The organism is Cutibacterium sp. KB22876, assembly GCF_059728865.1.
Window position 1 is genome coordinate 1263068 of the sequence record NZ_AP040858.1, and the last position, 57671, is coordinate 1320738.

At 61.0% G+C, this 57671-nt stretch carries 23 protein-coding genes, 3 pseudogenes and 1 riboswitch (2 of these 27 running past the window's edge); of the genes and pseudogenes, 20 read left to right on the forward strand and 6 right to left on the reverse strand.

The window, feature by feature from the left end; translation table 11 throughout:
• The 9 genes in view from AC6I1W_RS05800 to fabG are tightly spaced (at most 19 nt apart) and all read left to right on the forward strand, a layout consistent with a single transcriptional unit that may run on beyond the window.
• Positions 1-3376, forward strand: the 3' portion of a protein-coding gene (locus AC6I1W_RS05800; RefSeq protein ID WP_486703026.1) for a beta-ketoacyl synthase N-terminal-like domain-containing protein. It extends 4724 nt beyond the left edge of the window; 3376 of the gene's 8100 nt are visible here — the last part of the coding sequence; the start codon falls outside the window, past its left edge; it ends in the stop codon at positions 3374-3376.
• Positions 3377-3395: 19 nt separating this feature from the next.
• Positions 3396-15287 (forward strand): beta-ketoacyl synthase N-terminal-like domain-containing protein, encoded by an 11892-nt coding sequence (locus tag AC6I1W_RS05805; protein ID WP_462553430.1) that lies wholly within the window; start codon positions 3396-3398, stop codon positions 15285-15287.
• 2 nt (positions 15288-15289) lie between these two features.
• Positions 15290-26281, forward strand: coding sequence for an SDR family NAD(P)-dependent oxidoreductase (locus AC6I1W_RS05810; RefSeq protein ID WP_493537004.1), 10992 nt, complete (start codon positions 15290-15292; stop codon positions 26279-26281).
• Entirely contained in the window at positions 26274-33992 is a 7719-nt protein-coding gene (locus AC6I1W_RS05815) for an SDR family NAD(P)-dependent oxidoreductase (RefSeq protein WP_117189357.1), read from the forward strand. Before AC6I1W_RS05810 ends, AC6I1W_RS05815 begins: the two co-directional genes overlap by 8 nt.
• Positions 33989-38527 (forward strand): beta-ketoacyl synthase N-terminal-like domain-containing protein, encoded by a 4539-nt coding sequence (locus AC6I1W_RS05820; protein ID WP_171048588.1) that lies wholly within the window; start codon positions 33989-33991, stop codon positions 38525-38527. The genes AC6I1W_RS05815 and AC6I1W_RS05820 overlap by 4 nt, the downstream gene beginning before the upstream one ends.
• 14 nt (positions 38528-38541) lie before the next feature.
• A complete protein-coding gene (locus AC6I1W_RS05825; RefSeq protein ID WP_117189355.1) occupies positions 38542-39807 on the forward strand; it encodes a hydroxymethylglutaryl-CoA synthase family protein in 1266 nt (421 codons plus the stop codon).
• Positions 39804-40559 (forward strand): polyketide synthase, encoded by a 756-nt coding sequence (locus AC6I1W_RS05830; protein WP_249361235.1) that lies wholly within the window; start codon positions 39804-39806, stop codon positions 40557-40559. The genes AC6I1W_RS05825 and AC6I1W_RS05830 overlap by 4 nt, the downstream gene beginning before the upstream one ends.
• A 19-nt stretch (positions 40560-40578) precedes the next feature.
• Positions 40579-40830: a phosphopantetheine-binding protein gene (locus AC6I1W_RS05835; RefSeq protein ID WP_171048587.1), complete on the forward strand. Its 252-nt coding sequence runs from the start codon at positions 40579-40581 to the stop codon at positions 40828-40830.
• A complete protein-coding gene (gene fabG / locus AC6I1W_RS05840; protein ID WP_117189353.1) occupies positions 40827-41552 on the forward strand; it encodes a 3-oxoacyl-ACP reductase FabG in 726 nt (241 codons plus the stop codon). Before AC6I1W_RS05835 ends, fabG begins: the two co-directional genes overlap by 4 nt.
• Here the strand turns inward: fabG and AC6I1W_RS05845 are convergent.
• Positions 41478-42230 carry a 4'-phosphopantetheinyl transferase family protein gene (locus AC6I1W_RS05845; RefSeq protein ID WP_117189352.1) on the reverse strand — a complete coding sequence of 251 codons (753 nt, stop codon included), beginning with the start codon at positions 42228-42230 and terminating at the stop codon, positions 41478-41480. The two genes, fabG and AC6I1W_RS05845, sit on opposite strands and share 75 nt — an antisense overlap.
• 112 nt (positions 42231-42342) lie before the next feature.
• On the opposite strand from AC6I1W_RS05845, the gene AC6I1W_RS05850 reads away from it, so the two are divergent.
• Positions 42343-43722, forward strand: coding sequence for a PfaD family polyunsaturated fatty acid/polyketide biosynthesis protein (locus AC6I1W_RS05850; protein ID WP_117189351.1), 1380 nt, complete (start codon positions 42343-42345; stop codon positions 43720-43722).
• 133 nt (positions 43723-43855) lie between these two features.
• Here the strand turns inward: AC6I1W_RS05850 and AC6I1W_RS05855 are convergent.
• Positions 43856-44014: pseudogene (locus AC6I1W_RS05855) on the reverse strand (integrase core domain-containing protein); the annotation flags it as partial.
• Positions 44015-44295: 281 nt separating this feature from the next.
• Here AC6I1W_RS05855 and AC6I1W_RS05860 point away from each other — a divergent pair.
• Positions 44296-45582, forward strand: a pseudogene (locus tag AC6I1W_RS05860) (ISL3 family transposase); the annotation flags it as partial.
• A gap of 33 nt (positions 45583-45615) precedes the next feature.
• Here AC6I1W_RS05860 and AC6I1W_RS05865 read toward each other — a convergent pair.
• A pseudogene (locus tag AC6I1W_RS05865) lies at positions 45616-46239 on the reverse strand (short chain dehydrogenase); the annotation flags it as partial.
• A 149-nt stretch (positions 46240-46388) separates the two neighbouring features.
• Here AC6I1W_RS05865 and AC6I1W_RS05870 point away from each other — a divergent pair.
• Positions 46389-47024 carry a DJ-1/PfpI family protein gene (locus AC6I1W_RS05870; RefSeq protein ID WP_117189349.1) on the forward strand — a complete coding sequence of 212 codons (636 nt, stop codon included), beginning with the start codon at positions 46389-46391 and terminating at the stop codon, positions 47022-47024.
• On the opposite strand, the gene AC6I1W_RS05875 is transcribed toward AC6I1W_RS05870, so the two are convergent.
• Entirely contained in the window at positions 46981-47673 is a 693-nt protein-coding gene (locus AC6I1W_RS05875) for an HAD-IA family hydrolase (RefSeq protein WP_486703030.1), read from the reverse strand. The two genes, AC6I1W_RS05870 and AC6I1W_RS05875, sit on opposite strands and share 44 nt — an antisense overlap.
• Before the next feature lie 26 nt (positions 47674-47699).
• Between AC6I1W_RS05875 and AC6I1W_RS05880 the strand changes: the two genes are divergently transcribed.
• The 6 genes from AC6I1W_RS05880 to AC6I1W_RS05905 all read left to right on the forward strand — a co-directional run bounded on the left by AC6I1W_RS05880 (position 47700) and on the right by AC6I1W_RS05905 (position 53322).
• On the forward strand, positions 47700-48362 hold the full coding sequence (locus AC6I1W_RS05880) for a peptidyl-tRNA hydrolase (RefSeq protein ID WP_117189347.1): 663 nt from the start codon (positions 47700-47702) through the stop codon (positions 48360-48362).
• Between the two features lie 23 nt (positions 48363-48385).
• Positions 48386-48904 (forward strand): glycine cleavage system transcriptional repressor, encoded by a 519-nt coding sequence (locus tag AC6I1W_RS05885; protein ID WP_065674154.1) that lies wholly within the window; start codon positions 48386-48388, stop codon positions 48902-48904.
• Positions 48905-48928: 24 nt separating this feature from the next.
• Complete coding sequence (locus tag AC6I1W_RS05890) at positions 48929-49897, forward strand: aldo/keto reductase (RefSeq protein ID WP_065674153.1); 969 nt, start codon at positions 48929-48931, stop codon at positions 49895-49897.
• Positions 49898-49948: 51 nt separating this feature from the next.
• Positions 49949-50452, forward strand: coding sequence for a thiol peroxidase (tpx, locus tag AC6I1W_RS05895; protein ID WP_065674152.1), 504 nt, complete (start codon positions 49949-49951; stop codon positions 50450-50452).
• Positions 50453-50608: 156 nt separating this feature from the next.
• Positions 50609-52033, forward strand: coding sequence for an amino acid permease (locus AC6I1W_RS05900; RefSeq protein ID WP_270235622.1), 1425 nt, complete (start codon positions 50609-50611; stop codon positions 52031-52033).
• A gap of 53 nt (positions 52034-52086) precedes the next feature.
• Positions 52087-53322, forward strand: coding sequence for an alpha-amylase family protein (locus AC6I1W_RS05905; protein ID WP_270235625.1), 1236 nt, complete (start codon positions 52087-52089; stop codon positions 53320-53322).
• A 4-nt stretch (positions 53323-53326) separates the two neighbouring features.
• On the opposite strand, the gene AC6I1W_RS05910 is transcribed toward AC6I1W_RS05905, so the two are convergent.
• Together AC6I1W_RS05910 and AC6I1W_RS05915 are read right to left on the reverse strand one after the other, a co-directional pair.
• Complete coding sequence (locus AC6I1W_RS05910; protein WP_270235627.1) at positions 53327-54493, reverse strand: nucleotide sugar dehydrogenase; 1167 nt, start codon at positions 54491-54493, stop codon at positions 53327-53329.
• Between the two features lie 66 nt (positions 54494-54559).
• Positions 54560-54871 carry a hypothetical protein gene (locus AC6I1W_RS05915; protein WP_462553439.1) on the reverse strand — a complete coding sequence of 104 codons (312 nt, stop codon included), beginning with the start codon at positions 54869-54871 and terminating at the stop codon, positions 54560-54562.
• A 104-nt stretch (positions 54872-54975) separates the two neighbouring features.
• Here AC6I1W_RS05915 and AC6I1W_RS05920 point away from each other — a divergent pair, with 104 nt between their 5' ends.
• Positions 54976-55983, forward strand: coding sequence for an alpha/beta fold hydrolase (locus AC6I1W_RS05920; RefSeq protein WP_270235631.1), 1008 nt, complete (start codon positions 54976-54978; stop codon positions 55981-55983).
• Between the two features lie 70 nt (positions 55984-56053).
• Positions 56054-56305, forward strand: a riboswitch (cobalamin riboswitch).
• Between the two features lie 80 nt (positions 56306-56385).
• Positions 56386-57671, forward strand: partial view of a methylmalonyl-CoA mutase small subunit gene (gene mutA, locus AC6I1W_RS05925; protein WP_004811956.1) — the 5' portion only. It continues 625 nt past the right edge of the window; the window shows 1286 of its 1911 coding nt (coding positions 1-1286); it begins with the start codon at positions 56386-56388; the stop codon falls past the right edge of the window.

Genomic DNA, 57671 nt, shown 5'->3' on the forward strand with positions numbered 1-57671 from the left:
GCCGGTTTTTGTTAATCGTGAGTTGGCGGATTGGTCTGGTGATGTTCGTCGTGGTGGTGTGAGTTCGTTCGGTTTTTCTGGGACTAATGCTCATGTGGTGTTGGAGCGGATAGTGCCTGCGGTTGAGGTGGCGCCGGTGGTGTCTGCTTCGGTGGTGTTGTTGCTGTCGGCGAAGAGTGAGGCGTCTTTGCATCAGCGCTGCGCCGATCTCGCGACCTGGCTCGAAACCGAGCCTACGAATCTCATTACCGCCGCTCGAACGTTGGCGGGAGCAAGAAGCCACTTTGCGCTTCGTGTCGCCGTGGTCGCCTCTGACACAGATAGCGCAGTGGACACACTTCGTCGCGCAGCTGAGGGCGAGAAGGGGCGCGGGATTGTCCGTGGCTCAGTGCCACAGGGACATCGCCGCAACCAATCGCTGGAGCACACTGCGGCCACGCTTGCGGCGCAGGCTGCGACTAGTCAGGACATGGAGGCGCTAGGACGACTTTACTGCACTGGTTGTGATCCGACTGCATGGTGGCCTCGTTCTGAGACGCCAGCGGCACTGCCCGGTTATGCCTTTGACCATGCCGACTACTGGCCTACGCACACGATGGTTCTCGGCCTGGGACACGAGCCGCGAACATATCTGGTCGAGAATCAATCCTCGCTGTCGCAGGCGCGCTTCTCTCTAGTCTCGTTCCGCATCGATGATCCTGCTCATCTCCTTGCGGCGGTCACCGAAGCGAGCTGCGTCGCTTTGCATACAACCGATCCCATCGCAATCCACGACGTCGCATGGTGGCGCGGAGGCGCCACACCGGATGGTGATGTCAGCATCGAATGCGAGGCTGACGGCACCGGATTGGTCTGGCGGCTGTTGTGTGATGAGGATACGGTGGCCGATGGTAGGGCGACGGCAGCAGGGCCTCTAGATCAGTCCCCGACAGCCGGTCTGCCGACGCTTCAGTTCACTCGCGGCGCCTCCACCGGCGAGTTCTCTGACTTCGTCCAAGAGATCCTTGCGGGGGCGAATGCCTACCTTGGGCAGGGCGTCTTGGTCGGAATCGATCGCGCCGTGGTGCCGACCGACTCTGCTGAGGCGACGCAGGCACGAGTGACGATCGTCAGCGCCACTAATGTCGACATTCACTTCTTCGATGCGGATGGCAGGGTCACGGGGGAGATCACTGGTCTCCGCTGCGATCGCAAGGCCGCTGCGCAAACACGCGGGGCAATCCCGATGCTAGACGAGTCTGTGGTGCTCTCGTGGGTGGAGCAGCAGGTCCAAGAATCTCTCACGGGGGTGCTTGGACTCGACGAGGGTCACCTCGACCGGCAGCAAACCTTCGCTACCTATGGTGCCGACTCGCTGAACCTGCCCGATCTAGCGCGTGAAATCAGTCGCAGGCTCGGCGTGCGCCTCGGCCCTGATGCGCTGTTCAGCCATCCGACGTTCGAGCGATTGACGTTCTACTTGGCGAATCGCTACAGCGAGAAGATTCGCCAGGCCATGCCGCAATTGCCACAAGCCCTCACTGTCGATTCCGGGTTGGTTCTAGCCCGAACCGAGAAGTTGCGTGCTCGCGGCTCAGCTGCTCGCTGCTCGGATGTGGTGTTGGCGGGGATGTCGGGTGTGTTTCCGTCGGGTGTGGGTGTGGATGGTTTGTGGTCGTTGGTGCGTGAGGGTCGGTTGGCTCTGAGGGATGTGCCGGCGGAGCGTGTGCCGTGGTGGGGTTCTGCTGCGGGTGCGGTGGGTGGTTGGTTGGAGTCGGTGGGTTGGTTTGATCCGTTGTTCTTTGAGATTGCTCCTCGTGAGGCTGAGGTGATGGATCCTCGGCAGCGGTTGTTGTTGGAGGAGATGTGGCATGCGTTGGAGGATGCGGGGGTAGGGCCGTCGGTTCTTGAGAAGGAACGGGTCGGCGTCTTCGTCGGCGCAGAGTCAGGAACCTTCGACGAGATCGCCAGCGACACCCGATCCATGACTGCGCTGAACGATTCGCTCTTGGCGGCGAGACTGGCTTATCACCTGAATCTGCGCGGTCCTGTCATGTCGATTGATACGGCGTGTTCGTCGGGTTTGGTGGCTTTTCATCAGGCGGTTCGGAGTTTGGAATCGGGCGAGTGTGACATTGCCATCGCCGCCGCCGCCGCCATCTTCTCCTCTGAAGAGGCGTACTTGGCTATGTCCGATGCGGGCATGGTCTCGCTGAGTGGTGTGTGTGCGGCTTTTGGTGCTGAGGCTGATGGTTTGGTGCCTGGTGAGGCTGTGGTGGCGGTGGTGTTGGCTCGTGAGGATGTGGTGTCTGCTCACGGGTTGGGTCGTGTGGCTCGGGTGTTGGGCTCGGGTGTGAATTGTGATGGTCGCACGAATGGGATTTCGGCTCCGTCGGGTCAGGCTCAGGTGGAGTTGTTGCGGCAGGTGTGGTCTCGCAGTGGTGTGGATCCGGCGTCGTTGGGTTTGGTTGTAGCGCATGGGACGGGTACGCCGTTGGGTGATCCGATCGAGGTGAACGCGCTGGTGGAGGCGTTTGGGTCGGTGGATGTTGGTTCGTGTGCGTTGGTGTCTGTCAAGCCGAATGTGGGGCATTCGTTGGCGGCGTCGGGTTTGGTGGGTTTGGTGGTGTTGGCGCGTGCGTTGATGGCGGGGGAGATTCCGCCGAGTGTGTGTGCTGAGCCGTTGAGTTCGTATGTGGATTGGGACAGTTCGCCGGTTTTTGTTAATCGTGAGTTGGCGGATTGGTCTGGTGATGTTCGTCGTGGTGGTGTGAGTTCGTTCGGTTTTTCTGGGACTAATGCTCATGTGGTGTTGGAGCGGATAGTGCCTGCGGTTGAGGTGGCGCCGGTGGTGTCTGCTTCGGTGGTGTTGTTGCTGTCGGCGAAGAGTGAGGCGTCTTTGCATCAGCGCTGCGCCGATCTCGCGACCTGGCTCGAAACCGATGGCCGCGACGTCGCGCTTGGTGCGGTGGCGGCAACATTGGCACATCATCGCTTCCACTTTAGACACCGCTGTGCGGTGGTGGTGCCTCCGGGCGGGGATGCGGTTGCTCTATTGCGTGCGGCCGCAGCTGATGACGAGGCATCAGAGGTGCGACGCGGGGAGGTCCCAAGCACGTTCGCTCCAAACCGGGTCCTAAACGACACGATGATCTCGCTGTGGTCGGAGATCACGACAGCGAGTACCTACGTTTCTGCGGATACCGCTTGCGCCATTACAGAGTTGTACTGTCAGGGCTACAACCCGGCTCCGACGGGCAATGACGTTCCGCGCTTAGTTGGTGTGCCCGCGTATCCGTTTGCCACCGACAGCTATTGGCCTCAGGCGCCTTCTGCGCCCGAACAGATTCCCGATGAGACCAGCGGCCTCCGCTGGATCGATATCACGCGCGCTTGAGAGAAAGAGGCTCATGATCATGACTCAGCAGACCTCAACAGACATCACCTTGGATGCTCTGACTCAACTGGAGCTTGTCCGGGGCGTTCTTGCACGGGAGACATCTGCGTCGTGCTGGCTCACGCGCGTCGAATGGGGAGAGAACACCACGATGGCCTCCCCACATGACACGCTGCAGCTCGCGTGGGGAGATCAGCCGGGTGCGCCGCAGTGGTCGTTGGTCCTCAAGTCCGGATCGGCGCGACGAGTGCTGTGTCGTGGCTCGGTGTGGAATCCGGGTGGTGCTGTGTCGACGCGAGACCTCTCGCTGGAAGATGCTCTCGATCTGTCGCAGGCGGCGGAAGGCTTGCCAGCGCCCGCGACATGGCTGTCCGTGGAGCGGTATGGCATCCCCGCTGATTCGACCGATGAAGTTCGCGCCTTGATCTTGGATAAAGCAGGAGAGCGCCGGGCGATCATTGGCCTTGAGGTAGCCGCGGAGACGTCGAATTCGGGGAGCAATTCGCACGGGAAGGGTATCGACACAGATCGTCTCCTTGAAGACATTCGCCGAGGCCTAGCTGATTTCCACAGAATTCCGGTGTCGTTGGTTCAAGAGGACGAGTCCTTTTCCACCTTCGGACTGGACTCCATCAATGTGATTGAGCTGGCGGAGGACCTTTCATCGGTTGTGGGCTACACGCTCACGCCCGATCTCTTCTTTCGCTATGGTTCCTGTCTTGAATTGGCAAAGGGCCTTGCCAATGAGGCGCCCGCTGCGGTTACGCATAAGTACGGAATTTCCGACTCGCCGGAGAGCGCCGAGATCACGACCCGCCAGAGGCCAGCCGTGTTGGCGCTGCCCGCGGATCGTGGTCTTCTTATTCCGGCGCGGAAGTCCGTCGTCGACGACCGTCGAGGAATTCCTGCTGACATCATCGGTCTCAGCGGTAGGTTTCCCGGAGCCGCCGACGTTGATGAGCTTTGGCATCAGGTGGTCACAGGTGGCACCGCTATCGGCCCGGTGCCTGCTGACCGTCCTGGTCTCCCCTCTGGTGGGGGTCTGGTCGGCGGATGGATTGACGGCATCGATGAGTTTGATGCCCGGTTCTTTGGTGTGACGCCTCGCGACGCCGAACAGATGGATCCTCGTCAACGACTCTTGCTGCAAGAGATGTGGCGTGGACTTGAGGATGCTGGGGTAGGCAAACAGGAACTCCGTAACCATCGCGTCGGCGTCTTTGTGGGAGTCGAGGGGGGGGACTACGCGCACTACCTCGGCGATAATGATGGCTTAACAGGGACTAACGACGCCGTCTTGGCGGCACGTTTGGCCTACTTCCTGGACCTGCACGGCCCTGTGATGGCTATCAACACGGCATGCTCTTCTGGCCTGTTGGCCTTACACGAGGCGCGCCTCAGTATTGTCAACGGTGAGTGCGATATGGCTATCGTCGCTGCGGCCAATATCCTTTCCCATGCTGTGACGATCGAGACCATGCGTAGCGCGGGGATGCTCTCGCCTACTGGGGTTTGTCATGCATTCGATCGACGCGCTGACGGCATGGTCACGGGCGAGGCTGTCACTGTCATGGTGCTGCAACGATCCGATCTGGCCCGGGAGCAGCGACGACGCGTCTACGCTCGGCTGCTTGCCAGCGGCGTGAACCACGATGGAAAGACACAGGGCATCACGGCGCCAAATGGAACCGCCCAAACTGAACTAGTCCGTGAGGTACTGCGATCTTCTGGTGTGGATTCCCGCGCCGTTGGCCTCGTGGTGGCGCACGGTACTGGGACGCCACTTGGCGATTCGGTGGAAGTGAAAGCGCTGGAGGCGGTATTCTCGAACCGTCGCAATGATCCTGTTGCGTTGATCTCAACCAAGCCCAATGTTGGTCACTCTCAGGCCGCCTCTGGCTTGGTGAGCGCCACGATTGCTGCCCGAGCCTTGTGGTCTGCGACGGTACCCCCGTCGCGGGACTTCGAGCAGCCGAGCGAATATGTCGACTGGGCGGCAAGTGCCCTGAGGGTTCCGACGCAGAGCGAGCCATGGCCCTGGAACGAGCAGCCGCGTATCGCGAGCGTGAGCGCGTTCGGTGTTAGTGGCACCAATGTCCACATGATGATGATGTCGTGCGATCAGCTCCGTTATGACGATACTGAGTCTAGTTCCCACCTATTTCTGCTGTCAGGAATGACTGACGCGGCTGTCCGCCGACAGGCACACAACCTGGCACAAGCCTTGGAGTCGCAGGATTACACTCTCCCCTCGGTGGCCCGAACCCTGGCGCTGGGACGGCAACATTTGCCGCATCGGGCTGCCGTCATTGGCGCGACTGGTGACGATTTGATCCGTGCACTCCAGTCGGTTGCGGACGGTACTTTTCCCATCACGACGGTGCCTCAACACTTCCAGGAAAAGAAGGTTCAGGCGCGCTTGCTGGAAGACCTCGTGCATTCGTGCCGGACTTATCGCGGAGCCGAACTGCTCGAGACCCTCGAGGTATTGGGCGATGCGTATATGCAAGGCTATGTGCCGCCACTGGCCGGTTTGTGGGAGGAACTTCCGCCGACAGCATCGTTGCCTGGCTATCCCTTTGAACGGGAGCACTACTGGGTTACTTCCGAAGTGTCGGCACAAGCGCCCGTCGAGAGGGGACGGCTGGCCGGGCTCAACGTGTCCAGTCTCCAACAAGGACTGGCGACGCAAACCACATGGGATGCCAGCAACCCCCTTGTTGCCGATCATCTATCGCATGGTGTGCCGATCCTGCCGGCTGCAGGCCATCTGGCGGTGTTGTGCGATGCGGCAAGGATTCTAAGCTGCAGCGATGCCCACGCTCAAACGCTGGTACTGACTGATCTTGAGATCACCCAACCGTTCTCCGTCACAGCACCGACTGATGCGTTCGTCTTCGCCGATCTGCGTGACGACGGGGCCGTCGTCCTCGATCTCGTCGCAGGTACTGACGAGGCTGAGAAGAGTGCCGTGACGATGATTCTGGAGGAGTCCGACCGCCCTAGGCCGGTGGTGAATGTGTCGAACATGAGTGGGCTGCGACGCAGTGGCGCTGAGATTCGGGCGGCGCTCGAGAAGGAGGGGCTCCGATACGGCGAGTGGTACCACACCCTCGATGAAGTGATTGTCGATGGTTCGATGGCGATCGCCACGGCTCGTAGCAGTACCACTCTGTGGGATGACGCACTGATTCGCCCGGATGTGCTAGACGGGATTTTCCAGGCCACAATCGCCCTGGGCGAGGAGCAAATGATGCCTAGCCGCCCCTTCCGCATGGATCGCGTGACGGTCTTCATGCCCATGCCTCGAAATGTGGTGGCGCGCATCACCCATCTCGGTCGTAGCAGTCGCGTGGAAAAGTTCGACATCGAAATTTTCGATACGGATGGCAACGTCGTTCTTGAAGTACGCGGATTTAGTTCAGTACTGTCCGCGGCGTCCATGCATGACAACGATGCCACGATCACCGCCGTGCTCGCCCCCTCGTGGGAGCCTCTGGAAGAGACACGTGAGTTGAGCGCAGCACGTGGTCGGTATGTGGCAGCGTCCGGTGTAACAGTCAGCGGAGCGGGGGCCATGCTCCACCCCCTGCCTGCCCTTGACGACACAGCCGAGAGTTTCACTCTCGTCGCCGAGAACCTGTTGAGACTCGCCCAAGACCTGATGGAGTCTAAGCCTGCAACCCCTCGGTTACTGCAGGTAGTGGTCCCTCTCGGGCTCGGCGCCGGGTTGGTGGGAATGGTGGCTTCGATCGGACAAGAGAGTCGGCGCATCATCCCCCAACTGATCGAGGTAGGCCCTCAGGTCACGGCTCATGATCTTGAACGACTGTTGGCCACACAAGCCGGGATTGAGCAGCCGGAAACCCACCTCCGTGTCACTGATGGCGACATTGCCAGGATGCAGTGGAAGCGACTGCCTGAGCGTGAGCGGGAGTGGAAGCCGGGCACATACGTCGTGACCGGGGGCCTCGGCGGATTGGGCCTTCTGGTAACTCGAGACATCTTGTCTGCCCCTGCCACTCAGGTCGTTTTGACGGGCCGTTCCATTGCGGGGGACCGATCCAACGGAGTGCTCGCGGACCTGGACGCGGGCGAGCGCGTGAGTTATGAGCAAATGGACTTGCTCGATGAGGTTGATGTTCGTCGCGTTGTTGCGAAGCAGCGTGACTTGGTCGGAGTCATCCATTGTGCTGGAACTACCCGTGACGGATCACTTCGCACCAAGACGACCGACGACCTTCACGCGGTCTTAGCGCCGAAGGTGTGGGGCTGCGTGAATCTGGATGAGGCGACGAAAGACCTCCCCTTGGATGTCTTTGTGCTCTTTGCCTCAACCACGGGTGCGGTAGGCAACGCCGGACAGACAGACTACGCGGCTGCCAACGGTTTCATGGACGCGTGGGCACACAAGCGAGCGGCGTTGGTTGAGAGCGGACAGCGGCATGGCACCACAGTGAGCATTGATTGGTCGCTGTGGGCCGATGGCGGCATGAGCATGCCGGCCGCCACGCTAGAGAAGTTGGGCCGTGAAACCGGGTTTGCTGCGATTCCCGCCAGTAGCGGTATTCACGCCCTCCACACGAGCCTTGCGTCGAAATTACCCCAAACATTGTGCATGAGTGCTCTGCCTGGTCGTTTTGAAGAGGCGATGGTGGATCTCGTCGGAGCCCCAGCGCCTAGGGCTACCAACCAACTCGCTGCGATGCCGATCGCGCATGCTGATTCGCCAGCGTCCGAGCAGGACCCGGTCCAGGCAGTCCTGACTGTGGTGACACATGCGTTGCATGAGCACCTCAAACTCTCCTTTGAGTGGTTAGACCCAAATGCCAGCTTGGACCAGCTTGGATTGGATTCCATCAGTTCGATCGATGTGATCGAGGATCTTGAGTCTCGCCTAGGGTCGCTTCCGCGCACTCTCTTTTTTGAGCATGAGACGCTTATCTCGCTTGCTCGCGAGATCGTGAGTGAGCGCCCCGAGGCGGTTGCTGACCTGCTTCGTCTCGAGGTTTGCGACGCCCCACCTGCATTGCCCGACGTTAACCAGGCGCGTCCAGCAGCCTCGGCTCCACGACACTCTCGCCGTCAGCGCCGCGTACCCAACTCGGTCCAGAGGATTGCATCGACGCCAGACCATGGGCCGCTCGATATGGCGATCGTTGGCATAGCCGGCCGTTACCCAGGTGCCAACAATCTCACCGAACTGTGGGAGAACCTACTCCACGGACGTGACACTGTCGGCACGTTGCCCGATGGCCGCTGGTCAATGGGCGATGTCCGCTGGGCTGATGCCTACGATCGCCTCGTCCCTCAAGACGGTGGCTTCCTGACCGATATTGATCACTTCGATCCCTATTTCTTCAACATCTCGCCTCGTGAAGCGGCTGAGATGGACCCTCAGGAAAGACTGTTCCTAAGGTGCGTTTACGAAACCATTCAGGACGCTGGCTATACACCTGGCGATCTGTCTGCTTCTGGAGCGGCATCGACGGGTGTGTTCGTGGGATTGATGACCATGGAGTACCAATTCTTCGGTGTTGAGGCGCAGCAGCGTGGAAGATCTATCGCCGTCGCAGGCAATCTAGCTGGAGTCCCGAATCGGGTTTCTTATCACCTCAATCTCAAGGGCCCGAGCGTGGCGACAGACACAATGTGCTCCTCGTCGCTCACAGTGTTGGATCAGGCATGCCGTGCCATTCAGGCGGGCCAATGTCGTCAGGCGATCGTAGGCGGTGTCAATCTCACCCTTCACCCCAACAAGTCCTTGCTGCTGGCCACCAACGCTTTTATTTCTCCGACTGGGCGCTGCCACGCGTTCGGCAAAGATGCCGATGGGTATGTGCCGAGTGAGGGCGTCGGTGCGATTTTGCTGAAGCCGCTCGCTGCGGCAGTCGAGGCGAGGGATCACATCTATGGCGTCGTGAAGGGATCCCAGCTCAATCACGCCGGCCGGACGACGGGGTTCACAGTACCGAGCGCTGTAGCTCAGGCTGAGGTCATCCGTGGGGCCATTGAAGAGAGTGGCATAAATCCCGCGGACGTGACTTATGTGGAGGCCCACGGTACGGGCACGAAGCTAGGCGATCCGATCGAAGTCAAGGGCCTCCTTAAGGGCTTCGGTGACGGAGCTGCTTGTGCAGTGGGCTCGATGAAGGCCAGCATCGGTCACTGCGAGGGCGCGGCCGGCATCGCCGCTCTCACGCGGGTGCTGCTGCAGATGAAGCACAAGACAGTAGTTCCGTCGCTCCACAGCTCTGAGTTGAACCCGTTACTCGAACTTGAAGGATCGCGCTTCTACGTTCCTCAACACGCCGCACCGTGGAAAAGAATGAGCGAGCACAAGCCGTTGGTGGCGGGAATTTCTGCCTTCGGTGCTGGTGGGTCCAATGCCCATGTCATCGTCGCCGAACATGTAGCGTCTCGCGATCACGCTGTCGCTTTTGGCCCTGAGGTTGTGGTGCTCTCGGCCAAGAGCGAGGCTGCTCTGCGACAGATGGCGGCTCGACTCTTGACGGTTCTTCGCCGCGGTGACGTTGCCGAGAATGACCTTGATGCCCTCGCATTTACACTTCAGGTGGGGCGAGAGGCGTTCGCCTGGCGTGCTGCCGCAGTCGTGGCTGATCTCGAGGATGTCCGGTCGTGGCTGGCGTCGGTGAGTGATGGGCAAGGTATTTCGCATGTTGATCTCCACCGGCCTGCCACTTTTGTCGCGCGAGGGGCAGAGGCGCCAACCAAACTCCGCGACGCGTGGTTGGCGGGTGAGTTCAGCACATGGAATGGCATCGTCTCTCAAGGCCGACGCCTGAGCCTGCCAACTTATCCGTTCGAGGAAGAGCCCTACTGGCTTGACTTTGGAGATCCAGGCGTGGAGCTGAGGGGCACTGTCAGCGCAATGTCTCAGACTCGTCCCGTCGCGATGGTATCAACGGCGGTCTCGCCGGAATCGACGCCATCGATGGTGAGTCGTGAGGCCATGGTAGATAGGGCATTGAACGCTTGTCACGCGAGCATTGCAGAGGTGCTACAGATCCCGGTGCCGAGGCAGGATCCTGACGATTCCTTCCAAGACTTGGGTTTCGACTCGGTGACGATCGTCGAATTTGCAGATTCGTTGTGCGACGAGCTGGGTTGTGACGTGAGCCCCGACAGCATGTTCAATCACCCGACACCTCGACGCCTCGCCATCTATCTTGCCGACGAGTGCATGACTTCACCATTGGAGGATCAGGACGTGTCAGAGCCCGATCCATACCGGGAAAACCAGATCCCAGGAACAGGGGCGCGCCCGCAGCCGACGCGGGAAAACAGCACCGCGATGGACCGGGATCATGTATGCGTCATCGGTCGTGCCGTGCGAGCCGCGCAAAACGATGATGTAGAGGTCCTGTGGTCGTCAATCTTGGCAGCTGAGTCGCAGATTGTCGATCTTGCGGGTCAGCGCCCCGGTTGGGATAAGACGCCACGCCACGTGGCTGCCCTGAGCGACATTGAGCGTTTTGATCCCGTGTTCTTCGAGATTTCTCCGCGAGAAGCTGTGGGCATGGACCCTCGGGCTCGACTGCTTCTGCAAGAGATGTGGCACGCGCTGGAGGACGCTTCGATCGGCCCGGATGCGCTAAGGAAGTCGCGCGTGGGCGTCTTTGTCGGCGTGGAAGATGGCGACTACCAGTTCATTGAAAATGAAGACCGTCGGGTGGCTTCCAACCACACGGGTGCGCTCGCAGCACGATTGAGTTATCTCCTTGATCTCCACGGCCCTGTGGTCGCAACTAATACCGCATGTTCTTCCGGCTTGGTTGCTCTTCATCAAGCGGCGGCGAGCTTGACAGCTGGTGAGTGCGATCTCGCCATTGTCGGTGCGGTGAACGTCCTAGCTCATCCCGCGACATATGACGCGATGGTCAGCGCTGGCATGCTTTCGCGCACCGGAGTCTGTTCCGCCTTCAGCGCGAACGCTGACGGCATGGTGGCTGGCGAAGCCGTGGCGGCCGTCGTGCTGACGAGGGAATCGTGGGCGGTCCAAACAGGTCGTCGCGAATACGGCGTCATTGTGGCCAGCGGTATCAACTATGACGGCAGGACCAACGGGCTGACCGCCCCCAACGGGGAAGCGCAACGAGCGTTGGAATCCGAAGTGTACGCGTCAGCTGCCATCGGTCCGGACGAAATCGACTTAGTGATTACCCATGGAACAGGCACCACGCTGGGTGACCCCATCGAAGCGAACGCACTCGCATCGGCACACACAGCCCTCGGCTCTGGTGAGAACAGTTGTGCGCTGGTCTCTGTCAAGCCAGTCGTGGGACATAGCCAGGCGGCGTCCGGCTTGGTCAGTCTCATCGTCTTGATGGAAGCGATGCGCCACGAAACTCTCCCGGGCAATCCAGCCTGCGAACCCGTCAACCCCCATCTGCGGCTCCAGGGCAGCCCCGTGTACCTCAGCTCGACCAGCCGTCCCTGGGTCTCGCCCGTGAACCATCCTCGGTGTGGCGCTGTCAGCGCCTTCGGTATCAGCGGCACTAACGCCCACGTCGTCGTTCGCGAACCCACTCATTCTCATACTTCTCATCCGGAGTCTCACATGAATGCCTCCTTGCCCCTTCTCGTCTCGGCTAAGACCGCACGGGCGCTTGACGAGCGTCTCCTCGACCTGGCTCGACTGTGTGCGAGCGAGCAAGCGCCTGATTTGCCCGCTCTAGTCCGGACCGCGGCCGAGGGCCGCCATCATCACGAACATCGGTTCGCTGCCGTCGTCTCGTCCGTCGAGGAGGCTGCGAAGGCGATGCGCGCAGCTGTTGTTGACGTGGACGGTGGCCCGACGCGGCGCGTGCTCACGCGTGACGCCTTGCGGGCGGAGGCTTCATCGGAGATGAGCCGTCTCGCTGCGGGGCTGAATGGTCCCGGCGCGGCTGCCTCTGCAGAGAGCATTGCGCAGCGATATCTCGAGGGTGCCTGTCCGGCGCCGATGCCGGCACTTGGCATGACGGTATCCCTGCCTGGGTACCCGTTTGAACGCGAGCCGTTCTGGCCGAGCCGGCCGCAGGCACTTCACTCTCCTTTCCAGCCGATGTCGCAGTCCACTTCGCAGGCTGGCACCGTCACTTCCCAAGCTCCGGTTGGAGTTGGTTGGCAGCCGAAGATGGCGGGTTGGTCCCTGGCCGATCGGGTGAGCGACGCTGTGCGTCGTGAGGTTGCGGCTGTCGTGCGATTGGAAGCTTCGGCGATCGATACCACGGCGTCATTGCAGGCCTACGGGATGGATTCGATGCTACAGGTGGAACTGGCTGGCAACTTGGAGGAGAACCTCGGCGTCCCCATCCTTCCCACTGACTTCTACCGCGCGACAACTATTGATGCCCTTGTCACGCACATTCTGGCTCATCACGCCGAGGAAATGCAGCGCCTCTTCCAGGGACCGGAAGACAGTGCCGCTCCGACTGCGGTGGCGCTTGATTCCTTCCAGGCTGTGACGGTTCATGCCAAGTCGGGACTCTCAGTTCCTGAGCGGGATACCACTCGTCGTGACGCTGTGGCTGTGGTGGGACTGGCGGGACGTTTTCCCAAAGCCCGTGATGTCGACGCGCTGTGGGAGCTGATGACATCGGGCCACTCAGCGATTGATACTGTCCCGAGCGAACGAGCAGAATTTCATGCCGATACCGCGACTCGATGGATGGGCACGCTTGAGGGGGTTGGCGAATTTGATGCGCGGTTCTTTGACATTGCGCCGCGTGAGGCATTCCAGATGGACCCGCGTCAGCGACTACTCATGCAAGAGATGTGGCATGCGATCGAAGATGCGGCTCTGACTGACGAAGAACTCCATCACGAACGTGTCGGCGTGTACGTCGGTATTGAGGAAGGCGATTATCTTGGCCTGTTGGAGAGCGCCAGCGTTACTTCGAACGCGAACTCTGTGCTGGCAGCTCGGATCAGCTACTTCCTGAATCTCTCAGGACCATGCATGGCTATCAATACCGCTTGTTCATCGGGTTTGGCAGCGCTCCATCAGGCACGCCTCGGACTGGAGACGGGAGATTGCGATACCGCCATCGTCGCCGCCGCCAATATCATCAGCGATTCTAAGGTCTACGACGCCATGGCAGACGCGGGCATGCTCTCATCTACGGGCGTGTGCCGCGCCTACGACGGCGAGGCTGATGGAATGGTGCCGGGGGAGGCCGTGGCCGTGATCGTCCTCCAGCGGGAGAGCAAGGCCCGTGGTCAAGGCCGCCGTGTCCGGGCGAGGCTTCTGTCCAGTGCTATGAACTATGACGGTCGGAGTCAGAGCATCACCGCTCCCAGCGGTCATGCCCAGGAGGAAGTGATTCGTCGCGCTCTTGCCAATGCTGATGTGACGACCGACTCGATTGGCTTGGTGATTGGCCATGGCACGGGCACGCCCCTCGGCGATCCGATCGAAGTGAGCGCCCTGGCGAATGCGTATGCAGATGCCTCGCAGCAGAGCATCGCTCTAATGTCGGTGAAGCCGACGGTTGGTCACGCACAGGCAACTGCTGGGTTGATCAACCTGATCGTTGCTATGGCAGCTATGGAGCACGGCTCGATCCCGCCCAGCCTGTCGTGTGGGCATCCGAGCGATCACGTGGCATGGGAAACAACTCCCTTCTGGTTGAATCGTGAGCTCACCTCCTGGCCGCAGGGAGCGGCGCTGAGGCGATCTGCCACGAGTGCCTTTGGCTTTAGCGGCACGAATGTCCACGTGATCCTGGAACAAGGCGATCCCAAGCCGACGGCTGCCGGAACCGCGACGCCAACCTTGCTCGTGGTCTCAGGCAGCGATGAGGCTGCTCTGAGTCGGCAGTTGAGTGTGTTAGCAAACTGGCTGCAAGATCATCGTGAAACCCCTCTGCAGGGGATTGCACGCACGCTCGCTGAGGGCCGTCAACATCTCACCCATCGGGCTGCGTTGGTCGTCGCTGACATAGACGGCGCTATCGATTCGTTGGCGGCAGCAGCGCAGGGGCGGCAGAGCTCCCGTGTGTTTCTCGGCACGGTCGCGCGTGGCACGCACAGCGTCGCAAGCCTCAGCAGCTTCGTGGCACAGCAGGTTGGCATGATTGGCCAGGGCAACCCGGAGCAGGTCGATGATGCGCTGCGCAGTGTGGGCGAGCTCTATTGCCAGGGCTATGACATTCCCGTGGGTACCTTCGGCGACGCGCCTCTGCTGTCGCTGCCGGGTTACTGCTTCGAGCCTAAGGTCTACTGGCGTGGGCCCGGCGTCGCCACCTCTCCTGAATTCCAGTCGGTTACCCAGACTGAACCGCAGCCGCAGTTCCAGTCTGCGCCGACTCAGACCGCGCTCTCTGACCCGGTCGACGTGATTCGCGAGGTGGACTCTGCCGGTCCTGTGGTTGAGACGAAGGTTACCTTGCCCGATCTGGCTCAGGACGGGGCGACAGAGGTTGTGTCTGTGACCGAGCCGGTGACGCCCGCCCCCCTCTTGCCCTCAGACGCCGTTCCAGCGGCGACAGTACAGCAGACCCATGCCGCCGATGCCCCAGTCGTTGGGGCCCCTGCCGTGCAGGCTGCCGACATCGTGGATCGACTCGTCGCTAGCCTGGCCCGCGAACTATTTGTGGAACCTGACGAGGTGGAACTTGACCGAAGCTTCATGGAACAAGGGCTTGATTCCATTGTCGGTGTCGAATGGATGCGTGCGATCAACACTGAATTGGGTCTCAAGCTCTCGACCACGAAGCTGTACGAATTCCCGACGATGGACACATTCGCCGTGATGGTCGCCCAGGAGATGTCCGCGGCCAGCAGGCACAGCGATCCGGGGGAGCAATCCGTGCCTGATGACCTAGACCTGCTGCTCCAGCAGGTCTACGACGGCAATGTGGCCCCAGACGAGGCGGCCGGGCTGATTTCCAACGAGGAGAAGTGAGCATGAACCTCACCTCTCGAGCTGACGTTCTCGCAGCGTTGCGTGAGCATCGAATCGATCCGCAGCAGGCGCGCCTGCTGCTGCAGCAACTCGATTCCGTCCCTACTCAGCAGGAAGAGTATGAGACATCTGTTAACTCCGTGACGCGGTCGGACAGCATTGCCATCATCGGCATGTCTGGGCGCTATGCGAGCGCCGCCAATCTGGAGGAGTATTGGGATCTCATCGCCAACGGGCGTGATGGGGTACGCGCCTTGCCCGCGCGCTTTGCTGGCGCGAGTGTAGATGAGGTGGCCACACCGCGCATCGGCTATCTCGATGATGTTGATGCTTTTGATCCGGCCTACTTCCAGGTGCCGTATGCCGAGGCCAGAGCGATTGATCCCCAGCATCGCCTCTTCATGCAAGAAGGCGCTCGGGCGCTTCAAGACGCAGGGTATTCCCGAGCTCGAGTCTCGGGCAGGCGCTGTGGCGTGTATCTGGGGCTAGCCAACGGTGACTATCTGATCTTGGCTGATCGAGAGGGCTCCACTGGGGCTACTGTCACGAGTTCCAGCAATGCGATCGCGGCAGGCCGTGTTTCCTACTTTTATGATCTCAAGGGCCCGGCGCTCACACTCGACACAGCTTGCTCGTCGTCACTGGTGGCACTCCACCTTGCAGTAGCTGCTTTACGGGCTGGGGAGATCGACATGGCTGTGGTCGGCGGGGCGGCCACGTACCTCTCGGTTGACGGACTCGCTGATATGGCGGCGGCAGGCATGCTCTCGCCGACGGGTGCCTGCCGTGCTTTCTCAGACGATGCCGACGGTTTTGTTCCGGGTGAAGGAGCTGGTGCCGTCGTCTTGCGGCGCCTTGCAGACGCCGAGGCTGATGGAGACCACATTCATGCAGTCATCCTTGGTAGCGGGATCAATCAGGATGGGCGCACCAACGGGATCACTGCGCCGAATCTGGCATCCCAGCGAGCGCTCGTGCAGGAAATTTACGAACGGGGTCAGATTGATCCACGGGGCATCACCTATGCGGAAATGCACGGCACCGGCACGGTGCTCGGTGATCCGATCGAGCTGGAAGCTCTTGCTGGAGCTTTCCGCACGTGGACGTCAGACACTGGGTTCTGCACCATCGGCTCTGTAAAGTCCAATGTGGGGCACACATCGGCTGCAGCGGGCATGGCGTCGCTGCAGAAGATCGTCTTGTGCATGCAGCATGGCGAATTTGTGCCGACGCTGCACGCCGGCACGCTGAACCATCATTTTGATTTTGCTCAGTCGCCATTTGTCGTGGGCACCGAGCGGCGTCCATGGCTTTCAGACGGGCCGCGCCGTGCCGCTGTGAGTTCTTTCGGTTTTAGCGGCACTAATGCGCACGCAGTGGTAGAGGAATATGTGCCGAAGTCAATAAGGCGAGAGCCAATGGCGGATTCCGCACTGCTGGTCTTGTCGGCTCATCAAGAGAGCCAGCTGCGCGAGATGGCAAGGGTTCTCGCTGAGGCGTTGGAGCGCGACGCCTCTTTAGACCTTCGCGACGTGGCCCTTACCTTGCAGCGAGGACGGGATGCGCTGCCGGAGCGCGCTGCAACGGTTGCCTCGGATCGTCAGGATGCCATCCGACTCTTGCACGGATTCGCCGTTGGCGATTCTTCCGGGTGGCATCGAGGCCGTGCGACGCGTGCTCGTCGCGATGATAGCAGTGAGACTTCCACGCTTGGTGAGCTGGCCTCAGCGTGGGTGGATGGACAAACTCTTGCGTGGGACAGGTTCGAGCAAACTCAAGAGGGTCGGACCGTCTCCCTCCCCCCCTACCCCTTTGAACAAGTGCCCCTGTGGTTTGAGCCTGGTGGCAAGCACCGTGGGGGACCGGCGGAGACGACGCATGTGATCCGCCTCGAGACAGACGATTGGCGCTTGCGGGAGCATCGCATCAACGGTGTCGGTGTGTTGCCAGGCGCTGCGTCGGCGGAGTTGCTGTGGCAATGGCTTGCGCAGCAGGGTAAGCACACTGCGCTCTCGGACATCGTGTGGTCACATCCCCTCACGAGTTCCGGTCAGCCGCTGACATTGCGTCTCACTCAGGATGGAGCCGGGGCGCTGACGATCGCTACTGATGACGGCACTTGTGTGAGTGCGAGGAGGACATCGTGGCGCGAGCCGTTCCAATCCCTTGTGCCCGCTGAGAACACATTCTCTGTCCCAGCGTTAAGAGGAGTTGCGCCAGGAGTGGAATATGGGCCCAGGTTCGGGTTGCTTCGCGATGTTCGTGTGACTGACGACGCTGCGATAGGAAACCTGGCTGTCACAGGCGAGGCGGACTGGGCCGGCATCCTGGATTCGGCATGGCAGGCGGTGGGGCCGCTCCTACCGGTAGATCACTCCTATGTGCCTCTGACAGCCGATCGCATCGACGTGTGGGGAAGCCCGGATCGGGCCCGTCGCGTGTATGTCGCCCGCTCTTCTCAGGACAGCGCCAGTTTCAACGTCGACATCATCGGTGAGGGTGGCGAACTCCTGTTGGCGACCCAAGGCCTTACGTTCGCGGCCTTAGACGGGCGTGACTTCGACAAGATGGCATTCGTCATGACGTGGCGAGACCGGCCGCTCTTCGCGTCTACCCGAACTCGCGTGGCTCTTCTCAATCAAGACTTCGACTCAGCGTTGTGGACCGGAGCAGTAGACCTCGGAACCCCCACTGATTGTGACGGAGCGTGCTGGGTACTGCCGACACGAGAAGAGAACGCCAGCGACGCTTTGGAAACCGTCGGGCTGTGTCACACCACCCTCATGTCGCTTCTGGCTGATCGCGAGGCCACGCGTCGCCTCATTGTCGTGGACACCAGCGGTGGTACGAGTGCGACTGCCGCCGCCGTTTCGGGTTATCTCAAGACTGTGCGACTTGAGACGTCGATGAAGACGACGCTGCTCTCCGTGACGAATCTCGATGAAGCTCCCGCGGCTGTCGCGGCGGAGATTGCGGCCGACGACATCCAGGTGTGCGTGCGCGACGGCCTCCGACAGGTGGCCGAGTTTGCAGAGTCTGAGATCCCGGAGAGCGAGTGGGGAGCCGAGACCGCACTGGTGGTTGGCGGCTCGAGCGGAGTCGGTGCGCTGATCGCTGCAGCAGTCGTTGAGGCTGGCGGTCGTGCGGCGATTCTCTCGCGTTCAGGAGAGCCCGCGCAGTTGCCGTCGTGGGCGAGTGCCGCGCCCGATCGCGTCCTCTATCTACGAGGAGACGTGACGTCGCGAGAGGACGTGTCTTGCGCCGTCGCCGAGATCCATGAGCGGTGGGGTGCGCTTGATGCCGTCTACCACGCGGCAGCCGTGCTTTCAGACTCGATGCTGCGTGGGATAACGGCCGAGCAGCTTTCAGCGGTGTGGGGGCCCAAGGCTGTGGGTTTCGAGGTGCTCGATGAGATTCTCGCAGACGAACCGCTGCGCCACTTCACCGTCTGCTCTTCGCTGTCGGCCTGGATCGGTAACCCTGGGCAGGCTGCCTATTGCGCGGCGAACGCTTACGTCGACGGTGCGGTACACCACCGTGAGAAGTTGCGGAGAGCTGGCGAGCGTCATGGCCAGTCGGTCAGCATCGCGTGGCCGTATTGGGCCGACGGCGGAATGCGGATCAGCGATGAGGCCATCGCTGCGCTGAAGCGCGATCTGGGCATGATCCCGCTGCCCCGTGCTATCGGCGTCGGTCTCTTTCCGTCCCTCATTGCGACGGGGCAACCTGCGATTGCGTGTGGGGTGGGCTCTGCCGGAGGAATGCGGAAAGCGCTTATCTCCGGCCAAGATCAGCCCTCGGCTTTGGAACAGACCGTTGCCGTTCAGGGGCATGCCCTCGCCGTTGCGGCCGCCCAGATGATACGCGAGGCGATTTGTGAGGGTACCGGCACCCCCGAAGAGAGGGTGCGCCTGGACGACTCTTTCGAGGATCTAGGGCTGGATTCCATCGTCATCATGACGGTCACCAGGAAGCTGGAGACGCGTTTTGGGTCTCTTCCCAAGACTCTGTTCTTTGAGCACGTCACGATCGAAGAGTTGGCCTATACCCTGGCCACGAAGTATCCGGCCGTGTGCGGCGAGTTGGAAGAGAGTGTCGCCGCGAACATCCCGCTTGCTGGCCCCGCTGTCAGCGCCGTGACACCGGTTCGCTGCTCTGATCGAATCGACGAAGGACAGGTGGGTCCCCAGACACGCGATATCGCCATCATCGGCATGAGCGGTCGCTTCCCGGGCGGTGATTCGCTGGATGAGTTCTGGAACAGCCTGCGTCAGGGCCGGGACTGCATCACTGAGATCCCCTCCGGACGGTGGGATCATCGCCGCTACACGGGAAAGCCCGGTGAGCCTGGCAAGACCCCGGCACGCTGGGGCGGATTCATCAACGACGTCGACAAGTTTGACCCTTTGTTCTTCGGTATTTCACCGGCTGAGGCGGACTTTATGGATCCCCAGGCACGCCTCTTCCTCCAGGAATGTTGGCACGCGTGTGAGGACGCCGGATATACCCGTAAAGCGCTCTCTCGAGAGAAGGTGGGTGTCTTCGTCGGCGTGATGTATGGCCACTATGGCCTGCTTCGCGGATCCATCGATGGTCACAGCGTGCCTGTGCCGTCGTCCTTTGCCGCGATCGCGAATCGAGTTTCCCATGCCCTGGATTTGCACGGCCCGACGATCGCTCTCGACACGATGTGTTCATCGTCACTGACGGCGCTTCACCTGGCGATCAACAGCATCCGTTCGGGTGAGTCAGATCTTGCACTCGCTGGCGGGGTGAATCTGACCATCCATCCTGACAAGTTGGTGCTGTTGTCACAGGGCAAGTTTGCTTCGCTGGACGGTCGGTGCCGTGCCTTTGGCCAGGGTGGAACTGGCTATGTGCCAGGTGAGGGTGTGGGAGCTTTTCTTCTCAAGCCCCTCGCATCGGCGATCGACGATGGTGACCATATTTGGGGAGTCATCCGCGGGAGCGCTATCAACGCGGGTGGTCATGCCGGCGGTTTCACTGTTCCCAGCACTGCTGCGCAAGCTGATGTGATACGAGCGGCTCTCGCCGACGGTCATGTTGATCCCGGCACTGTCTCATACGTGGAGGCACATGGCACGGGCACGGAGCTAGGAGATCCGATCGAGGTCCGAGGGCTTGCGGAGGTCTTCGGCCCCTCCCATTTGGCGCAGCCGTGTTTGGTCGGTTCTGTGAAGAGCAATATCGGCCATTGTGAATCTGCCGCGGGTGTGGCGAGCTTGGTCAAAGTGTTGCTGCAGATGCGCCATCGTACGCTCGTCCCTTCCCTGCACGCTGACCCGTTGAACTCGTACATCGACTTTGAACAGGCACACGTGGAGGTCGTTCGTTCGGAAAAGCCCTGGGATGCCCCGATGCCGCTCCGTGCTGGCATTAGTAGCTTTGGTGCGGGCGGCGCAAACGCTCACCTCGTGGTCGAAGAAGCGCCAGAGGGAACTCCGCGTGGTGGAGAACCAGCCCACCCGATGGTGGTGGTCCTGTCTGCTCGCGATGAGGAGCGGCTTGAGAACGTAATCGACGAGTTCGTCAACGCTGCCCAGAAGACTCCGGATCTGCGCCTCAGTGATGTGGCGTTTACCCTCCAGACCGGACGAGAGGCCCTCCCCCAGCGCTGCGCCATCGTCACAGCCGACCTAGCCGATGCCGTCTCGCAACTCGTCGCTTTCCGTTCCGGAATGCCCTCACAAGTGATGACAGGTCGGGCTGCCCGCGCCCAGTCCTCTCTGGAGCGCGATCCGTCGGCTCCTGATGAAGCGCTGGCTCTCCTGGCTGAGGGCGATCTTCACCAGATTGCGCGTCGATGGGTGGAAGGGTTGGCGATTGACTGGTCCGCGATGTGGCAGGGCGATCGTCCGCGCCGCGTCAGTCTGCCCGGCTATCCATTTTCTCGCGAGACATGTTGGGTGACCCCGCCGAAGGAGGCGAGCGCGGGATTGCATCCTCTGGTCCACGAGAACTGTTCCACCCTCGAAGGGGTGGCTTTCCGGACGCACCTCGACCCGCGTGAGCCGCTATTGCGCGATCATCTGGTTTCTGGGACTGCGATCTTGCCTGGTGCAGTCATGATCGAAATGCTGCACGCTGCAGGTTGCCTGTCCTTCTCTCAACCGGTCACGCTGTCAGGAATAGTGTTTAGCCGACCTTGCCCTGCGGCAGAAGCCACCGATCTCACTATCCATGTGGAGCCTAGGGGGGATCGCGCACATATCCGCATCACGAGCGCACACGATCAAAACGAGGTCGAATACTGCGACGCGATGGTCGAGCCGGAGCTGCACAACAACCGAGCGGTCTGCGCGGCGGTCTTGAGTCCGGGGGAACGCCGGACGATCCCCGTCGAGGAACTGTATAGTGCCCTAGTTGAGGCTGGCTTGGAGTACGGGGCGACCCTGCGGACTGTTCGCTCAGTTCAGGTTAATGCCACCGAATCTGTAGCTACGGTCCGTCGCAACGTGGTGCTCGAGGGAACCCTCTTGGACCCTGCCATGATCGACGGCGCGCTGCAATCTACGTGGGCTTTCCTCCAGCAGTCAGAAGATGGCTGCGCGGGTCAGAAACTTCCGTTCGCGATCCAGCGAGTGGAGATCTTGGCCGACACACTGCCTGACTCCGTCACAGTGGTCTCGACAGCAGCGGCCAACACGCCGACTGACGAGAGCGGCGTGGATATCGCGGTGTGTAACGATCAGGGTGAGATCTTGGTGAACATGCTCGGTGTCCGGTTCCATGCAGTTGATGCGGTGGAGCGGCCTGAAGTGGTGCTGCTCGTTCCAACCTGGCAATCGGTCTCGATGCCCGATCACAGTGGCACCGACAACCCGCCCCACCGAATCCTGTTCACGACATATGAAGAATTGTGTTATGAGACCCCCGAGGTAGATGCCACACTCCTTTATACGGGAAGCGCTCGCGATACCGAGTTCATGACTGCGGCAACGCAGGTTACTCGGGTGTTGCGTGAAGCGGACGGCAGAAACGGCGACACGCTCGTTCAATTGGTGGTGAGCGAGGACTCCATGTTGGCAGGGCTGTTCCCGCTCTTGCGGACAGTTGCTGCTGAAGAGGGTTTCGACGCGCAGCTGATGTTGTGCCCGCCTGCAACCGATCCGGCCGTGATCGCAGCCTGGTCGCGAGAGGAGGCCCGTGTCCAGAGACCAGATCAGGTGGTGCGGCGGACAGAGCACGCCCGGGAGGTGGAATCGCTGAGCGAGTTCGTACGCCCGGTAGCCCCTGATGTGGCCGTTGATGGCGTGTGGCTTATCTCTGGGGGCGCGGGCGGAGTTGGACGGCTCATCGCTGAGGATCTCGCGTTCCGTGCGCGTCGCCACGGCTCTATCGTCCGGTTAATCCTGCTCGGACGGCGCAATTCTTCTCCTGACATTGAAGAGTTCACCGGCCGACTCACTGGGGGTGGTGTTGTCTGTACCTACGAGTCCGTTGACATCACCGATGCGGCTGCCGTGCGTGCCCTCGTCGTCCGCGTGAGCGCCGAACATGGCGCGGTCACCGATGTCATCCATGCTGCGGGCGTGGTACACGACGGTCTTCACGCTGCTAAGTCCGAGGAAACGATACAGAAAGTATTGGCGCCCAAGGTGCTGGGCACGCTTGCGCTCCACGACGCCGTCGCAGATCAGCCGCTCCGCAGTTTCATGTTGTGCTCCTCGCTGGCTGCCAGCATCGCAAACCCGGGGCAGGCAGACTACGCAGCCGCGAATGGTTTCGAAGACTCCTTCGCCTTGTGGCGGGCAGCAGCTGTTCGGCGGGGAGAGGCGCGCGGTCATTCGGTGTCTGTTGGCTGGCCGCTCTGGGCTCATGCAGGCATGGGATTGGCGCCAGCAGCAGCGGCCCGTATGACAGCGCAAACAGGGTTAGTTCCGCTGCCAACAGAGACTGCGCTCGACCTTTTCCATGCCCTTCGTCTTCAGAGCCCCGCTCGGGTTCTGCCCCTGATCGGCGATCCAACTCGGATTCGGTCATTCGTTGCACGAGCTCGTCGCAACGGCGACGATCCACAGGAAACTGAGTCGGGCAATCAAGGGGTAGCAAACGAGCAACTAGTGATGGGTGCTCGCGACAGCATCAGCAGCGATGACCTGGCGGAGAAGTTACGCGACATCCTGGCTGACCTTATTCGCGTGGATCGCCGCCGTCTCGATCTTGATGAGCCGTTGGAAGCCTACGGTGTGGACTCGGTCGTGATTATCGATTTCGCTGAGCGGCTCCGCCCCACGATGGGGCGGGTGTCAAAGAGCGTCTTCTTCGACAGCCGATCCCTGCGAGAGCTTGCGCAGCATCTCATGGTTTCTCATCCCGAAGGGAGCGCCTCCCTGGTAGGTAGCGCCGCAATCCAGCCAGACACGTCCTCCACTCCTATGGAAGTGTCCGCGGTGACCGTCGCCTCAGGAGTCGTCGTAGAGGCGACGGACAGCCGCCAGACCGGAGAATCCACTAGCCCTGAGCAATTTGCGATTGTAGGCATGGCTGGGCGTTATCCGAAGGCCTCCAATGTGGCTGAATTCTGGGACAACCTGTGGCACGGTCGCGATAGCATTGACCGCATCCCATCTTCGCGTTGGCAGCAGTGGGGCGCTCCCGTGTACCCGGATGATTTCGGTCTCGGCTGGGCGGGGATGTTGGAGGATGCGGATTGCTTCGACGATCGCTTCTTTGCAGTAGCACCCTCCGAAGCCGAGGTGATGGATCCTCAGGAGCGGATCTTGCTTGAGTGCGCCCATCATGCAATCGAGGATTCTGGTCATCGCCCGGACAACCTGGCTGGACGTCAGGCTGACGGTTCGTTGGCAGTAGGGGTCTATGTCGGGGCGATGTACTCCGAATATCAGTTGTACGGTGCCCAGTCACAAATGGGCTCGAACGGCTATGCGCTGAATGGTGTGCCTGCCGCCCTCTCCAACCGCATCTCGTACACCTACGGTTTCGGTGGCCCCAGCATGACGGTGGACAGCATGTGTTCGTCTTCACTCACTGCCCTGCATGTGGCGTGTCAAGCGCTGCGACGCGGGGATTGTGAGGTGGCTCTGGTGGGCGGCGTCAATTTGTCGGTGCATCCCAACAAGTTCCGCTTGCTCAGAGCCAGCGGTTTCACGAGTCCTCACGGTCGTTGTAAGGCTTTCTCTGCCGATGCTGCAGGGTATGTGCCGTCAGAAGGCGTTGGAGTCCTCGTCGTCAAGCCGCTTGCCCAAGCCCTTGCTGATGGCGATCACGTTTATGGGGTGGTTGCGGCTACCTCACTGGGGCATGGCGGTCGGAGCAATGGATTCACGGTTCCTCGACCCGCGGCACAAGCCCATGTTGTGAATGAGGCGTTGCTTCAGGCAGGGTTGAGCGGCGCCGATGTGGACTACGTCGAGGCTCATGGAACGGGCACCAGGTTGGGCGATCCGCTGGAAATCGATGCTCTATTCCGCGCGCTCGGCGCGGAGCGTTCCCAGCCCTGCCTCGTGGGTTCGGTGAAGTCGAACATCGGTCACTGTGAGAGCGCGGCTGGTATGGCTTCGGTGACCAAGGTGCTACTCCAGATGCAGCACGAGACTCTCGTCCCCAGCATCCATGCAGACGAACTCAACCCAGACATTGAGTGGGAGTCTGTGGGCATGGAGGTGGTGCGCGAGCTCCGTCCTTGGCCGTCGAACCGCCGTCGGGTGGCAGGTGTCTCTGCTTTTGGCGCGGGCGGATCCAATGCTCATGTGATTTTGACCTCAGCCCCGGTTGTCCAAGAGGAGTATTCTCCAAACTGTGACGTCGTCGAGCTGCCTCTATCGGCTTGTCGCCCGGGCGATCTGGCTGCTATTGCCCGGCAATTGCAGGAGTGGTTGCGAGGCAAGCAACTGACTTCGACTGAACTTGCCGACGTGGCTTACACCTATCAAGTGGGACGGATGCCTTTGGAACACCGTGTCTTGCTCGTTGCACACGACCAGCAGGAGCTGGAGTGCGCTCTCGCCTCCGTGTCAAGGGGATCGACCTCGTCATCTCAGCCCGTCTCCTTGGAAGGCCAGGCGTGGTTGGCTGGCGAGTCAGTTGCGTGGCAATTTGATCCGCAGCGTCGGCGAATCTCACTTCCTGGTTACCCGTTCGCGCGTCGTCGGCATTGGCGTCCTGAGCCGTGGACACAGGTGCAAGCGGCACAGGAAGTCACGCTTGTGCCAGTTCATGCCCTCGTTCATCGCAATGTGTCCTCGATGTTCACCCAGTGTTACGAGAGTGACTTCGGACCCGACACACCGGTTGTCGCTGACCATCGTGTCCAAGGTGTCCCAGTGCTTGCGGGTGCGGCCTCTCTTGAACTGATGGCGGTAGCAACAGGGCTTGGTCTCGAGGCCCCTGTTACGCGGTTCACTCATGTGGCGTGGTCATCGTTGGTGAGTTTGGCGGAACCGGTGACATTGCAGACATCTCTGGTTCCGGAGGTAGACGGCCTCGCTGTTGACGTGCGCTTTGGGGCGACGGTGGCAGCGTCGGCAATTGCTGACCTAGATGATGAATCGCCTTCTTTGGAACGCATCGATCTTGATGCTTTGCGACGTCGCTGTGGGAGCCCAGCACCGGCCGACGCTGTGATCAGTCGACTTGAGGCGCTCGGTCTCACTCATGGTCAGTCGTATCGGCAACTGGTGGCGTGTAGCGCCGCGAGTGATGAGGTGCTGGCGGTTATCGGATCGACGGCTGGCGATGGGCATCCTTCATTAGCAGCGATGCTCAATGCCGCATTTGAGTGTTGTGTCCTTCTGGGGCGCGAGCCCGGTCTGTGGTTGCCTTTTGCGGCTGATTCCGTGCGGTTCGCCGCTATGGATCTTCCTGCCCAGATATATGCCCACGTGCGCAGGCGTGTCACGTCCAGCACCGCATTTGTTGCTGACGTTGCTCTGGCAAACGAGTCGGGCGATGTGCTGGTGCGAGTCGATGGGCTCGCGCTGAGAGAGGTGAAGGAGACGTCTCATGTTTGATCAGACTGTTCGCTGTTTTCGCACCAGTGAGGTTGCTGCTCCGACGTCGCCTTCTGAGAGCCTGCCCCGTGTTCTGGTGGTAGCAGATCCCGGATCGCAAGACACGGCGCGGATTTTGTCGGCTCTGGAAACTGCGTCGCCTGCTCATGCGGGCTCGACCGTGGCCGTGGAACACCAACTGGTCAATCTCAGCGAGACCGATGTTGTGGTGGCTCTGGTTGACGATGTGACGGATCCCCTGCGGCTGCTCGCGATGCAACTGGAATTACTCCATGCCGTGATGAAGCACGGTTCCGCCACTCCGATCAAGATCATGTGGTTGATTGAGCAGACTGGGGAACAGGCCTCCGCATGCGCCAAGGCGATGGCTGCTTTCTGCCGCGTGGTGACTGAAGAAGACCCCGATTACCGTCTGCGCACGGTCGTGTTTGAGCGATCCTCCCTGGAGCCGCAACCACTTCGGCTCGTGGCTGAGTTGTCGCAAGATGAGGAGTGGGTGCGGCTCACATCGAGCGAGCGGTTGGTGCTGGCGATCGAGCCGACCGACCTCCCGAAAGGGGATTGGCCGTCACTCGGATCCCAGGAGGCTGTCATCATCAGTGGTGGCGCAGGAGAACTAGGCCTCACTTTGTCGGCGCAACTCCTGCAGCGGAGCGATGCTCAGGTGATCATGGTCGGTCGCCACGCTGAGACGGCGTCCAAGGTCCAGCGTGCACTGAGCACTCTCTCTCGGGAGAGGGAACGAGTCAGGTACGCCCAGTGCGATATCACCGATACCACGGCAGTCGCAGCCCTGTGCGATGGCCTGCGCCAGGAGGTTCGGATCCGCGGCGTTATTCACAGCGCAGGCTTGGTAGATGACAGTTTCGCGCGGATGAAGAGTGTTGACGCGGCGGTGGCCGTCGCTGCCCCCAAAGTGGCAGGGTTCCATGCCTTAGCGGAGGCGACGCGGGATGACTCCTTGGCGTTCTTCATGACGATCTCCTCGCTAGCAGGGACATTTGCCAATGTCGGGCAGTCCGATTACGCCTTCGCGAATGCATTCCTCGATGCCATGATGGAGGAGCGAGCGACCTGCTCTACAGAGGGCGGTCCCCGTTATGTTTCCGTCGCTCTGCCGGCATTACGGGGTACCGATCTGGTGGAGCACGTGTCATCGACGGCGCTGGCCAACGGTATCTCGTGTGAGCAGGCAGCCGCAGCCTGCGCGAGGAGTCTCGGCGGCCATGGTGGGGTTCTCGCCGTGACAGGAGCAGCAGAGGCGGACCTTGCGGATACATCCGATCCTGACGATGGCGTCCCAGCCGCGACGTCGCTGCAAGAGATCGAAGGGTTTGTCCTTGAGATCGTGCGTCACTTCACCAAGCTCGACGCAGAAGACTGCACGGCGTCCACGACGTTCCAGCAGATGGGCGTGGAGTCGATCCTCGCGCTGTCGATGACAGCGGAGCTAGAGAAGCGTTTCGGCCGGCTTCCTAAGACATTGTTCTTTGAGCACGAGAATGTTCGCGAACTTGCCGCTCGTCTAGCTCAACGTAATGGGGTCACAACCGACGATCAGGAGCCGAGGCCGGAATCCCGCTCTCGGACAACTCGCGCGATCCCCGAGCACCGAGATGAGGCGATCCCGGCGAAGTGGAGGTTACTGGCTGCCCGTGGTGCCGCCTTGAGCGGGCGTGCGTCGCATTCCTCGTCGCCCGCAACAGGCGACATCGCCATTGTGGGCATGGCTGGTCGCTACCCCAAGGCGCCGGATTTGGAGGTGTTTTGGCGCAACCTGCGTGACGGCGTTGACGCGATCACTGAAGTCCCGGCTTCTCGGTGGGACCATGACGCGATCTTCGATCCAAACGGCCGTCGGCCTGGGACTACATCCGCTCGCTGGGGTGGATTCCTAGACAAGATCGATAGCTTTGATCCCCTCTTCTTTGGGATTTCGCCCGCTGAAGCAAATTACATGGATCCCCAAGAACGCCTCTTCTTACAGACTGCTTGGCATGCTGTCGAAGAGGCTGGCTACCGACCGGATGCTCTCCGAGGCGAACGCATTGGTGTCTTTGTTGGTGCGATGTTCAGCCACTATCAGCTGCTCTCCGATGCTGCTGGCGTGCGTGGTGGAGCTTCCTTCTCGTCGATCGCTAATCGGGTCTCGTGGACCCTGGGCCTCCGCGGCCCGAGTATTGCCGTCGACACGATGTGTTCCTCCTCGCTGAGCGCTCTTCACATGGCGTTGCAGAGTCTGGCCGACGGGGGATGCCGCGCTGCCATCGTGGGCGGCGTCAATGTGATGCCTCACCCGTCGAAGTTCGTCACTCTGTCGCAGGCAGGTTTCCTTTCCAGCGATGGGCGCTGCCGCTCCTTTGGAGCTGGGGGCGACGGATATGTCCCGGCCGAGGGAGTCGGGGCCGTGCTAGTGAAGCCTTTGGAAGCGGCGCTAACTGACGGCGATCACATCCATGCGGTCATCAAGGGCTCTGCCCTGAATGCAGCAGGACGGACGAATGGTTTCACGGTTCCAAGCCCGGCCGCGGAGGGCGACGTCATCGCTGAGGCCTTGCGACGCTCTGGGGTGGACCGAGCCAGCATTAGCTACATCGAGGCGCACGGTACAGGCACGGCGCTTGGTGACCCGATCGAGGTCATTGGTCTCCAGAATGCGCTTTCGCCGGCTCCGTCGGCACCGGTCTGGATAGGGTCTGTCAAGTCTTCCATCGGCCATGCAGAGTCGGCGGCGGGTATCGCGGCGTTGACCAAGGTGGTCCTTCAGCTCGAGCATGACACCATCGCCCCGTCGCTCCACTCTGCCCAGCTGAACCCACATCTCGATCTCGCGGAAGCCGGTTTCAAGATTTCTCAAGAGGCTGTTGCGTGGCCAAACAGTGGAGAGCGCCCGCGTGTGGCGGGGATCAGTGCCTTTGGTGCGGGTGGCTCCAACGCGCATGTCATTGTGGCCTCGGCACCTGCAGAGCGTCTCGTTGACGTTGATGAAGCTGGATCCCACGTGGTGGTGCTCTCGGCTCCAGACGAGGATCGCTTAGCGGCTGTCGTCGAGAGTTGGCGACGGTGGTTGCATGGCTCTAGCGAGAGCGCACCCTGGAGATTCGCTCACGCACTCGACACGATCCTGGGATTGCCTGTGGGAACTGTTGAGGCGAGCGACCCGCTCGATTCCCTGGGTTTGGACCAGGTGGGACTGCATCGCGCACTGTCGTTGGTGGGATTGTCTTCGCTGCCTGCCGACGCACGTACCGTCGGTGACGTCGAGAGCGAATCGGCTTCGCGGATTTCCTCGTCCTTGCCTTCTCTCGCCGCGATTGCAATGACCTCACAGTGCGGCCGTCAAGCTTTTGCGTGCCGCCTTGCACTGGTCGTCTCGTCGCTCGAAGAACTTTCCACTGCTCTGGATTGTGTGGCACAGGGGGAGTCTCATCCGTCTGTTTTGACGAAGCCGGCCGACGCCGCGTCCCTTTCCTTCATGCTTGGCGCCGACTTCACGACCTCCTTTGCCGCCGACGCGCTAGCCCATCATCGGTGGGAAGACGTTGCTCGGTTGTGGGTTGCCGGTGTCAATGTCGATTGGGAAGTCGCGTGGCAGCATTCGCGCCCCACGCGCGCCAGTCTTCCGCTCTATCCATTTAGGGAGGGCTCGTGCTGGCTGATTCCTGTGGGGGCGGGTGAGCCGCTGGCGAAATCTGGTTCGGCTTCGGAAGCCAGCGAGGCGCCGGTGGTGACAAAGCCGGTCCATCGAGCGGATGTGTCCGAAATCGTGCTGGATGTCTTCAGCACCGTGCTCGCCATCCCACGTGAACGTCTGACGAGCAGCGGCACGCTGGAGGGCTATGGCGTCGATTCCATCCGCGTCCGCCAGCTCCTTACAGCGTTGGAAGAGGTCTTGCCAGGGATTCCTGTGTCTCTCATGTTCGAGGCGGAGACCGTGGGGGACGTGGTCCAAGCGATCCAGCGGCTCTACCCAGACGGAGCCCCCGAAGTCCCATCAAGTACTCAGCAGTCTCGCTGCGAAGTCGCTGCTAGAACGGTGACGAGCCAAGGAGATATTGCTGTCATCGGCATGGCTGGAAGGTTCCCCGGTGCCTCAGATGTTGACGCATTGGCTCGTCGGCTGATCGCTGGCGACGATCTGATCAGTGAGGTTCCCGCACATCGCTGGGACTGGACCCGCTACCCGGATCATCAGGTGCGGTGGGGAGGATTCATTAGCGACGAGAGGTGCTTCGATGCCGAGTTCTTCGGTATTTCTCCTAGCACCGCGGCCTATCTGGATCCCCAAGAACGTGTTCTGCTGGAGTGTGCGTGGCACTGTGTGAGCGACGCTGGTTATGTTCCGCCTGCCATGGCTCAGACTGGCCAGCACCAACTCACTCCACAGACTGGCGTGTATATGGGTGTCTCTTTCAAAGACTATGCGCTGTTCGGCGCGCAGGACATGGGCCGGGGAGTGCTCTTACCGCTCGATTCACAGCACTATTCGTCGGCAAACCGCATCTCTTATCACCTTGATCTTCATGGCCCCAGCGTCGCGATGGATACTGCCTGTTCGTCGTCTCTCACTGCGCTGCACGCTGCGTGTGCAGACTTGCGGGTTGGACGTGTGGACGCTGCGCTCGCAGGAGGTGCCAACCTTCTGCTGCACCCGGCGAAGATGCTCACTTTGGATTCGTTTGGATTCGTGTCAGATGACGGCCACTGCCACAGCTTTGGTGACGGTGGGAATGGGTATGTTCCGGCCGATGGCGTCGGAACAGTTTTGCTCAAGCGACTTGAGGATGCTGAGCGAGACGGTGACCGCATCTACGCGGTAATCCGGGGGACTGCAGTGAATCATGGCGGTCGCATGCGCGGTTACACCGTGCCAAGCATTGAAGCGCAGGCGGCCCTCGTTGGTGCTGCGCTGGCCGACGGCGACGTCGACCCGCGTTCGGTGTCCTTGATCGAGGCGCATGGAACAGGTACGGACTTGGGCGACCCCGTCGAGGTAGAGGCACTTGGTCGAGTGTTTGCAGACGTGCCACAAGGCACAATGGCCATGAGTTCCATCAAGGGCAACATCGGTCACGCCGAGGCAGCAGCGGGTATCGCCCAAATGATCAAGGTGCTGCTACAACTACGCGATAGGAAGATTTATCCACACTGCACTAACTCGACGCGAGTGAACCCGTTGCTCGGCCTTGAGCAGACCCCGTTCCGCCTGCCCGACTCAATTGAGCCTTGGGAATGCCCCGTCATCGACGGCATGACAGTGCCGCGTCGAGCCGCGATTAGTTCCTTCGGTGCAGGAGGAGCGAACGCCCATGTTGTGGTGGAAGAGGCAACCGCTCAGCCCGATGTCGCCCCCAGGACTGGCGCGGAACTGCTCGTCTTCTCTGCCACCAATCCCACTGCTCTCCGTCGTCAGATCGAGGCCTTCGTGGCGGAGACTCTCGAAAACGAGGAACTCTCGCTCGCCGATGTGGCAACAACCCTGCGGTTGGCGCGGCCTGCCCTCAACCAGCGACTAGCGCTCGTGGCTGGCGACCTGCGGGAGGCACGTGAACAACTCCGCTTCTTCTTAGATGGGTCGATGTCCGGATTGCACGCGAGTACTCCGCAGGTGGATGCGGTGGGCGTTCTCCGGGATCGCCCCACTGACGGAGAACTCGACTCCGTGGCCGGTGATTGGGTGGCGGGTACCGTGCTTTGGGGCAGTGGGTGGCAGACTGGCCGCACCACGGCACTGAAGGGATACTCCTTCGCACGTGATGAGCATTGGCTCTATAGTGCGGTCGACGATCCGCAGGCTCCGCTCGATCCAGCTCGACGCGAGCGAGACACGACCTTGTTGGAACGACTTGCCCATGCGACGGACAACGAGCGACATGATGAGGTTGAGAGCACGGTCCGCTCATTGATTGCGGCTCACTTGGGATACGAGCAGCCGGAGATCATCGATGGGGACAGGGGGTTCTTTGACCTCGGCCTAGACTCCATTACTTCGATGGACCTAGTCAACGCCCTTGAGACGGAGGCTGGACGTGAGCTTGATCCGCAGATGTTCTTTAACTTTCCCACGGTGAATCGCCTCACGGAGTATCTGCTCGAGCAGTTGACGGTAACTGGGGATGACGCAGTGAGCACGCGGGCGGGCGATGTCGATGCGGCAATCACTGCGGGACCCCTTGCGATGATTAGCCCGGACTGGCAGGCTCAGGAACTGTCGGGGAGTCGCGGAAACGTCCCTGACCGCGTGCTGCTAATGGACGTTGATGGCAAGGTGGCAGAGGCTTTTGCCAACCTTGAAGAGGATCAGCGACCGCAGCAGATCGTGCATGTCACGTTTGGTGAAGAGAAGGCACGAGAGTCCGAGAATCACTTTGTGGTGCGTGCAGGCGAGGTTGATGACCTGCGCTGGGTGATTGAGGAGATCGGCGAGCCGATCGACCATGCTGTGTATTGGTGGAATCAGGCGCGCGCGCCCATTGAGGAACAGGTCGAGAGCAGTTTCTACGCGGTCCTCGCCCTGTGCCAAGCGTTCCAGCAGGGTGAGGGCCAGTCACCTCGAAGGGTGGTGCTTGGGTTCAAGACAGCACGAAAGGCCCCTGCCCCGGCTGCCGTCAACGCGCTCAGCGGCCTAGCGAACGCAGTGCGGTTGGAAGCGGGTGCGCCCAGCGTGAGCACGCTGGAGATCAGCCATCCATCGTGGCCGTGGCCAGCTGTGGCACAGGCGATTCTGGATGAGTTGCGGCAAGAAGTTGTGGACACGATCGTTCGTCGTCGTCCAGAACGCGAGGTGCGAAGGTTCACATCGGTCCAGCCACACATCGATGAATTGCCCTTGCGCGAGCGAGGCACTTACCTCGTCACGGGTGGCGCAGGCGGTTTGGGGTCACTATTCGCCAAGGAGCTGGCCAGCCGATACCAAGCGACCGTGATCCTACTGGGCCGTCGTCCCTCCTCGCCGGAGACAGACAAACTCGTGTCTGAGATCGAGGACAGGGCTGGCCATGCTGAATATGTGAGCTTCGATATCAGTGATGCTGGTGCCATGTCTCGCTGTGTTGAAGCTGTGACACAGCGCTATGGGGTAATTCATGGCGTCATCCACGCCGCTGGCGTGACCCGAGACTCTGCGCTGGCACACAAGACGCCCGAGGAAGCTGCTGCGGTTCTCGCGCCCAAGGTGGCTGGTACGAGAGCCCTGTTGGAGGCGACGGTCGACCAACCCCTAGAGATGTTTGTGGCGTTCAGTTCTGTGGCCAGTGTGCTGGGCAACTTTGGTCAAAGCGACTACTGCTATGCGAATGCATTCCTAGATCATGCGATGTCTCAAGCAGCTGAAGAACGGGCCGGAAAGTGGCTCTCTATCGCGTGGTCCTTCTGGGACGGGGTAGGCGGTATGCCTGCTAGCGATGGCGTTAAGACCTGGATGCGAAGCCGCATGGGGATTGAGCCGCTTGGTCCAGACGATGCCTGGACAGGCTTGTCGATGGCGCTGAGTAGTGACGAGCCTCATGTCATTGTCACCAAGGGCGATCTCAACAAACTTAGCGAGGTCTTTGCGACCTCAATCCATGCCGCGGAAGCTCACTCAGATGATCTTGCGGTGGTTGCGAGCGAGACAGAAGATATCGCGCTCGATGATCTTGAAGAAGACGATTTGGCCGAATTGCTATGTCGCGAAATGGACGCGGCAACGAAGGAACTGGGACAAGCATGAGCCTCGACACCAAGGAACTGCTCAAGCAATCGATCGTGACGATCCGGGAGCTCCGCGCCGAATTGGACGCAGCGCGGGACGTGCACCAGGCTAAGCCGATCGCCATCGTTGGCATGGGGTGCCGCTTTCCCGGAGGCGCGGAGAGCCCTCAGCGCTACTGGGATCTGCTGCGCTCCGGGCGCACCACAGTGACTTCCGTTCCGCGCGAACGCTGGGACGCGGATGCCTTCTATGCGCCGCCGCCAGGCAAGCCAGGGCGCAGCTACATTCGTGAGGCCCACTTCCTGGCACAAGATGTCGCTGAGTTTGATGCCAGATTTTTCAAGATGCCCCCGGTGGAATGCCGCTCCACAGATCCCCAGCACCGACTGCTGCTGGAGACCAGCTGGCATGCTTTGGAAGATGCCGGCATCGATCCGACCAGCCTGCTTGGCAGCCGTACGGGTGTATATCTGGGAATCTCCAGCAATGCGGAGTACGGCAGTCTCATTGACTCGGTCTCAGAAGTTAACCAGTACGTGTCGACGGGTGTGATCTCCAGCGTAGCAGCAGGCCGACTTTCCTATTTCTACGGGTTTAACGGGCCAGCGGTCGCTATCGATACCGCATGCTCATCCTCACTGGTTGCCGTCAAACTTGCGATGGATGCCTTGCGTCAATCTGAGTGCGAGGTTGCCCTCGCAGCCGGCAGCAGCCTCATGCTCGCGCCTGCGGTGATGAGCAGCCTGTGCGCAATGAACGCACTGGCACCGGACGGTCTCAGCAAGCCCTTCTCTGCCGATGCTGATGGGTATGGACGCGGTGAGGGTTGTGGAGTCCTCGTTCTCAAGCGTCTTTCTTCGGCGCTCGAAGACAACGACCGGATCTGGGCTGTCTTGCGAGGTGCAGCTGTCAATAATGACGGTGAAAGTAGCGGTCTGACTGTTCCGAACGCTCACGCTCAGAGAGACGTATTGCAGCGCGCGCTGGAGTGCGCTCAGGTGGCCGCCACCGAGGTGGATCTCATCGAGACTCACGGGACCGGGACGCCTCTTGGTGACCCGATTGAAGTGGATGCCATTCGGGCTGTCTATGGGGATCGCAGTACGCCCCTTTATCTGGGCGCTGCCAAGGGAAATGTGGGACACCTGGAATGCGCGTCGGGAATGGCCGGGTTGGTGAAAGCCGTGCTGCAGTTGCAACATGCGCAGATGGTGCCGGTGGCGGGCCTCGCAGAGGTGAACCCGCGTATCCGCCTCGGAGATCACATCCGTTTCCCCCAAGAGACTGAGCCCTGGCGGCAGCTGCAACAAGGGACGAGGATCGCTGGCGTTAGCTCCTTTGGTTTCAGCGGCACCAACGCGCATGTGTTGGTTGAGCAGGCTCCTGAGCAGGGCGAACGAGAGAAGGACAGGGGCAGTTCCCCGGTGCTCACCCTGAGCGCCAAGACCGAGACGGCGTTGCTGGTCTTGGCCAGAACCTACCGTGACTTCCTCTCTGCCCACCCGGACGTCGACCTTCAGGCTGTATGTGATCAGACCAGTCGTGGTCGAGCTCACTTTGAGCACCGTTTGGTGCTCCTTCCCTGTGACGTCGCCGACGCTGTCGAGGCTTTGGATGAGGTGCTGGCTTGGGCTGATGGGCAGGAAGACCTCTATGCCGCAGGTGTGGAGATCCTCGGCACTAGCCATGGCCGGGATCGTTACGCTGCTAAGCGTCATCTGTATCAGACCTTGGCCCATGGGCGTGCCTTCCTTGCCCACACCGATCACCAGATTCCCCCGCGCTTCTTCCTTGCACTGGGCCGCGACACGACGGTCGCAAAGGAGCAGCGAGATGACTGGCTTCGGTGGCAGGGCTATCGGTCAGGCTGGGCGGCTGCCGAGGCTGAACTAACCTCCCATGGCACGTTCGCGACGGAATTCTGTCACCACTACGCCGTAGGTATGCTCCTACGAGAAGTGTCGATTCGTCCCGATCTTGTGAGCGGCAGTGGGGCTGGCGCTCTGGCCGCCGCTGTTCTCTGCGGCGTGGCGTCGCTAGCCGATGTGGCAGCCGTGGTGTCGGCACTCGACGTAGGCACTGAGCCGGCTCCCGTGATCGCACATGATCCTCGAGTGGGGTATCTGGCTTGGTCCGATGCAACAGCAGTGCATGGCGCCGAGCAGACCTGGGCGGCGATGTTGGCCGACGTCCAGGCTTGCGAGGCGCAACCACCGTTGGATGCCGCCTACGAGTCCGGTTATCGGTTCATGGTGCTGAATGGAACGCGACCCTCGGGCGAGCAGCGCGACGACATGGTGTTACTGCTGACGGCCGATCTCGATGGGCAGATCACTATGTCCCGTCTGATGGCGCAAGCAGAGGCGCTTGGGGCCTTCTTGGCATGGCCACAGATGACGGTCCCACTAGATCGCGGGCTGGAATTGCCGCTGTATCCTTTTGAGCGCTCACACTACTGGTTCGCTGGGTCCACGTCTCATCAGCAGACGTTACTCGCACCACGTGACTTCGGCCTCGACGGTGCTCGCCTCGACTTTCCGGGTCAAGATTTGAAGATCCTGCACACGTTGTCGGCGGAGAATTTTGCCGAGGCAGCGGACAATTCGGGGGCCGTCCACCTGGGCTACTTCGTGGAGATGCTGGCGCGGGCTGTGGCGCCCGTTCTCCCGGTTGAGACGGCGTTTTCGATTCGCTGGATGGATCTACTTAAGGCCATCATAGTGCCCCCAGACACTCCGATCGAGGTGTTGATTTCCTTGCCCGCCGCAGTGACGGAGGGCGCATTCGCCATCCATGCTCGATTGGCCTCAGAGACGGATTGGTCGCTGGTTGCCCGCGGTGAGCTCGGGGCGGTGCATGGTGATGCACCGCAAGAACCCCTCGGTGCCTATCGGGAACGTATGGCTGCCATGACACAGGAGCAGTTCTACTCGGCGCTAGAACTCGAACGGGGATTCTACTTTGGGCCGGCTGTGCGCGCCGTGGAGCAGGCATGGTCGGGAGAATCCGCTGGTGTCCTACGTCTGGAGGTGGCGGCCGGAACACCGCGTAGGCCCTTCTACACAATGGGTTTCCACCCGGGCTTCGTGGATGCCTGCGCCCAGGCGTGCAACCGCTTCTCGATGGATTCCACACCGCGAGAGCAGAAATACATGGTGCAGCGGCTCGAAGAAGTAACTCTCTGGTCTGGCCCCAGCACCGCGGACGTCAACTCACCACGTATGGGAGTCGTGGACGTGACGGGAGTGAGTGACGATCTGCAGAGCATCTCGGCGACGTTCTCCATTACCGATCAGGTTGGCAGTGTGCAGCTGCGCGTGGGGCTGGTGAGATTGAAGGCATTCGACGAAGAGAAGTTGGCGATGCTCGCTGGTGCGCGACGTGAGACTTCTTTGGGGCCCGACCAACTTCTGTTGGCACGCTTCCAACGTGCGTCGCAGACTGGCAAGGTCGATCTGATTCTGAATTTGCTGATTGAGCTGCTCACCGACATTCTCAGTTTGGGGCCTGAGGAGGTTCTGGCTTCGACGCCCATGCGGGATTTCGGGCTCGATTCCATGACGGGAATGGATCTCTACACACAAGTGGCGGATCGCACGGGCAGCCCGCTGACCTTCACCGATTTGTTAGAGGCCGAGAATCTTGCCGCTCTCGCTCATGACGTAGCCCAGGCGATGCAGCGCAACCCCCAGGAGACTCGTGGTGAGGAATCGACAGATTTGTCCACAGGGACGTGGCTGAGGGGATTTGAACCCGCGCCAACTGAAGCTCGGGTGCGCTTGCTGTGCTTCCCGAACGGATACCGCAGCGCGGACATGTTCGACGAGTGGCAGGACATCCTTGGACCTGAGATCCAAGTGGTGGGCGTCATGTTGCCGGGGATCGATGGGACACGCTTGCGGGAACGGCCGCCGGTCTTGATTGATGAGATCAGCAAGACCATTGAAACAGTGATAGCGGAGCCTCTGGCAGACCTTCCTGTCGCTACATACGGGCACAGCTGGGGATCGCTCTACTCCTATCGCCTAGCAGTTCGACTCAAGCAGACTGGCAGCCTGGACGTGATCCGTACGTTCGTGTCGGGATTCACTGCACCGAGTCGACCCAATACGGCCACCACCAAGGTGCGTAACGAGTTGCTGAAGGAGGGCTTCGATCGAATCCCGACTTTCGAAGAAATCGCCGCCGCCCCCCAGCGAGTCGCCTCGGTGGTGGCTGCCTATGTGAAGACGTGGAATTACACGGAGGCTGAGACAAAGGCAACGCTCCCACAGCTCCTGGCGGCCTGCTGCCTCATCGACCGCTACCAGCCGATGCCTGGGGAGTCTCTCGACGTACCTATGTCGATCTTCCACGGGGTGGACGATTACGGCGTCTCGCTGGATGACTCGCGCGCATGGACCCAGTTGGGATCTGCCGGCACTGAATTCCATGTAGTCGCTGGAGACCACCAGTTCGTGAACCGCGAGCAGTCAGGGGACCAGGTTCTACAGCAGATCCGCGCCACGCTTCTCGCTGACTTGTCCCGGGTGTCTGCCCAGGATCTCATTTAGGAAAGGACCCGAGCATGACTCGCACAGCAGGCATCGAAGCCATGAACTTCTACGGGGGGAGCGCTTATCTTGATGTCACGGAATTGGCGCGCTACCGAAATCTGGACAACGAGAGGTTTGAAAACCTGCTCATGCTTCAGCGTTCGGTGCCTCTTCCTTATGAGGATCCGGTCTCATACGGTGTGAACGCCGCCAAGCCGCTGATTGACGCTATGAGTAGCGCGGAACGAAGCAAGATCGATATGGTGATTACCAGTACCGAGTCTGGTATCGATTTTGGTAAGTCGATGAGCACCTATATTCACGACCAGCTTGGCCTGTCACGTCGCTGCCGCCTCTTTGAAGTAAAGAATGCCTGCTATTCCGGCACGGCTGGTTTCATGACCGCGCTGTCATATGTGCGTTCTGAAATGTCCCCTGGGGCGAAGGCTCTGGTGGTGGCAACTGATCTCGCGAGGTTCAATGCAGCGAATGCTGGCGAGGCGCTCCAATCAGATTGGTCTTTTGCTGAGCCGAGTGGTGGAGCCGGTGCGATAGCCATGGTTGTTGGACTGGAGCCGGAAATCCTTCGGGTTGACCCTGGGGCCCATGGCATGCACAGTTATGAAGTGATGGATACGTGTCGCCCGATTCCGGATAGCGAGGCAGGCGATGCGGACTTATCTCTATTGTCATATCTCGATTGTTGTGAGAATGCTTACCGTGACTATGCCTCGCGCGTCGCTGGTGTGGACTATCAGAAGACCTTTGATTACCTGAGTTTCCACACGCCCTTTGGGGGGATGGTGCGCGGAGCTCACCGGACAATGATGCGTCGTGTTGCCAAGGTCAAGGCGCAGGCAGATATCGATCGGGACTTCGAGACCCGTGTACTCCCGGGGATTCGCTATTGCCAGCGAGTAGGCAATGCTATGGGTGCCACGGTGTACCTGAACATGTTGAGCGCCATCGTGCATGCTGACGTCAGTCAGGCTCGGCGACTAGGCTTGTTCTCGTATGGCTCTGGGTGTTCCTCCGAGTTCTACAGCGGTGTCTTTGACCACAACAGCCAGGAGGCGCTTGCTCGTATGAATGTTGGTCAGCGGCTTGACGATCGTTACCGGCTGTCCATCGACGAGTACGAGATGCTGCTGCGCACCAATAATGAGGTTGGTTTTGGCACGCGAAATGTTGATTTAGACTTGGATCTGATTCCCGGAGTGCGCCGTGTGGGCGGGCCGCATCTTGTGCTCAAGCGCATCCGAGAGTTCCACCGTGAGTACGAGTGGGTGGGCGCGTGATCCCGGTTGAATTGACGTACCCACACGAGGGGGTAGCCCTGATCCAGATGTGTGATCAGGCGGGGGCGAATACCTTTTCTGCAGAATTACTTGCGGGACTTCAGTCGTCATTTTCCTCGGTGTCTTCTGATGAGTCGGTGCGCGCCGTGGTGATGACGGGCATTGGGCCCTACTTTTGCTGCGGGGGTACCAAGGAAGCGTTGCAGGAGATTCACGAAGGCAAGACAAATTTCTTGGGCAATGACTCTGGAGCAGAGGTGTACTCGTTGCCTTTGTCTTGCCCTGTGCCAGTGGTGGCAGCGATGCAAGGGCACGCTATTGGCGGTGGTCTTTCGTTAGGTTTGTTCGCTGATTCAATAGTATTTGCGCAGGAAGGCGTTTATGGGGCAACATTCATGAAGTATGGATTTACCCCTGGATTTGGATCGACGCTCATCTTCCCGGCTCGCTTGGGGTCTGTCCTCGGCAACGAAATGCTGCTGAGCGCTAAGACCTATCGGGGTGTTGAACTTGCTCGCCGAGGGCTGCCTGGGGAGGTCGTTCCGCGGGCGAAGGTACTTGATAAGGCCATGGCGCTTGCACGTATTTATGCCGAGCGGACCCGCCACTCACTGGTCACTCTGAAAGACACTTTGGTTGCTGATCTGCGACGGCGATTACCAGCGCAAATTGGCACAGAACTAGAGATGCATGAGCAGACAATTCATCGGCCTGAAGTGGCCGAAAGGATCGCAAGTTTGTACACCAACTGATCATCAAGGAGGAACGAGGATGTTGAGTCGTAATACAGTATTGGAGACCTTGGCTCGAGTGACGCGCGAGATTTTGGAATTATCGGAAAGCGCGCCGATTGAGCAAACCGATAGCCTTCGTGAGTTGGGGGCTAATTCTGTCGATCGGGCCGACATCCTTACCGACGCTATGGATGAATTGGGCATATGGACATCCCCCATTGATTTTGCTGCCGCGCAGAATATCGCCGACATCATTGATGTGCTGATGCGGACCGAGGTTGCTTCATGAGCCCCGTCGCTCTGGTGACTGGCGGTTCTCGGGGGATAGGGCGAGCAATCGCTGAAAGGCTGGGGCGCGATGGATTCGACGTCGCTGTGGTGGCGTCGTCGTCAGTGAGCGCCACTGATGAGACGTGCCGAGCGATCACTGCCGCTGGTCAGCGAGCCCAAGGATACGCCTGCGACGTCAGTGACTCTGTTCAGGTTAAAGCGCTCGTCAAACGTGTTCAGCAGGACCTAGGACAACCACAGGTATTGGTCAACAATGCCGGCATCATTCGTGACAACGTGACGGCAATGATCAATGATGAGGACTTTGATCGCGTTATGGACGTGAATTTGCGTGGTGCGTTCTTGCTGATTCGAGAGTGCTACTTAGGGTTGCTGAGGCAACGAACTGGTTCGATCATCAACGTATCGTCGGTTTCAGGGATTTCCGGCAACGCTGGGCAATCGAACTACGCGGCGGCGAAGGCTGGCTTGATCGGACTGACCAAGTCGGTGGCACGTGAGCTCGCCGAACGTGGCGTGCGTTGCAACGCCGTCGCGCCCGGTGTGATCAACACGGACATGGCTATCAACCTTGTGCAGGACGACCAGACGACACATATCCCGATGCGCCGTGTTGGATTGCCCGAGGAAGTTGCGGGGGTGGTCTCATTCCTCGCCGGGTCCGATAGCACTTATGTCACCGGTACGGTCGTTCGGGTCGACGGCGGTCTGGCGATGTGATGTTGTGTAGTTGGAGGTTTCAACGGTCAGGGCGGTTACAAGAAGGTTGTGCGAGCAGTCCCATGTCCCTTGCAACGATCGACCCTGCAACTCGGGTGGAAGGTGCGACCGGTGCAATCTGGCACAAAAGGTGTGGTCCAGCTTGAACGTGATCTCGCCATCGTCGAATCCGAGCCACGTTTTTGCCAGCGGATACCACGCCTTGAAAACGGATTCTTTGGCACTGAACATCAACCGTTCCCATGCGACGCCAGGCTGTACTTCGGCCAAAGCACTCGCGTGATGCATCTCCGCTGGAGAGAGGACACTGGAGCGAATACGGGGGGGAAGCGGTGAGTTGGGCTCTGCATCGATTCCGAGCGAGTGGAAATCGCTGGCACGAGCCACTGTCGCGGCTCGATAGCCCTGGCAATGAGTCATTGCACCGACGATCCCGGTGGGCCAGGTCGGTTCTCCTCGTGGTCCCGGTACTTGCACTGGACGACGAAGATCGAGCCTCTCTAGCGCCAAGCGCGCGCACGCTCGCACGGTCGTGAATTCTCGTACTCGCTTGTTCACAGCGCGGGCGATGAAGTGCTCTTCTTCTGGATAGAGTATTTCTGTGACGTCATCGCATAGTTCGACGGCAACTACATTTTTCGGGAGCAAACGGGGTAGGACGTTCGGTGTGAGGGGCATGTCCGCCTTTCCCGATCGGTCGAAGACGCCGAATCAGGGTCTTCCAGCGTTACGTTTCGACAGCAGGCGTCCTGTCGTCGAGAGTCAGAACTTCTAGCCATAAGGATACGGTATGAGCGTCTATACGGGGCATATCACCAGTCCATCTCATCCTGAGGATTCAGATCCGGCTTCCTTGGGTTCGGAGCGGTTCCGCACGGATTTCGGAGTCAGGATGCCCTATATGGTCGGGGCAATGTATAAGGCCATCTCGTCGGTTTCAATGGTGACTGAGTGCGCCCGTGCTGGCATCCTTGTCAGCTATGGGACGGGCGGCCTGACCCTCGCTGAGGCGCGTGACGGGATCCGCCAGATTCGTGCGGCTGCCGGTTCCGAGGCCCCCTTTGCTGTGAGCTACATGGCCCCGCTGAACCATCCTGAGCGTGAAGTTTCGTTCGTTGACATGCTGTTGGCAGAAAACGTCAAGCTGGTGGAGGCAGGTGCGTTCATTGAGGTCACTGACCAACTGATCCGTTATCGTGCGATGGGCCTGCATCGATCTTCCACTGGCGAGATCATCCCCGAACACAAGGTCATTGCCAAGCTGTCCCACCCAGAGGTGGCTCGACAGTTCGTGCTGCCACCTAAACAACGCAGGCTTGATCGGCTTGTTGCCGAAGAGATCATCACCCCTGAACAAGCAGATTTGGTCGTACACGTGCCGCTCGCCGACGCCATCACGGTGGAAGGCGATTCTGGTGGCCATACGGATGGGGCGGTTCTCGTCGCTGCCTTCCCTGCGATTGCTCGTCTTGTGCGTTCGTTGGAGATGGAAGTCTCCTTCCCACATCCGATTCTCATGGGGGCGGCTGGCGGGTTGGGATGCCCTGAGAGCATCGCAGCGGCCTTTGCCATGGGTGCTGACTATGTCGTTACTGGCTCGATCAATCAATGTACTCACGAAGCTGGCACGTCGGACTTGACCAAGGAATTGCTGGCCTCTTTGTCATTCCAGGACACCCGCAAGTGCATAGCGGGCGATATGTTCGAGGTCGGAGGGATTGTTCAGGTGGTCCGCCGAGGGCTGTTGTTCCCGGCACGTGCTCAGATGTTGCATGATGTCTATCTGAATACCCCTAGCCTAGAAGCCATAGATCCGGCAGTGCGCTCAAAATTGGAGCACCAGATCTTCAAGCAGCCTATTTCTCATGTGAAAGAATCAGTCCGCAGACACGTCTCGTCTGAGCGCTGGGTAGTCTGCGAGCGTGACCCTAAGGTCATGCTTGCTTCGGTGATGAAATGGTATTTCGCGCGCGCCACGCGGGCTGCGATCGACGGCGACGAGGATTGGCGTGCCGACCTTCAGATTCAGTGTGGCCCCGCGATGGGTGCGTTTAACGCATGGGCTCAGGGTACGGACCTGGAGGATTGGCGTGCACGGGGGGTAGTCACTATCGCTGAGCGGCTGATGACCGTTGCCGCGCAGTACGGTCCTCTTGCTCAGTCGACCTGATAATGCAAGGGTGAGTCGCCCCGAGTTTGGTCGAGGGCGTGTTATGCCGTGCTGACGAGTGGCGGGGCGGGTTGGTAGTCAGCGTAGTAGTTGCCTTGATAGGTGGTTGTGGGTAGGTCGTCGCAGTGGCCTGGAGGCGCCGAGTATTATACCAGTCGACCCAGGTCAAGGTGACGAGTTCGACAGTCTCAGTGGAGCGCCAAGGGCCCTTCGACCAGATCAGCTCCTTCTTGTAGAGACGATTCCCAGCCTCGGCGGCGGCGTTCGCGTAAGAGTTCCCGACAGTGTGAACTGCTTCCCAGAAGTTGGACTGAGAAATCAGTTCCTTCTTCTGGGGAGTTTTTGGATGCTTGTAGTCCGCTGTCGGAGGGGCAGCGTTTTGTGGCCGTAGAGTGTTGTTTCCTAGCTGGGTGTTGTCTCTCTTTAGATCAATTGAGCTGATCTTATGACCTCCGTGGGATAATTGGATCTTCACAGGTGAGGGTGTAGGCAATGGTAATTGCCCCGTGTTGGACAGGGGCCGAGGTTATTGGATGATGGGAGTTCCTACACTGCCTCACCAAAGACCTCGATATGCCCCAATGTAGCTACATCACCCCTGATCTGCCCATGTTCTGCCGCTTGGTCGACCCCGGCTTGTGGGTTATCGGCCAGCATCTCAGCCCTGAACGCGCCATCCTGTTGTGTCGCCCGGCCCACGCCGGGTTACTGGTGTCATCGCTGCGGTCGCCATGGATCACTACGTGACAGCGTGACCCGTGAACTGGCACATGCCCCGTTCGGCTGACACCTCACCATCCTGCGGGTCCGTCTGCGCCGCTATCAGCACCGGCTGCGGACATGTCTGGCGCCAAGACCTGTCGAGCGCGGCGCAGCCGCGCTCGTGCTTGTCCACGGGCGCGCTGCGATGGTCGTCGGAAGCGCTCGTGGACAACCACCTGTCCATGAACCGCATCGCTGCTGGGCATAGTGTTACCTGAAACACCGCCAACGATGCCTTCTTGGCCGAAGGACACCGGCTGCTGACCGACAAACCCGGCCGACTCGACAATGTGGTCGGGGCGGATGAGCACGTGTGGCGTCACACCCGCTGCGGGGACAAGTACATCACCGTGGTCATCGACCTCACCCCTGTCAGCATTGGCAACGGGCCCAGCCGGTTGTTGGCGATGGTTGAAGGCCGGTCGAAACAGTCCTTCAAGACCTGGCTCGCAACCCAACCCCAGGCCTGGTGCGACGGGGTAAGGATCGTAGATGGGTTTACCGGCTTTAAGACGGCGCCACGGGAGAGATTCCGAAAGTGATCACGGTGATGGCCCCCCTCCACGTGATCCGGCTGGCCGGCGACGCACTCGACCTGTGTCGACGTCGGGTCCAGGCCGAGCTCCATGGCACGCGCGGACGCAAGCACCATCCGCTCTACCAAGCTCGCCGAACTCTTCACACCGGCGCTGGTCTTTTGACTGACAAGCAGAAAGGTCGGCTCGACGCTTTGCTCGTTAATGACTGGCATGTCGAGGTTGAAGCCACCTGGGGCGTCTACCAGACCATGATCGCCGCCTACCGCACCACTGTGAGATCCGAAGACAAGACGCCATGGCCAAGCTCATTGGCGCGCTTGGCAAGCCCATCTCCACGGCCCTGGTCGAAGTCGCCAAGCTCGACCGCACCCTGGCCAAGCGACGCGACGACATCCTCGCATTCTTCGACTACCAAGGTTCCAGCAACGGCCCCACCGAAGCGATCAACCGACGTCTGGAACATCTGCGCGGCACCGTCCTTGAGTTCCGGAACCCGACCCACTATATCGCCAGAAGCCTGCTCGAAGTCGGCGGGTTCAGACCGGCCCTTCACCCCCGGATTGTGAAGAGCCGCGCAACCCCAGATCTGGAAAATCTGCCCACTTTCAATTCCATGAGCACTACGAACGTAGCCCTGGGCCACCTCGGTGCCAGACACTGGCTTAAAGCCGACAAAAGAGGGTCCGAATGCCTTACGAGCTTCCTTGAGCATCGTCGGACTCACAGCATTAATCCTGATGCTCCGCGGTAAGGACGACACTGCAGCCCTGACGAAACCCTCAACCCCTGCGTTCGCCGCGGTAGCAATCAGGCTCCCTGGGACAGGGTGTTGGGTCAAGATGCCTGTCGTCATGGTAATCGAGCCACCGTCATTGAGGTACGGAAGGCAATAGACCACGGCATTGAGTTGAGCAAGCATCTTGCTGCTGATTCCCGCCTGGAAATTGTCCGCTGTGGCATCCTCGATGGAAACAAACGGGGCCGATCCCGTGGTTGTCGCAACAGCATCAACCCTACCTACTTTGTTGAACATCTCAGTGATAGAGGATAGATCTTCAAGATCTACTGATACTTCGGTACTACGACCGACGGTAATTACCTCATCGCCTAGCTCCTCAAATGCCGCAGCTGCCTTGGAGCCAATAGTTCCAGTGCCACCAATGATGAGTACACGCATGGCATCACCCTCTTGTAGGCGAAGCTTACGAGCAAGCATAAGTGCTGCTGGTATCGGTCTTTCCTACCGTCACGCTGGTCCTCACGACCGCCTTGGGAGCGGCATGGATGTGCACGCTGAGGCGGAAAACCCCTCAGCAGCAGATGACGTCACCGCCGACACGCTTGCGGTGAAGATATCCTTATCGCATGAGTCGACAGGTCGGTGTCCTCCTTTTCGACGGCTTCGAACTCCTCGACGTCTTCGGCCCGGTTGAACTGTGGAGTCGGTTGTCGGACCGGTACGAGGTGACGTTCTGCGCCGTCGAACCTGGCCCGGTTCACAGCAGTCAGGGGGCGGTGGTCATGGCCACCGAGGACATGGATGCCTCCGCCGGTCACGACATCGTCCTGATCCCAGGTGGAATGGGGACGCGATCCCTGGTTGACGATCGCTCCTTCCTGACCCGGCTGCGTGGATGGACTGCTCCCGCATCCATCATCTCGGCGGTGTGCACCGGATCCGCCTTGCTGGCCGCAGCTGGCCTGCTGGAGGGCTACCGGGCAACCTCGAACAAGCGGGCCTTCACCTGGGCGTCCTCCCATGGCCGGGACGTCAGGTGGGAGCCACGAGCACGATGGGTGCATGACCGTGATCGGTGGACCTCGTCAGGGGTTGCTGCAGGTATGGACATGACCGCAGCCCTCATCGCACATCTGGAGGGCAAGGAGACTGCCGAAAGGGTGCTTCGAGAGGTCGAGCTGGAGGTCCAGACGGACCCCGACCGCGATCCGTTCGCGTTCACAGACGATCCAGCAACTCCGTCAAGCTACCGATCGTCGTAGTGCTCGGGTAAGGCTCGGAGGACAGCAGGAATCCCTCGATCCCTGCGGCTCGCGCGGCGTCGATGTCAATGGGACGATCGCCCACTGCGATGACCTCGGACGGATCCAGCCCATGACGCTCCATGAGTACCAGATTCATCTGGGGGTCAGGTTTGCGTGCGAAACCATCAGGGGCGCACACGAGGTCGTCCACCTGCACTCCCAGGGCGTGGAAGAGGTTCTCGGCGCTGGCGCGATCACGATGGGTGGCGACGAGGTTGAGGCCACCGCCGCGCCGCACGGCCGCCATGACCTCTGCTGCTCCAGCCATCAGCGGGGCGGGATCGTGCGCCCACTTCTTCTTCAACAAGGTGTAGGCATCGTCGAGCAGCTCGGAAGAGACGTCATACTGTTCGACTAAGACCTCGATGGCGTGGGCTATCGACTCCGACCTCAGGTGCGCGACCTCGAAGAGCTGCTGCTCGGTCGGTTCGGGCCACACGACCTCTGCGAGTGTCTGGTCGACCTCCGGGTATGTGTCGACCAGCGTTCCGCCCATGTCCCAGATAATGCTCCGCACGTCTTCGAGTCTTGCAGATGTGCTGCGGTGACAACGACCATCCTCGCGTCTCGTCGGGGCAGGCGGGTAGCCTGCCCCGAGTGACCACACCCGACCGCGAACCTGACCCTTGGGCTATGCAGCTGGTATTGCTTCGTGACAAACGTTTTCCGGCGCGCGAAGTGGATGCCTGCGAGGCGGCTGCCCGCGCCGTCGTCTCCCTCCTTGACGATCCTCGGACGGCACCAGGGGGCCCGTGGCACGACGCCGTCCAGCAATGGTCGGACAAGCGCATCCGTAAGATCGTCCGGCGAGCTTCTGGGAAGAGATGGGACGACGTCCAGGCCCTCAACGGCGTCACCGTCAGTCAGTATCCACCGGCCGATGCCGCTCCCGGAACCGGGCCGGCGATGGTTCGGGCCTTCGTTCCGGCCCCTGTCCATCCGCAGCCCAGACAGATCGACAAGCTGCAGGTCTCCGGCACGAATCTGCCCGCAGACGGCCAGTCCGCCACCTCGGATTCCGTCGTCACCATCGAGATCAATCCCCGCACCACCATGACGACCGGCAAGGCCTGTGCCCAGTGCGGTCACGCCGCCCAGCTCGCTCACGAGGCTATGAGCACCGGCACTGACGATGACCGACGAGCGCTGGAGAACTGGCGTCGAGACGGCTTCCGTGTTCGCGTCGTCACCCCGACTGTCGCGCACTGGGATGCCGATATCGCTCGAGTGAGGGTCGTCGATGCCGGGTTCACGGAATTCGACGGCCCCACCGCGACCACCCGGGCACGGTGGTGACCCGGGTCACGTAGACTCGTGCCATGTCTCAGCTCTTGCTCACCGCGGTCGGCGCGGATCGCGCCGGACTCGTCTCCGACCTGTCCGGAATCATTGCCAGTCACGGCGCGAACTGGCTTGACAGTCGCATGGCTCGGCTTGCCGGTGCCTTCGCCGGAATCGTCCTCGTCGGCATCGAGGACTTCAAGGTCGAGGCTCTCAAGGACGACCTCGGAACCCTCGAGGCCAAGGGGCTGCGGGTCACCGTCACCGACACGACCGCACAGGATGACGAGGACGAGGCCGTCCTCGTGGTCCACCTCGTGGGCCACGACCATCCCGGCATCATCCACAAGGTGACGGTCACCATGGCCCGTCTCGGTGTCACTATCGATGACTTGTCCACCGGCCTGCGCGAGGCTCCGATGGGCGACGGCATCCTCTTCGAGGCCGAGGTGCAGTGCCGGATCACGAACGCGACGACCCTTGAGGATCTACGCTCGGAACTGGAATCCATTGCCACCGAGATCATGGTCGACATCGATCTGGTCGACCGTTCCTGATCCCGGGGCCGACGAGGAGGCCTTATGACGCGCATCCCTGGCACCGATCTGGACATCAGGCCGCTGGTGTTGGGAGCCAATACCTTCGGCTGGACTGCCGACGAGCACGACTCCCACGCCATCCTGGACGCCTTCCTCGGCGCCGGGGGCTCGCTGGTCGACACCGCTGACGGCTATTCCCACTGGGCCGAGGGGAATGTGGGCGGTGAATCAGAGACGATCATCGGATCATGGCTCGAGAAAGGCGGCCATCGCGACGACATCCTCATCGCGACGAAGGTGGCCACCCACCCCGAGTTCAGGGGGCTGTCCGCTGAGAACATCTCGGCTGCTGTCGATGCCTCCCTGGTGAGGCTCCACACCGACCACATCGATCTCTACTACGCCCATTACGACGACGACAACCAGCAGATCGAGGACATGGCCGTAGCTTTCGACAAGCTCGTCAAGGCTGGCAAGGTGCGTTGGGTCGGTCTGTCGAACTTCTCGGTGACCCGGGAGCAGAAGTGGCTCGAGGTGGCCGAGCACGAGGGGCTGGCGAGTCCGATCGCTCTGCAGCCTCAGTACAACCTGCTGCACCGCGCCGACGTCGAGGATCCCCAGGGGTACGGCCAGCTGGCCAGTGAGTACAATCTGGCCCTCTTCCCGTACTTCTCGCTGGCATCGGGCTTTCTGACCGGCAAGTACGCCACCCGTGACGACCTCCACGGTGTTGCCAGGGAATCGATGATGGCGGCGTACCTGCCTGACGACGAGCACGAAAAGGCGGCCTTCACGGTTCTCGACCAGCTGAGGGAGATCGCCGGTGACCACGGCGTCGAGGTGACGTCGGTCTCGTTGGCGTGGCTGATGGCCAAGGGTGTCACTGCACCGATCGCCTCGGCGCGCACCGTGGATCAACTCGGTCCGTTGCTCGCCGCCACCGATCTGACCTTGTCCCATGACGAGGTGTGTGCTTTGGACGCGGCGTCGGAGCTGTTCACTCGCGACTGAAAGCCGACCAGATCCTCGTGGTTGGAGGCTGAAGCCGCATAAAGTGCGAATATGGCCACTACTGCTTTCAAGGGACAAACCGTCAACACCGTCGCCGACCTGCCCCAGGTTGGATCCGATCTTCCGTCATTCACCCTCGTCAAGACCGATCTGTCGGAGCTGACCAGCGACGAGCTCAAGGGTGAGAAGCTCGTCCTCAACATCTTCCCGAGCCTCGACACCGGTGTCTGCGCGAAGAGCGTGCGCACCTTCAACGAGAAGGCTGCCGGACTCGACGACACCACCGTGCTGTGCGTTTCCCGTGACCTTCCCTTCGCCCAGGCCCGCTTCTGCGGCGCCGAGGGAATCGAGAACGTCGTCGTCGCCTCGGCCTTCCGCTCCCACTTCGGCAAGGATCTCGGCGTCACCCTCGCCGACGGCCCGATGCAGCACCTGCTGGCCCGCGCCGTCATCGTCGTGGACGCCGAGGGCAAGGTGGCCTACACCCAGCTGGTCGACGAGATCACCACCGAGCCCGACTACGATGCTGCTCTCGAGGCCGTCAAGAAGGCCTGATTCAAGCGCATTCCAGGGGCGTTCCGACGACATGCTGGGGCGCCCCTGCCTTCTGCCCTGGTTGCCATACGGGGTATGGGCGAGGAGGTGTCCTGGAACGGTAGAGTGACCAAAACCGCGTCCAGAAGGGCGGGGCGCTCCTATCTGAGGACCACCATGGACGGCGAATTAAAGCGTGGGCTCTCCTCGCGCCACATGAACATGATCGCGATCGGCGGGGCTATCGGGACCGGCCTCTTCGTGGCATCCGGCGCCACCATCTCCCAGGCCGGACCGGGCGGAGCCCTGGTGGCCTACCTGGCCATGGGACTCATGGTCTTCCTGCTCATGCAGTCCCTGGGGGAGATGAGTTCCTATCTCCCGGTACCGGGAACCTTCGAGACCTACGCGACCAGATTCGTCTCCCCGTCCTTCGGCTTCGCGCTGGGCTGGAATTATTGGTTCAACTGGGCCATCACGGTGGCCGCTGAGCTCGCTGCCGCCTCGATCGTCATGGCCTACTGGTGGCCAAGTGTGCCGTCATGGATGTGGTCAGCCGGGTTCCTGGCCCTGCTGTTCCTGCTGAACGTGTTGTCCGCGCGGGCCTATGGCGAGGGAGAGTTCTGGTTCGCCATCATCAAGGTGGCTGCAGTCCTCGTCTTCCTGGTCCTTGGCATCCTCATGATCGCGGGCATCATGGGCAACTCCCCGGGGGTCTCCAACTGGCATCACGGCGATGCCCCCTTCGTCCACGGCTTCGGCGGCATCATGACGGTTTTCCTCATCGCCGGATTCTCATTCCAGGGCACCGAGCTCATCGGTATCGCGGCGGGGGAGTCGAAGGATCCTGACACGGCCATTCCCAAGGCCACTAAGCAGATCTTCTGGCGGATCATGATCTTCTACATCGGCGCCATCGCGGTCATCGGGCTGCTGTTGCCCTACACGGACCCGAACCTGCTTGCTGGCGAGGTGACCGACGTCGCCGTCAGTCCCTTCACCCTGGTACTGAAGCGAGCCGGAGTCGCCGCGGCCGCAGCCGTCCTGAACGCCGTCATCCTCACCTCGGTGCTCTCAGCCGGCAACTCAGGTCTCTACGCCTCCACCCGGATGCTCTATGCCCTCGCGCGGGAGGGCAAGGCCCCCAGCATCCTCGGCACCACCAACCGACGCGGTATCCCGGTGCCGGCACTCATCGTCACCACCCTCGTCGGTGCAGCCTGCTTCGCCGCGTCCTTGGTTGGTTCTGGCCAGGCCTACACCTGGTTGGTCAACATCTCCGGACTGTGTGGGTTCATCGCCTGGATTGGCATTGCGATATGTCACATCCAGTTCAGGCGCGCCTTCCTGGCACAGGGGCATGATTTGTCCGAATTGCCATATCAGGCGCGTTGGTACCCGGCCGGGCCGATCGTGGCCGGCGTCCTGTGCGTCATCGTCACCCTGGGGCAGGGCCGTGACGCCGTTCTCAGCGGTGACGTCACCGGCATGGTCGTCGCGTACATCACCATTCCGGTCTTCCTGGCGCTGTGGCTCGGTCACAAACTCGTCACCAAGGCGCCTCGTGCAGACCTTTCCACCGCAGACCTCGACCACGACTGACATGATGGAAGGGTTGCAGCGAAACGGCTGTGGCGACGGCGAACGGAGGCATCATGGCTCGACGTCCGGGATGGGTTGATCATCTCATCGGTTGGCACGTCTATCCCCTGGGGTTCGTGGGAGCTCCCAAGCGGCTCCAATCCGGCGAGGTCAGCCATCGCCTCGGACATCTGGAAGCCTGGCTCGACCACGCGGCCTCCCTCGGGTGTTCAGGCCTGGCACTGGGGCCGATCTTCGCCTCGGCCAGCCATGGTTACGACACCTTGGACTATTTCGCCGTCGATCCTCGCCTCGGCGACGACACCGACTTCGACCACCTTGTCCATGCCGCTCACTCCCGTGGCCTGTCGGTACTGCTTGACGGGGTGTTCAACCACGTCTCGAGTCGTAACCAGGTCGTGCAGGATGCCCTGGTGGCCGGGCCGGACACCGATGCCGGACGGATGGTCCGCTGGCGTGACGGTCAGCCCGACGTCTTCGAGGGCCACGGTGACCTCGTCGCCCTCAACCATGACGACCCCGCCGTTCGTGACCTCGTCACCCGGGTCATGAACCACTGGTCTGACCGCGGTGTCGACGGTTGGCGACTCGACGCCGCCTACTCCGTCAATCCGGAGTTCTGGGCTGCGGTCCTGCCGTCGGTGCGTGCGGAGCACCCCGACGTGTGGGTCTTCGGCGAGGTCATCCATGGCGATTATGCGGGAATCGTCAAGGCCTCCGGTATGGACTCGGTAACCCAGTACGAGCTGTGGAAGGCAATCTGGTCGTCCATCGAATCCCGTAATTTCTTCGAGCTCGATCATGCCCTGGGACGTCACAACGAGTTTTTCGATGCCTTCACCCCGATGACCTTCGTCGGCAACCACGACGTCACCCGCATCGCCTCGAAGGTGGGGCAGGATGGTGCGATGGCCGCGACCGCGGTGCTGGCCACCATTGGCGGCGTCCCGCTCATCTACTACGGGGATGAGCTGGCATACCGCGGCATCAAGGAGGAGAGGTTCGGGGGTGACGACGACATCCGTCCGGTGTTCCCGGCCAGCCCGACGGAGCTGTCCAACCTTGGCGCCGAGACTCTGCGCGCCCACCAGGACCTGCTCGGTCTGCGGCGACGTCATCCCTGGCTCGTCGACGCCCGTACCGAGTCCCTCGACCTGACCAACGAGCGCTATGTCTACCGCAGTGGTGTCCCCGGGGTGGAGCCCCTCGTCGTCGAGCTCGACGTGCGCGACGGATGCTCGGCCCTCATCCGCGAGGCCGGTCAGGTCATCTGGTCCAGCCGGACCTGAGAACTCAGTCGCCGCCGAAGAGGTCTCGGGTGTAGACCTTCTCGGCAACGTCAGCCAGCTCGGGGGACATCCGATTGGCGATGATGACGTCGCAGTCGGCCTTGAAGGAGTCAAGGTCTCTGGTGACCTTCGAGCGGAAGAACTCATCCCCCTCGAAGGTCGGCTCATAGACGACGACCTCGATGCCCTTGGCCTTGATGCGCTTCATGACCCCTTGGATCGAGGAGGAGCGGAAGTTGTCCGAGCCGGCCTTCATGACCAGTCGGAAGATACCCACCCGCTTCGGATCCCTGGCGATGATGTCGGAGGCGATGAAGTCCTTGCGCACCGTGTTGGAGTCGACGATGGCTTGAATGAGGGTCTGGGGGACATCCTGGTAGTTGGCCAGTAGCTGACGGGTGTCCTTGGGTAGACAGTACCCGCCGTAGCCGAAGGAGGGGTTGTTGTAGTGGTCGCCGATGCGCGGGTCCAGGCACACCCCCTCGATGATCTGGCGGGTCTCCAGGCCACGCTGGGAAGCGTAGGTGTCGAGCTCGTTGAAGAAGGACACCCGCATGGCCAGGTAGGTGTTGGCGAACAGTTTGATGGCCTCGGCCTCGGTGGCCCCGACGAAGAGTACGGGGATGTCGGTGTCGACGGCCCCGGCAGTCATGAGGTCGGCGAAGAGGTGGGCCTTAGCCGAGTCCGATCCGACGACGATCCGTGACGGATGGAGGTTGTCGTGGAGGGCCCGGCCCTCGCGGAGGAACTCGGGGGAGAAGATGACGTCGAGTCCGGGGCGCTCCTTGCGAACCCCCTCGACGAATCCCACCGGAATTGTCGACTTGATGACGATGGTCGCCTCGGGGGCGAGCTCCTGTACCAGGTCGAGGACTCCGTCGACGCTCGAGGTGTCGAAATAATTCTGGTCAGGGTCATAGTTCGTCGGGGTGGCGATAATGACGAAGTCCGCCCCCCGGTACGCGTCCTGCGGATCAGTGGTGGCACGCAGGTCCAAGTCGTGGTGAGCCAGGTACTCCGCGATCAGAGGATCGACGATCGTCGTCTGTTCGTTGTTGACCATCGAGACGCGTTCAGCGTCGATGTCGACAGCAACGACACGGTTGTGCTGGGCGAGCAACACTGCATTGGCCATGCCGACATAGCCCAGTCCTGCGACAGCGATTTTCACGGGCACTCCCAGATAGCTGTGTGCGACGGTATGAATGCTGGCCGTTGCACATGGACCACCATCATCTTAGACGTGTGCGTTGTGGTGTCTGGAGGTTGCCCGTCGGGGAATGCTCTTACTCCCTGACGTCTCCTGTTTCTGGGGTGCCGCCTGTGAAGCCGTGGCGGGTGATGACGAGTAGTCGCTGTCGTATTTCGTGTATCCGTAGCCGTACGCCGATTCGCCGTATCTCAGATGCGACAGTTTCGAGGAGTCGGCACGGTTCAAGACGATGCCCGAGACCATGCCTCCTGCGTTCTCGATGGAGGAAACTGTGCTTTCAACCTGGTCGACGGTCGTGTGTCCGACCTGGGCCACAACGATGACGGTGTCTGCCAACCGGGAGAGAATCACGGAGTCAGTGACGGGCAGCACTGGCGGGGCATCCACCACTAAGTTCTCTTGCGGCCAGGCTGTGTGATAAGCGCAATGAGGACGTCGGTATGGTTGAGACGGTTTTGTCCGGGGTGAGCTGTCTGGGAGGAACTATGGACACCATCACCATCACCGCTGATGACGGAGTCGACGTCGACGTCCTTGTCTGGCGTCCTGAGGCTGCGTCGGGGCGCCCCATCAAGGGCTTGGTGCAGTTCTGCCACGGTATGGCCGAGTACGCGGCTCGCTATGACGAGGTTGCCCAGGTGCTTGCGGCCGACGGCTGGCTCGTCGTGGCGAACGACCACCGTGGACACGGGCCGCGTGCTGCCGCCACAGGAGAACTCGGAACCACGTCTGATCGTGGCTACCACCAGATGCTCGACGATCTGTCCGCCGTCGCTGACCACTTCATGGCTAGGTTGGAGGGGAAGCCGTGGTTCCTCGTCGGACACTCGATGGGGTCGTTCCTTGCTCGTGTCCTGGCCGTTCGTCGAGGACGCGAGATGACCGGCCTGGTCATCATCGGCACTGGCTCCTCCCTGGGGCCGTTGAGCACTGTCGCTACCGGGCTGGCCCAGGCCCAGGTGCTCATGGTGGGGGAAGACTCCCGCAGCCCACTGCTCAACACCCTGTCCTTCGGGTCCTTCAACCGGGCCTTCCTGCCGGCTCGCACCGACTACGACTGGTTGTCCCGAGACGCTCGCGTCGTGGACGCCTACAACGACGACCCGCTGTGCGGTTTCGTCTGCACCGCAGCCTTCTACCGCGAACTCGTCCGGCTTATCGAACTCGCCAACTCCACCGAGATCTTCCGAGCAACTCCACCGGCACTTCCCATTCTGCTGATGTCGGGCGCCAAGGACCCGGTGGGGGACTCCGGCAGGGGAGTGCGCCAGGTTGCGCGTCAGTTGCGCGACTCGGGCTCGCGTGAGGTGGACCTCGTTCTCTACCCCGGGGCGCGCCACGAGATCCTCAATGAGGTGAACCGTCGACATGTCCACGCCCACCTGCGCGACTGGATTGATGCCGTCGCCGCCCGACCCGGGACCTTGCAGGTTCGGAAAGCACGGTGAAAGGCCGCTCACGTTCGTTTCGCACGATCGTGCACATGCACCCCCAGTGCGCTATGCCGATTGTGCGCAGCCTAGTATCGTAGGTGCTGGTGCCGAGGAATCCCGTCCGGGGTTTCAAGGCGGTAAGAGGGAATCCGGTGAAACTCCGGAACTGCCCCGCAGCGGTGAGTGGGAACGACATCACCATCGTCGCCCATCTGGTTCTCGGACCGGGTGGACGTCGATCAAGCACTGGGCTTCGGTCTGGGAAGCGGTGACGTAGGACTCGTCGGCAGACGAGGTGCCCATGAGTCCGAATACCTGCCAGAGCGTGTGGTGCACTCCGCGTGTGCCACAGCGTCCGAGGTCTCGAGGGCCGGCCGAGGTCGTCCAACCATCCACAGCGGAGCAGGAGTCTGACGAATGACTGATCCTGACAACCTCGCATCCAAGCCCGTCGAGGACAGGATGCCCGAGGAGTTGAGCCTGGCCGGGGACTTCCCGAAGGTCACCCACGAACAGTGGGAGGACGCGGTCCTCAAAGTCTTGAACCGGGGTCGCCCCGAGGGCAAGGAACTCAACATCGAGCAGGGAATGAAGCGCCTCGAGCCGACCACGGTCGACGGCATCCAGATCGAGCCGATGTACCGGCGTCAGGATGCCTCCGAGAAGCTCGGCGCCCCGGGCGTGCCGCCCTTTACCCGTGGCACGACGGTCCGTGACGGCAGCATGGACGCGTGGGACGTCCGAGCCCTTCACGAGGATCCCGACGTCGAGTTCACCAAGAAGGCCGTCATCGCTGACCTCGAGCGTGGCGTGACGTCCCTGTGGCTGCGCGTCGGTGCCGACGCCATCAACCCCGAGGACATCGCCGGCGATCTCAAGGACGTGCTGCTGGACCTGGCCAAGGTCGAGGTCTCCAGCCGCGACGACCAGGAGGCTGCCGCCGAGGCCCTCCTCAAGGTCTACGCCGATTCCAAGATCGAGCCCGACAAACTGTCGTTCAACCTCGGTCTGGACCCGATCGGTTTCGCCGCCCTCAACGGTGGCACCCCGGATCTGTCCGGCATGGGCGAGTGGGTCAGGAAGATCGAGAAGTACAAGAACTCCCGCGCCTTCGTCGTTGACGCCACGATCTACCACAACGCTGGTGCCGGCGACGTGCATGAGCTCGCCTGGGCCATCGCCACCGGCGTCGAGTATGTCCGCGCTCTCATGGAGCAGGGACTGACCGCCGAGCAGGCGTTCGACGCCATCAACTTCCGGGTGTCCGCCACCCACGACCAGTTCCTGACCATCTGCCGTCTGCGCGCCCTGCGCACCCTGTGGAACCGTGTCGGTGAGGTCTTCGAGGTGCCGGCCGCCAAGCGTGGTGCCCGTCAGGAGGCCGTCACCAGCTGGCGTGAGCTGACCCGTGACGATCCCTACGTCAACATCTTGCGAGGCACCATCTCGACCTTCGGTGCTGCTGTCGGTGGTGCCGAGGCCGTCACGACCCTGCCCTTCGATGCCGCCATCGGCCTGCCGAAGAGCGACTTCTCGCGTCGTATCGCCCGCAACACTGGCATCATCCTCGCCGAGGAGTCCAACATCGGTCGCGCCAATGACCCGGCTGGTGGCTCCTTCTACGTTGAGGCTCTGACTAAGAAGCTGGAAGAAGCCGCTTGGGTCGAGTTCCAGGCTGTCGAGGCTGCCGGTGGCATGGCCGC

What these genes read in the sequence shown, in the direction of transcription:
- AC6I1W_RS05805 (WP_462553430.1), top strand. Translation starts at nt 3,396, where the DNA reads ATGACTCAGCAGACCTCAACAGACATCACCTTGGATGCTCTGACTCAA.
- AC6I1W_RS05810 (WP_493537004.1), top strand. Translation starts at nt 15,290, where the DNA reads ATGAACCTCACCTCTCGAGCTGACGTTCTCGCAGCGTTGCGTGAGCAT.
- AC6I1W_RS05815 (WP_117189357.1), top strand. Translation starts at nt 26,274, where the DNA reads ATGTTTGATCAGACTGTTCGCTGTTTTCGCACCAGTGAGGTTGCTGCT.
- AC6I1W_RS05820 (WP_171048588.1), top strand. Translation starts at nt 33,989, where the DNA reads ATGAGCCTCGACACCAAGGAACTGCTCAAGCAATCGATCGTGACGATC.
- AC6I1W_RS05825 (WP_117189355.1), top strand. Translation starts at nt 38,542, where the DNA reads ATGACTCGCACAGCAGGCATCGAAGCCATGAACTTCTACGGGGGGAGC.
- AC6I1W_RS05835 (WP_171048587.1), top strand. Translation starts at nt 40,579, where the DNA reads ATGTTGAGTCGTAATACAGTATTGGAGACCTTGGCTCGAGTGACGCGC.
- fabG (WP_117189353.1), top strand. Translation starts at nt 40,827, where the DNA reads ATGAGCCCCGTCGCTCTGGTGACTGGCGGTTCTCGGGGGATAGGGCGA.
- AC6I1W_RS05845 (WP_117189352.1), bottom strand. Translation starts at nt 42,230, where the DNA reads ATGCCCCTCACACCGAACGTCCTACCCCGTTTGCTCCCGAAAAATGTA.
- AC6I1W_RS05850 (WP_117189351.1), top strand. Translation starts at nt 42,343, where the DNA reads ATGAGCGTCTATACGGGGCATATCACCAGTCCATCTCATCCTGAGGAT.
- AC6I1W_RS05870 (WP_117189349.1), top strand. Translation starts at nt 46,389, where the DNA reads ATGAGTCGACAGGTCGGTGTCCTCCTTTTCGACGGCTTCGAACTCCTC.
- AC6I1W_RS05880 (WP_117189347.1), top strand. Translation starts at nt 47,700, where the DNA reads ATGCAGCTGGTATTGCTTCGTGACAAACGTTTTCCGGCGCGCGAAGTG.
- AC6I1W_RS05885 (WP_065674154.1), top strand. Translation starts at nt 48,386, where the DNA reads ATGTCTCAGCTCTTGCTCACCGCGGTCGGCGCGGATCGCGCCGGACTC.
- AC6I1W_RS05890 (WP_065674153.1), top strand. Translation starts at nt 48,929, where the DNA reads ATGACGCGCATCCCTGGCACCGATCTGGACATCAGGCCGCTGGTGTTG.
- tpx (WP_065674152.1), top strand. Translation starts at nt 49,949, where the DNA reads ATGGCCACTACTGCTTTCAAGGGACAAACCGTCAACACCGTCGCCGAC.
- AC6I1W_RS05900 (WP_270235622.1), top strand. Translation starts at nt 50,609, where the DNA reads ATGGACGGCGAATTAAAGCGTGGGCTCTCCTCGCGCCACATGAACATG.
- AC6I1W_RS05905 (WP_270235625.1), top strand. Translation starts at nt 52,087, where the DNA reads ATGGCTCGACGTCCGGGATGGGTTGATCATCTCATCGGTTGGCACGTC.
- AC6I1W_RS05920 (WP_270235631.1), top strand. Translation starts at nt 54,976, where the DNA reads ATGGTTGAGACGGTTTTGTCCGGGGTGAGCTGTCTGGGAGGAACTATG.